Source organism: Pseudomonas sp. FSL R10-2964 (assembly GCF_009600035.1).
GTDB classification, from domain to species: domain Bacteria; phylum Pseudomonadota; class Gammaproteobacteria; order Pseudomonadales; family Pseudomonadaceae; genus Aquipseudomonas; species Aquipseudomonas bubulae.
Genome location: NZ_WIWH01000018.1, coordinates 57672 through 106131, shown reverse-complemented (window position 1 = coordinate 106131; position 48460 = coordinate 57672). Strand labels below are relative to the sequence as shown.

48 protein-coding genes (1 of these 48 running past the window's edge) are annotated in these 48460 nt (G+C 58.8%); 24 read left to right on the top strand and 24 right to left on the bottom strand.

Annotated elements, in window-relative coordinates:
- Positions 1-106: 106 nt before the first annotated feature.
- A complete protein-coding gene (locus GHN92_RS12430) occupies positions 107-379 on the bottom strand; it encodes a hypothetical protein (protein ID WP_256666456.1) in 273 nt (90 codons plus the stop codon).
- Between the two features lie 606 nt (positions 380-985).
- Between GHN92_RS12430 and GHN92_RS12425 the strand changes: the two genes are divergently transcribed.
- Together GHN92_RS12425 and GHN92_RS12420 are read left to right on the top strand one after the other, a co-directional pair.
- The gene (locus tag GHN92_RS12425) at positions 986-1213 is read left to right on the top strand and encodes an AlpA family transcriptional regulator (protein ID WP_178102626.1); all 228 of its coding nucleotides are present in this window, start codon (positions 986-988) and stop codon (positions 1211-1213) included.
- A 376-nt stretch (positions 1214-1589) separates the two neighbouring features.
- On the top strand, positions 1590-2597 hold the full coding sequence (locus GHN92_RS12420; protein ID WP_178102625.1) for an inovirus-type Gp2 protein: 1008 nt from the start codon (positions 1590-1592) through the stop codon (positions 2595-2597).
- A 77-nt stretch (positions 2598-2674) separates the two neighbouring features.
- Here GHN92_RS12420 and GHN92_RS12415 read toward each other — a convergent pair whose 3' ends face one another.
- The 10 genes from GHN92_RS12415 to GHN92_RS12370 all read right to left on the bottom strand — a co-directional run bounded on the left by GHN92_RS12415 (position 2675) and on the right by GHN92_RS12370 (position 13795).
- Positions 2675-3397 (bottom strand): hypothetical protein, encoded by a 723-nt coding sequence (locus GHN92_RS12415; protein ID WP_153380269.1) that lies wholly within the window; start codon positions 3395-3397, stop codon positions 2675-2677.
- A gap of 115 nt (positions 3398-3512) precedes the next feature.
- Positions 3513-4733, bottom strand: coding sequence for an integrase arm-type DNA-binding domain-containing protein (locus tag GHN92_RS12410; protein WP_153380267.1), 1221 nt, complete (start codon positions 4731-4733; stop codon positions 3513-3515).
- A 378-nt stretch (positions 4734-5111) separates the two neighbouring features.
- Positions 5112-5852: an XRE family transcriptional regulator gene (locus tag GHN92_RS12405; protein ID WP_094999457.1), complete on the bottom strand. Its 741-nt coding sequence runs from the start codon at positions 5850-5852 to the stop codon at positions 5112-5114.
- A 207-nt stretch (positions 5853-6059) separates the two neighbouring features.
- Entirely contained in the window at positions 6060-6587 is a 528-nt protein-coding gene (ppa, locus tag GHN92_RS12400) for an inorganic diphosphatase (protein ID WP_016779241.1), read from the bottom strand.
- A gap of 101 nt (positions 6588-6688) precedes the next feature.
- Positions 6689-7501, bottom strand: coding sequence for a zinc-dependent peptidase (locus tag GHN92_RS12395; RefSeq protein ID WP_094999456.1), 813 nt, complete (start codon positions 7499-7501; stop codon positions 6689-6691).
- 15 nt (positions 7502-7516) lie between these two features.
- Positions 7517-8170 carry a DedA family protein gene (locus GHN92_RS12390; protein WP_094999455.1) on the bottom strand — a complete coding sequence of 218 codons (654 nt, stop codon included), beginning with the start codon at positions 8168-8170 and terminating at the stop codon, positions 7517-7519.
- A gap of 212 nt (positions 8171-8382) precedes the next feature.
- Positions 8383-9180 (bottom strand): ethanolamine ammonia-lyase subunit EutC, encoded by a 798-nt coding sequence (gene eutC / locus GHN92_RS12385; protein WP_094999454.1) that lies wholly within the window; start codon positions 9178-9180, stop codon positions 8383-8385.
- A gap of 2 nt (positions 9181-9182) precedes the next feature.
- Positions 9183-10583: an ethanolamine ammonia-lyase subunit EutB gene (locus tag GHN92_RS12380; RefSeq protein ID WP_095020960.1), complete on the bottom strand. Its 1401-nt coding sequence runs from the start codon at positions 10581-10583 to the stop codon at positions 9183-9185.
- A 52-nt stretch (positions 10584-10635) separates the two neighbouring features.
- Positions 10636-12081, bottom strand: a complete 1446-nt coding sequence (eat, locus tag GHN92_RS12375; protein WP_094999452.1) for an ethanolamine permease — start codon at positions 12079-12081, stop codon at positions 10636-10638.
- Positions 12082-12274: 193 nt separating this feature from the next.
- A complete protein-coding gene (locus GHN92_RS12370; protein ID WP_095020958.1) occupies positions 12275-13795 on the bottom strand; it encodes an aldehyde dehydrogenase family protein in 1521 nt (506 codons plus the stop codon).
- Between the two features lie 346 nt (positions 13796-14141).
- Between GHN92_RS12370 and GHN92_RS12365 the strand changes: the two genes are divergently transcribed.
- From GHN92_RS12365 to GHN92_RS12350, 4 genes are all read left to right on the top strand, one after another.
- Entirely contained in the window at positions 14142-16022 is a 1881-nt protein-coding gene (locus tag GHN92_RS12365) for a sigma-54-dependent Fis family transcriptional regulator (RefSeq protein ID WP_094999450.1), read from the top strand.
- Positions 16023-16211: 189 nt separating this feature from the next.
- Positions 16212-17561: a UDP-N-acetylmuramate:L-alanyl-gamma-D-glutamyl-meso-diaminopimelate ligase gene (gene mpl, locus GHN92_RS12360; RefSeq protein WP_150629029.1), complete on the top strand. Its 1350-nt coding sequence runs from the start codon at positions 16212-16214 to the stop codon at positions 17559-17561.
- Positions 17558-18187 (top strand): flavin prenyltransferase UbiX, encoded by a 630-nt coding sequence (gene ubiX / locus GHN92_RS12355; protein ID WP_094999448.1) that lies wholly within the window; start codon positions 17558-17560, stop codon positions 18185-18187. Before mpl ends, ubiX begins: the two co-directional genes overlap by 4 nt.
- Positions 18180-18467 carry a YceK/YidQ family lipoprotein gene (locus GHN92_RS12350; RefSeq protein WP_094999447.1) on the top strand — a complete coding sequence of 96 codons (288 nt, stop codon included), beginning with the start codon at positions 18180-18182 and terminating at the stop codon, positions 18465-18467. The genes ubiX and GHN92_RS12350 overlap by 8 nt, the downstream gene beginning before the upstream one ends.
- A gap of 16 nt (positions 18468-18483) precedes the next feature.
- Here GHN92_RS12350 and GHN92_RS12345 read toward each other — a convergent pair whose 3' ends face one another.
- Entirely contained in the window at positions 18484-19125 is a 642-nt protein-coding gene (locus tag GHN92_RS12345; RefSeq protein ID WP_094999446.1) for an oxidoreductase, read from the bottom strand.
- A 49-nt stretch (positions 19126-19174) separates the two neighbouring features.
- Positions 19175-20857, bottom strand: coding sequence for a C13 family peptidase (locus tag GHN92_RS12340; RefSeq protein WP_153380265.1), 1683 nt, complete (start codon positions 20855-20857; stop codon positions 19175-19177).
- A gap of 166 nt (positions 20858-21023) precedes the next feature.
- On the opposite strand from GHN92_RS12340, the gene GHN92_RS12335 reads away from it, so the two are divergent.
- The 3 genes from GHN92_RS12335 to GHN92_RS12325 are packed head-to-tail and all read left to right on the top strand — an operon-like array spanning position 21024 to position 22700.
- Positions 21024-21386, top strand: a complete 363-nt coding sequence (locus GHN92_RS12335; RefSeq protein ID WP_094999444.1) for a CidA/LrgA family protein — start codon at positions 21024-21026, stop codon at positions 21384-21386.
- The gene (locus GHN92_RS12330) at positions 21383-22099 is read left to right on the top strand and encodes an LrgB family protein (protein ID WP_094999443.1); all 717 of its coding nucleotides are present in this window, start codon (positions 21383-21385) and stop codon (positions 22097-22099) included. The genes GHN92_RS12335 and GHN92_RS12330 overlap by 4 nt, the downstream gene beginning before the upstream one ends.
- A 10-nt stretch (positions 22100-22109) precedes the next feature.
- Complete coding sequence (locus GHN92_RS12325) at positions 22110-22700, top strand: LON peptidase substrate-binding domain-containing protein (RefSeq protein WP_094999442.1); 591 nt, start codon at positions 22110-22112, stop codon at positions 22698-22700.
- A 2-nt stretch (positions 22701-22702) separates the two neighbouring features.
- On the opposite strand, the gene GHN92_RS12320 is transcribed toward GHN92_RS12325, so the two are convergent.
- Together GHN92_RS12320 and GHN92_RS12315 are read right to left on the bottom strand one after the other, a co-directional pair.
- Positions 22703-24019, bottom strand: a complete 1317-nt coding sequence (locus GHN92_RS12320) for a bifunctional DedA family/phosphatase PAP2 family protein (RefSeq protein ID WP_094999441.1) — start codon at positions 24017-24019, stop codon at positions 22703-22705.
- 161 nt (positions 24020-24180) lie between these two features.
- Positions 24181-24849 (bottom strand): DNA-3-methyladenine glycosylase, encoded by a 669-nt coding sequence (locus tag GHN92_RS12315; RefSeq protein WP_153380277.1) that lies wholly within the window; start codon positions 24847-24849, stop codon positions 24181-24183.
- 176 nt (positions 24850-25025) lie between these two features.
- Here GHN92_RS12315 and GHN92_RS12310 point away from each other — a divergent pair, with 176 nt between their 5' ends.
- The 13 genes from GHN92_RS12310 (at position 25026) to GHN92_RS12250 (ending at position 37431) form a co-directional block, all read left to right on the top strand.
- Positions 25026-26297, top strand: a complete 1272-nt coding sequence (locus tag GHN92_RS12310; protein WP_095031788.1) for a glutamate-5-semialdehyde dehydrogenase — start codon at positions 25026-25028, stop codon at positions 26295-26297.
- Positions 26266-26988, top strand: a complete 723-nt coding sequence (gene nadD, locus GHN92_RS12305; RefSeq protein WP_232527619.1) for a nicotinate-nucleotide adenylyltransferase — start codon at positions 26266-26268, stop codon at positions 26986-26988. The genes GHN92_RS12310 and nadD overlap by 32 nt, the downstream gene beginning before the upstream one ends.
- A gap of 72 nt (positions 26989-27060) precedes the next feature.
- Positions 27061-27555 carry a ribosome silencing factor gene (gene rsfS / locus GHN92_RS12300; RefSeq protein WP_016779261.1) on the top strand — a complete coding sequence of 165 codons (495 nt, stop codon included), beginning with the start codon at positions 27061-27063 and terminating at the stop codon, positions 27553-27555.
- A gap of 9 nt (positions 27556-27564) precedes the next feature.
- Complete coding sequence (gene rlmH, locus GHN92_RS12295) at positions 27565-28032, top strand: 23S rRNA (pseudouridine(1915)-N(3))-methyltransferase RlmH (protein ID WP_003444191.1); 468 nt, start codon at positions 27565-27567, stop codon at positions 28030-28032.
- 12 nt (positions 28033-28044) lie between these two features.
- The gene (gene mrdA, locus GHN92_RS12290) at positions 28045-29940 is read left to right on the top strand and encodes a penicillin-binding protein 2 (protein WP_153380263.1); all 1896 of its coding nucleotides are present in this window, start codon (positions 28045-28047) and stop codon (positions 29938-29940) included.
- Positions 29941-29971: 31 nt separating this feature from the next.
- Entirely contained in the window at positions 29972-31075 is a 1104-nt protein-coding gene (gene rodA / locus GHN92_RS12285) for a rod shape-determining protein RodA (RefSeq protein ID WP_165484550.1), read from the top strand.
- 17 nt (positions 31076-31092) lie between these two features.
- Positions 31093-32103 carry a lytic murein transglycosylase B gene (gene mltB / locus GHN92_RS12280; RefSeq protein WP_094999436.1) on the top strand — a complete coding sequence of 337 codons (1011 nt, stop codon included), beginning with the start codon at positions 31093-31095 and terminating at the stop codon, positions 32101-32103.
- On the top strand, positions 32103-33092 hold the full coding sequence (locus GHN92_RS12275) for a septal ring lytic transglycosylase RlpA family protein (RefSeq protein ID WP_153380261.1): 990 nt from the start codon (positions 32103-32105) through the stop codon (positions 33090-33092). Before mltB ends, GHN92_RS12275 begins: the two co-directional genes overlap by 1 nt.
- Positions 33093-33268: 176 nt before the next feature.
- Positions 33269-34426: a D-alanyl-D-alanine carboxypeptidase family protein gene (locus GHN92_RS12270; RefSeq protein ID WP_094999434.1), complete on the top strand. Its 1158-nt coding sequence runs from the start codon at positions 33269-33271 to the stop codon at positions 34424-34426.
- A gap of 79 nt (positions 34427-34505) precedes the next feature.
- Positions 34506-34781, top strand: a complete 276-nt coding sequence (locus tag GHN92_RS12265) for a DUF493 domain-containing protein (protein WP_016779266.1) — start codon at positions 34506-34508, stop codon at positions 34779-34781.
- Positions 34781-35434 carry a lipoyl(octanoyl) transferase LipB gene (gene lipB / locus GHN92_RS12260; RefSeq protein WP_094999433.1) on the top strand — a complete coding sequence of 218 codons (654 nt, stop codon included), beginning with the start codon at positions 34781-34783 and terminating at the stop codon, positions 35432-35434. Before GHN92_RS12265 ends, lipB begins: the two co-directional genes overlap by 1 nt.
- Position 35435: 1 nt before the next feature.
- Positions 35436-36476: a lipoyl synthase gene (gene lipA, locus GHN92_RS12255; RefSeq protein WP_094999432.1), complete on the top strand. Its 1041-nt coding sequence runs from the start codon at positions 35436-35438 to the stop codon at positions 36474-36476.
- A 4-nt stretch (positions 36477-36480) separates the two neighbouring features.
- Positions 36481-37431, top strand: a complete 951-nt coding sequence (locus GHN92_RS12250; RefSeq protein WP_153380259.1) for an LD-carboxypeptidase — start codon at positions 36481-36483, stop codon at positions 37429-37431.
- Positions 37432-37469: 38 nt separating this feature from the next.
- Here the strand turns inward: GHN92_RS12250 and GHN92_RS12245 are convergent, their stop codons facing one another.
- From GHN92_RS12245 to leuS, 5 genes are all read right to left on the bottom strand, one after another.
- Positions 37470-38780: a lytic murein transglycosylase gene (locus GHN92_RS12245; protein WP_095020953.1), complete on the bottom strand. Its 1311-nt coding sequence runs from the start codon at positions 38778-38780 to the stop codon at positions 37470-37472.
- 50 nt (positions 38781-38830) lie between these two features.
- On the bottom strand, positions 38831-38980 hold the full coding sequence (arfA, locus tag GHN92_RS12240; protein WP_003444166.1) for an alternative ribosome rescue factor ArfA: 150 nt from the start codon (positions 38978-38980) through the stop codon (positions 38831-38833).
- A gap of 174 nt (positions 38981-39154) precedes the next feature.
- Entirely contained in the window at positions 39155-40192 is a 1038-nt protein-coding gene (holA, locus tag GHN92_RS12235) for a DNA polymerase III subunit delta (protein ID WP_094999429.1), read from the bottom strand.
- Between the two features lie 42 nt (positions 40193-40234).
- Complete coding sequence (gene lptE, locus GHN92_RS12230; protein ID WP_094999428.1) at positions 40235-40840, bottom strand: LPS assembly lipoprotein LptE; 606 nt, start codon at positions 40838-40840, stop codon at positions 40235-40237.
- A gap of 89 nt (positions 40841-40929) precedes the next feature.
- A complete protein-coding gene (gene leuS / locus GHN92_RS12225) occupies positions 40930-43536 on the bottom strand; it encodes a leucine--tRNA ligase (protein ID WP_153380257.1) in 2607 nt (868 codons plus the stop codon).
- Between the two features lie 235 nt (positions 43537-43771).
- Here leuS and GHN92_RS12220 point away from each other — a divergent pair, with 235 nt between their 5' ends.
- Both GHN92_RS12220 and GHN92_RS12215 read left to right on the top strand, forming a co-directional pair.
- Positions 43772-44056 carry a hypothetical protein gene (locus tag GHN92_RS12220; protein WP_094999426.1) on the top strand — a complete coding sequence of 95 codons (285 nt, stop codon included), beginning with the start codon at positions 43772-43774 and terminating at the stop codon, positions 44054-44056.
- A gap of 157 nt (positions 44057-44213) precedes the next feature.
- A complete protein-coding gene (locus GHN92_RS12215; protein WP_095023454.1) occupies positions 44214-44975 on the top strand; it encodes a YdcF family protein in 762 nt (253 codons plus the stop codon).
- A 135-nt stretch (positions 44976-45110) separates the two neighbouring features.
- On the opposite strand, the gene lnt is transcribed toward GHN92_RS12215, so the two are convergent.
- The 4 genes in view from lnt to GHN92_RS12195 are tightly spaced (at most 38 nt apart) and all read right to left on the bottom strand, a layout consistent with a single transcriptional unit that may run on beyond the window.
- Complete coding sequence (gene lnt / locus GHN92_RS12210) at positions 45111-46634, bottom strand: apolipoprotein N-acyltransferase (protein WP_094999424.1); 1524 nt, start codon at positions 46632-46634, stop codon at positions 45111-45113.
- 21 nt (positions 46635-46655) lie between these two features.
- Positions 46656-47495: an HlyC/CorC family transporter gene (locus tag GHN92_RS12205; protein WP_016779277.1), complete on the bottom strand. Its 840-nt coding sequence runs from the start codon at positions 47493-47495 to the stop codon at positions 46656-46658.
- 38 nt (positions 47496-47533) lie between these two features.
- The gene (gene ybeY, locus GHN92_RS12200; RefSeq protein ID WP_016779278.1) at positions 47534-47995 is read right to left on the bottom strand and encodes an rRNA maturation RNase YbeY; all 462 of its coding nucleotides are present in this window, start codon (positions 47993-47995) and stop codon (positions 47534-47536) included.
- Positions 47988-48460 carry the final stretch of a PhoH family protein gene (locus GHN92_RS12195; protein ID WP_153380255.1) on the bottom strand. 547 nt of this gene lie beyond the right edge of the window, so the window shows 473 of its 1020 coding nt (coding positions 548-1020); its start codon lies off the right edge, out of view — the gene reads right to left on this strand; its stop codon occupies positions 47988-47990. The genes ybeY and GHN92_RS12195 overlap by 8 nt, the downstream gene beginning before the upstream one ends.

Genomic DNA, 48460 nt, shown 5'->3' with positions numbered 1-48460 from the left:
GCTCCAGAAAGAAATCGGGAGCACAGCATCGGACATCAGGTTTCGGCTTGGAATGTGGGCTTCATGGAGCGCTTACGATTAATTTTGTGAAGTGGAAAGGAGCTGATTAAGACGGCAGGTTGAAGCGGTGCGCACAAACCAGGCAGAGATTATTTGCCAGCACATGACGATCCAGCTTTTCGCCAAGCTGAGCACCCAGCGCACAGCCGTCCACGCTGCCGATGAGCCCGCCAAGGACGGCACCTGAGAGCCTTCCAATGCTGATGCCAATCGGACTAATAAGCGCGCCAACCGTCGCGCCAATTTGGCTACCTGCGAGTGCGGTGCTCGCGCCTCGTGCTGCACCACCGACAGCGCCAACAATGGCACCGATTCTCATGGCTGGTCTAAGGGAGGCAATTTTTTTGGAGGTGCAACGAGGACACTGAAGTGACATGGGAAGGATTCCATGAGGGATATTCAGTGTCGTGATGTAGGTGTTAAATGCGATTCAATATCGCTGAGGGGGAGATGCGAGTTCGTTTTTGCCCTGAGCGGTCCGCGTCCGTCAGCCAACAGTATGCGAACTTAGTTCTTACGATATACGTAGTTCGTTCTTACTGGGTAAAAATGGCTATTTTCGCGCCGATGAGGGCCGGTGAGGAAAGCATAATCGACTGTTGGATGAAAAACTACTTGAATACCCTATGGCATGAAAAGTAACCATCCTTACACGATCAGCACCAACTCAAAAAGGTCCTGCGGCGGAGCCCAGCCAACGATCAGTCGCTAGGCTTACCTGTCGTAGCCAGGTCTCGCGGCGTTCCCTACCCAAAAGAGGACGGCGAAGTCCAGATAACTGCGGTGATGGATACGGTACTCGCCAGTTCGAGTCTGAGAGACGCTCTCAACTCTCAGGAAAAAAATACTGGGCGCTGCAGGTCTTCTTGTCGGAGCGAACACGGCCTAAAGTCGCATCACTCCCAAACACATAACGAGCAGGCAAGTGACAAACACCCATGATCTCTACCCGAGGATTGTACGCCTTAAGCAATTGATCGAGCGTATCGGCCTTAGGCGGTCAACGATCTACGACCGCATGGATAGGCTGTCGCCAAGGTACGATGCGACGTTTCCCTTACCGATCAAACTGGGAGCTGGCGCCATTGGCTGGATTGACTCCGAAATCACTACCTGGATTGAGCAGCGCATGTCTGCCAAGGAGGCGCGCTAATCATTGAACTGCCTCTCCATCGGTGGACAGGCTGAAACAACCTCGAATACTTGGCGCTGAAAATCGCTCACTAACTACGTATAACATTTTAATTCATATTTCTATTGCGAGGTGCGTTACAGGCAGTACTTTGATCGGGGTTGGCTTGCCCTGTTATTTTTGGTTTATATATTATTAGTAATTAGTATTCTCATTAGTGGTGATCGTCTAATAAAGAGAGGTGTGCCTAGTAGGTGTCAAAGTAATAGGGATTGACTTGACTCAAGACAAGTCAATCAGTAGTGATTATCCATCTTATTGAGTGCTTGAAGGTATGAAGGGGTATGTAAGCGTATTGAAGGATGAGCGCGAAATAGCGCTCCTGAGTAAGTGTCACATGGTGCTGGCCAACGGTGAAGAGCAAGGCGCTTTAGATATAGGGATGCTCTGCATGCTAAAGCGAGCATCCCTGTTGGTTCAGGATCTTATAAAAACTGAGGGGGATGCTTTTACACTTGAAGCTGTAGATGACGATGGTAACTCTCGTCTTCATTGGAATTTGCCAGGAGTCCTGCTGAACAAACTGATCAAAATGCGAATTTCGCGAGACGACCATTTAAACAGGCTTTACACATTTGAACCGTATATCGCGCTAATGGTTGATCAGGTTAAAGCAGCACGCCTATGCGGGGTTACGTTGGTTCGGAAAATGCGGAGTGATCGTGACGAGGTAGAACACTACGTTCAACAATTGAACTCGTGTGTGGAAGGTATTCGGCAAGAGGCTCGTTCGAAAAGCTTTGCGAGAAAGCTTAAAAACTACCAGCGGTCGAGTAATAAAAACCATAAGGAGCTGACCGGATACGTTGATGCGTTGTTTGAACGCCATTCCCGGTTGCTGGTGCTAAGAGTTGATCTTGGCTACCAAAAGCAGCATTGTAGGACGACACAGGCTGAAGCGAAGCGAGATCGAGAACACCTGCTTCGGAACAAGAGATCGAACAAATTGTTCGATGACATGGTGGGTTACATCTGGAAGCTGGAGCATGGGCCGGAGAAAGGCTTCCATTACCACATGATGTTTTTCTTTGATGGTTCCAAGGTGCGAGAGGACATTACGAAAGCCCTTCTGATAGGCCGCTACTGGACGGAGCTGATCACAAAAGGTCGAGGCGTGTACTACAACTGTAATGCGGACAAATCGCGCTACAAGAGTTGTGGGATCGGTATGGTCGATCATCGGGATAGTCCGATGCGGGATACGCTAAACCAATTGGCGATCCCCTATTTGACCAAGACCGATATCTACATGAAGCTGCAAGCAATTGGGCGAGGCTTGGGGAAGATGGAGCGACCGTCGCTCAAAGATCCGCGCGGGCGACCCAGGGCTTTACTCGCTGCTTGAGCGTGGTGGGCACAAAATTCAGGTTTGGTCTGACAGGTACCATAAATCTGAAATATTTGTCAGATCCAACCTGATATTTACTCCTTTTCAACCGCTTTTGTTTTTTTCCAGGCCCTATTAACAAGATCATCTCCTGGGAGCCAGTTTTTCTCTATGCGGTTTCGAATATTTGATGAGGTCAAACCGGATGGGCGGGTTTTGAGAATGAACTCAGTCATATGTTTCTCTAGCGCAGATGCTGCTCCGCTGCAGCTGGGCCAGCCACTCTCCGGTTTCAATTCCTCAAGCAGCCTGACTACTTCCTCTTTGGCAGGTAGAAAGTTTTTAGTCCGACTGGCCCCATTTCTACTGTTTCGGCTTGAACATTTGTCAGCTTCAAATGCAGTGATGATGGCTGCTGATTTTTCACTGATTTCACCAACCTGCACACTTGCATAACTGGTAAAGGCCCAGGCGCGGTCGCGGTTTTCATGTTTCTCGGCGTCTCTTGCCAGTTCGAGGTACAGGCAGGCATATCTCGCGTCTTGCAGCAGTGTGTTGATCTCTTCACTGTGTAGTCTGTCTTCGTTTCTCCAGCGAGTTTCTAACTCTGCTTGTAACTCGGGGTTGGCTATGACTGCGCGGATGTCCTCCAGTAGTTTCTTATATTCATCAAGCTTAATTAGTGGATGGAAAAAACCATCCCAAAGCATGCCGTGGTTTCTAGCGATTGCTTTATCGACTGTGGTGTTGCCTATGCTTTCATTCGTGTTCATTGTGATTTGAATCGGTGAAAATAGTGCAGGCTTCGTTTCTTTCATTTTGTGATTTCTTGACGGGTTTTGTTGACGTTGGGTGTCGTGCGATACGTAAATTTTTCAGGGTGGTAGAGGATAACATTCCCCATCTTTCGCCGATTGGTAACGAGTGGTGATCTCAAGCTAAAAGTTGAGAGACGGTCATGGGAGTGGTAATAAATTTGTTCCAGTCGTTCATCAAGGCGCGTCGCTTATCGAGAAAGTCCGAGCGGGAGTATGCCCCTTCAGTTTGGTCGCGCTCATCGTGCGCCAGCGCCATCTCGCATACCTCGCGTGGGTAATGGGTGCATTCCCCGGCCCAGTCTCGAAATGAGGAGCGAAAGCCATGTCGAGTGATTTGTTTGTACCCCATGCCATGTAGGAGCGTTCGTATAGCGTTGGCATGCATGACCCCAGTCTTGCCCTGACCTGGAAATAGAAAGGCGCTTCTTTCTTCTCGCGGAATGCTCTTCACCAGCTTCACAACTTCCTCGGCAAGCGGGATTACAAAAGCTACTCGCATTTTCATTCGCTCATCTGGTAGAGACCAAGTGCCAGCGTCCAAGTCAAACTCATCCCAACGAGCGAACCGCACCATGTGGGCGCGTGCGCTAGTCATTATTAACAACTGAGCAGCCAACGAAGCCGGTGTGTTATTCGCGCTGAGGCTTTCCATCAAGACAGGCACGTCCTGCCATCGCATGGCTTCAAAGTGCTCGCGCTTTCGAGCCTTTTTCTTTTCGGCTCGACTCAGCAGATTATCTAAATGCCCACGCCAGCGAGCGGGGTTTTCGCCCTCGCGAAGGTTGCGTGCCTTGGCGGCGTCCAGAACCTGTTCAATTTGTCCACGCAACTCATCGGCGGTTCTGGTCTTGGTGGACCAGATCGGTTGCAGCACCTTGAGAACCTGTGGAGTACCAATCTCCTCGGCCGACAATTTGCCTATGTGGTCAAACGCATACAGCTCCAGCTTCCGCAGCCAGCCTTTGCGCCACTTCTCCGACCACGTCCCTCCATGCGCTTCGCAATACTCTTTCGCGAGCGTCTCGAACTTCAGCTGTTTTGCCTCGCTCGTTCGCTGTGCTTCGCGTTGGGCAGCGCGCTCGATATCGCGAGCGGCTAGAGGATCTATGCCATCGCTCAACTGGCTTCGTTTATTGCTGGCGTCTTGTCGGGCTTTCTTGAGGGTAACTTCAGGAAAGGAACCCAAGCCCATCTCTCTGCGACGGCCCGCCAGTTGGAAGCGAAGAAGCCAGGATTTACGCCCGGTAGGTTTGACCACTAAGCGAAGCCCATCGCCATCTTCATAGGTGCCGGGTTCGGTCAGATTTTCGACTTGTTTCGGATTCAGCTTACCCATTTGATTTCCCCTCTCGTCCCTTTGTCCCCCCACCTGTCCCCCCACTTCATCGTCGGATGAGGTCAAATGGCGTTGAACACCATCGGACAGGGATGCGCCTGAAATGCCGGTGATAGCTAGGCTATCGGCTGGATTCTCGGATGGGATAGGATTATTTTGGACAATTAAAAAGCCGGCTTGTGGCCGGCTTCTCGGGGGCGGGTTTGGCTTATTTTTGGTAAGCCGTACTCGCCTTCAATCGGGACATCCAGCGCGTTGTGGCTGGGTGTGGGGCGTAGCGGCTTTTTGCTGCCTGGCCCTGCATTCCGGCTCGCGTGCCGCGAGGGGGAGTGCACAAGTGCGACGAATCATACTGGGGTTTGAGTACTTTTCCCAGACCTAAGGTTGTTCGTCCAGTTTGTAAGGCACTGGCGGGCGTCGCTGGCTAAGCGTGGACCACCAGAATACCCAGCCCAGTATCCGTATCTGCTGCGCATGGACTTCTGTTGCGTCAAAGACTTCGTCCGGATACTCCAGGCAGTTGTGGCTGCGGATGCGCAGGCCGTTGTTGGGCAGGCGGTAGAGGTATTTGATGCGCAGCATGCCATCCTGCTCGAGCGCGTAGATTTCACCGTCGACGATTTGGGTCAGGCTGCGGTCGATGGCGACTGTGGAACCATCCTGGATCCTGTGCGCCATGCTGTTGCCAATCATGGGTGCGCAAATGGCCTGGTCGGGGCTGACATCCAGGGCCTGCAGGGTCGAGCAACTGAGCCGCACGGTGCAATCAGGAATTTTCACCACATGGGTTTTGCCTGATCCGTCGGGGTGCAAGGTTTCGTTGTAGAAGGGCGCGTCAATATCGCAGGCATTAGCCGGTTTGGGCTGTCCGGTCTGGGCAGGCGATTTTTCATCGTTGCTGCTGACAAGGCCCGGATGCTTGACGCCCTCGCCGGTACGTAGCCAGCGGCTGTTGACGCACAGCAGTTCGGCGATTTCGTCCAGGCGAGCCATCGGAATGCCCCGTTTGAACCAGTTGTTGACGTGCTGCGGCGTAACGCGGCGATTGGCTGCGAAGTCCGAAGCGGTTAAATGGCACTCCCGCAGGAGGGCTTTCAGGCGATCACCGGATGTATTCATGAACACAGAGTCTACGGGCAAGCCAAGCCTGTTTAAATAAACTAAGCGTTCAAAAAAAAACGGTAAAACCAGAAAATTCCTAGACTTGCAGCGATATTTCCTACTGGCATTGACTGGGCATTTTGCGCGCCGTAAACAGGCTGTTTTATTGCGTTTATGCAGGCATAAAAAAACCCCGGCGAGCCGAGGTTTTTTTTAACCGCTTGCTTAGCCTTTATAGGCCGCAACCGATTTGGTGATTTCGGCGCGGGCAGCTTCAGCATCGCCCCAACCTTCGATCTTCACCCATTTGCCTTTTTCGAGATCTTTGTAGTTCTCGAAGAAGTGCTGGATCTGCTGGATCAGCAGGGGTGGCAGGTCGGTGTACTCTTTCACGTCAACGTACAGCTGGGACAGCTTGTCGTGAGGCACTGCAACCACTTTGGCATCGCCGCCGCCGTCGTCAGTCATGTGCAGGATGCCAACCGGGCGAGCACGGATAACCGAGCCTGGAGCTACCGGGTAAGGGGTAACCACCAGCACGTCCAGCGGATCACCGTCGTCAGCCAGGGTGTTAGGGATAAAACCGTAGTTGGCCGGGTAGAACATCGGGGTGGCCATGAAGCGGTCAACGAACAGGCAATCGCTGTCTTTGTCGATTTCATATTTGATCGGCGCGTGGTTAGCCGGAATCTCGATAGCGACGTAGATGTCATTCGGCAGGTCTTTGCCAGCCGGAATCTTGCTGTAGCTCATTGGGCGGTGCCCCCGTTAGTAGGCCAGTTTGTTTGGCCGATTTGGCCAAAAAGTGGCGGCGATTATAGGCGTATTCCTATAAGGACGTCACCCTTGGGCGATCAGTGCTGCGCGCGGTATTCGGGGTGTTCGCTTTGCAGCTGCTTGAGGCGTGCCAGCGTGTCCTGACGATAAAACAGGCTCAGTTGTTGATAGACCAGCGGGTAGGCATGGTTCAACAGGTCGGGTGCGCTGAAAAAGTACTCGCTGGTGACCGCAAAGAACTCCGCCGGGTTTTCGGCGGCATAGGGGTCGATAGGCGCGTGGTCGGGGTTGTGGTGGTCGAGGTAGTGATTGAGATGGTCGTAGGCCTGTTGCATGGCCTGGGTCCAGTCACTGACATGCATGCTGCTGTGCAAGGGCGGCATGCCATTCGCGGCACCATTGAGCATGTCCAGCTTGTGCGCCAGTTCGTGGATGACCAGGTTGTAGCCTTCCCAGCCACCGCTGGCCAGAACGCCCGGCCATGCCAGAACGACCGGCCCATGCTGCCAGGCTTCACCGCTGTGATGGCCTTCCCATTCATGCTCTACACCGCTGGAATCGCGATGGCGCTGGGGGCTGACGAAGTCGTCGGGGTAGAGCACGATTTCGTGAAAGCCCTGGTACCAGTCCAGGTCACCCAGGTTGAGCAGCGGCAATTGCGCCTGAGCGGCCAGCAACAGCCGGCCCTCTTCAGTCAGCTCAACCCCGGGCATGGGGGTGAGGTGCTTGGCTTGCAGAAACAATACGCTGCTGTCGCGCAGCCATTTGTCCTGCTCGTCATTCAGCCCGTCGAGAATGCTCAGATGCTGGCGCACGTTGTGCCATACGTCAGGCGTTACCGGGTGCTGCGCAAGGATTCGCTGGCGCCGCCATTCACTTAGAGACCACATGGTGGTGTCTCCCGATCAGGCTTTGGCTTTGGCTGGAGTACGGCCCAGACGGCTGCGGATCACGCCAATAATCATCGGTACCAGCGACAGCAGAATGATGCCCACCACCAGCAGCGACAGGTTCTTCTTGATAAATGGCACATTGCCGAAGAAATAACCCAGAGTGACCAGGCCGCCAACCCACAGGATGGTGCCGAATACGCTGAACATAAAGAAGCGCGGGTAGAACATGCGCGCCACACCGGCAACAAACGGAGCGAAGGTGCGGAAAATCGGCAGGAAACGGGCCATGGTTACGGTTTTACCGCCATGACGCTCATAGAAGTCGTGGGTTTTTTCCAGGTAGTCGCGACGGAAGATTTTCGAATTCGGGTTGCTGAACAAGCGCTCGCCTGCCGTTCGTCCGATAACGTAGTTGGTGCTGTCGCCCATGATCGCAGCCAGCATCAGCAAGCCTGCGAGCAGTACCGGGTCCATGCCGCCGCCGGCAGCTACGGCGCCCGCGATAAAGAGCAGCGAATCACCCGGCAAAAACGGCATGACCACCAGACCGGTTTCGCAAAAAATCACCAGAAACAGGATGGCGTAGATCCATGGCCCGTAATTGTTTACCAGCATGTCGAGGTACACATCGAGGTGCAGGATAATGTCGATCGGGTTGAAATCCATGTGAAGCACCTGTGTTGATGACCCGGCTCTGCAGGTCTGTGCGGGTAGGGATGCGTAGTTAACTACAACAATTGTAGTTTTTTCGTACTTTTTTGAAGAACCGGATTATACGGATTGAGACGAATTCTGCAGTGTGAGTTTGTAGCGAAGCGTGTATTGGTAGTCAAAAGCCGTAGCAGCAGCCTCGTTCCTTCGGCAGCTGCTACGCAGAGTTAATCGCCCTTGAGCAGAAAGTTTTCGCTGGGCGCTTCGACATCCAGGGTCTGCACCTGGGCTTCATCCTTCAGATTCACTCCCGATAATTGCCGCCGGCAGGCTTCGCGCATCAGGTACGCCAGCCGATGAGCGGCCATGCCGTAGCTCAGGCCTTCAAGCCGTACATTGGAAATACAGTTGCGATACGCATCGGTCAGGCCGATTTTCGGCGCGTAGGTGAAGTACAGCCCCAGGCTGTCGGGGGAGCTGAGCCCGGGGCGTTCGCCGATCAACATCACCACCATGCGTGCGCCCAGCAGTTCGCCAATTTCATCGGCCACGGCAACTCGCCCCTGCTCTACCAGAATTACCGGCGACAGCGACCAGCCTTCAGTCGCCGTGTGCTCTTCCATGCGCGCCAGGAAGGGCAAGGTGTGGCGATGCACGGCCAGTGCCGACAAGCCATCCGCTACCACCACGGCGACATCGATGCCGCCGGGGTTGGCCGCTGCGTAGTCGCGCAATTGCTGCGCAGAGTCGTCGTTGAGCTTGCGTCCCAGATCCGGGCGTTGCAGGTAGCTGTGGCGGTCAGCCGCGGCACTGTGCAGCAGCAGGCTCTCGCGCCCGCGCTCGGTTAACTGTGCACTCAGGCCGGGGTGATCAAACGGCAAATGCACCGCATCCCGGGCCTGGGCATGGGCGAATTGAAAGTCGAGCTGGGCCTGGGTCGGCATGCTGGTGCCGGTGCGTCCCAGGGCAATACGTGCGGGGGTCAGGCGGCGCAGCTCCAGCCACGGGTTAAGGTTGTCGGCCATGCCTAGCGTCCTCCCAAATGAGCCAGCGCCTGGCGAAATGCAGGTGGCAGCTGATGGCCGAACTCGATGCGGCCATCGTTCTGAGTAAAAATGCCCACCTTGCTGAGCCACTGTTCAAACTCCGGGGCGGGTTTTAACCCCAGGGTTTTGCGGGCATACAGGGCGTCATGGAACGACGTGGTCTGATAGTTGAGCATGATGTCGTCCGACCCCGGGATGCCCATGATGAAGTTGATCCCGGCCACCCCCAGCAATGTCAGCAGGGTGTCCATGTCGTCCTGGTCCGCTTCGGCATGGTTGGTGTAGCAGATATCACAGCCCATGGGCACACCCAGCAGCTTGCCGCAGAAGTGGTCCTCAAGGCCGGCGCGGATGATCTGCTTGCCGTTGTACAGGTACTCGGGGCCGATAAAACCGACCACGGTATTGACCAGAAACGGCTTGAAATGCCGTGCCACGGCGTAGGCGCGGGTTTCACAGGTTTGTTGATCCACGCCGAAATGGGCGTTGGCCGACAGCGCGCTGCCCTGACCTGTTTCGAAATACATCAGGTTATTGCCCAGAGTCCCGCGATTGAGGCTTAAACCTGCCTCGTAGCCTTCTTGCAGCACATTCAGGTTGATGCCAAAACTGGCGTTGGCTGCCTCGGTGCCGGCAATGGACTGAAATACCAGATCCAGCGGCACGCCGCGATTGATGGCTTCGATCGAGGTGGTGACGTGGGTCAGTACGCAGGACTGGGTGGGGATTTCATAGCGCTGGATGATGGCGTCGAGCATGTTCAGCAGGTCGCAGATCGAGGCAATGCTGTCAGTGGCCGGGTTGATGCCGATCATGGCATCGCCGTTGCCGTAGAGCAGCCCGTCGAGAATGCTGGCGGCAATGCCGGCCGGGTCATCGGTGGGGTGGTTGGGTTGCAGGCGTGTCGAAAGTCGGCCGCGCAGGCCCATGGTGCCGCGAAACCGGGTAACCACACGGATCTTTTGCGCGACCAGAATCAGGTCCTGTACGCGCATGATCTTCGACACGGCGGCGGCCATTTCCGGGGTCAGGCCCGGCGCCAGGGCCCGCAGGCTGTCCTCGCTGGCTGCGTCGCTGAGCAGCCAGTCGCGAAAGCCACCGACGGTCAGGTGGCTGACCGGGGCGAAGGCTTGAAGATCATGGCTGTCGATAATCAGCCGGGTGACCTCATCGGTCTCGTAGGGGATCAGAACTTCTTGCAGAAAATAGGCGAGCGGGATGTCAGCCAGCGCCATTTGCGCGGCCACCCGTTCGCCGTCGTTTTGCGCAGCCACGCCGGCCAGAAAATCCCCGGAACGGGCCGGGCCAGCCTTGGCCATTACATCTTTAAGGCTATCGAAACGGTAGGTCTGAGTGCCAACCGCATGTGAGAATGTTGCCATACAGGGTGCTCCATGACGCCAGACGCAAGGCGTCTGGCGGGATTCTCAGCGGTCAGTGCAAGGCTTTTTCGGCCTGTTGAATAGCCGCGAATTCCTCTTCCGGCGTACCGGCCACCAAATGGTGCCGACTGTAAAAAGCGAAGTAGGCAATTAATACTCCATAGATCACCGCAGCGCCAATCACCACCCGCGGGTCAACCAGGAAGCCGGCCACCACCGCGACACAGGCAAGCACCAAAGCAGTGCCCGAAGTGAAAATCCCGCCCGGCGTGCGATACGGGCGCTCCATTTTAGGGCGGCGAATACGCAGGGTGATATGCGCGGCCATCATCAGCACATAGGAAATGGTCGCGCCAAATACCGCCACCAGAATCAGCAAGTCGCCCTGGCCGGTCAGTGACAGACCAAAACCGATAATGCCGGGAATGATCAAGGCCAGCACCGGCGCCTTGCTCTTGTTGGTTTCGGACAGTTTGCGCGGCAAATAGCCGGCGCGGGACAAGGCGAAGATCTGACGTGAATAGGCGTAAATGATCGAGAAGAAGCTGGCAATCAAACCGGCCAGGCCCACCAGGTTCACAAAGCCGCCCATCCAGGTCGAGCCGCCATACGCCTTGCTCAGGGCTTCGACCAGCGGATTACCCGATGCCATCAAGTGGTGCGCGCCGGCGCCGCCCGGGCCGATCACCAGAATCAGCAGGGCAAAGGTGGCCAGAACCAGCATGGCGCCGATCAGCCCGCGAGGCAGGTCACGCTTGGGGTTCTTGGTTTCTTCAGCAGCCAGCGGCACGCCTTCGACAGCGAGGAAAAACCAGATCGCATAAGGGATGGCTGCCCAGACACCGACATAACCGAAGGGCAGAAATGCGCTGGCGCCCTTGGCCTCGGTGACCGGGATATCCAGCAGGTTGGCGACGCTGAAGTGCGGCACCATCGCGACCAGAAACACCCCCAGGGCAATGGCCGCCACGGCGGTGATGATGAACATCAGCTTGAGCGCTTCCCCGACCCCGAAAATATGGATGCCGATAAAGATGATGTAGAACGCCAGGTAGATCATCCAGCCGCCAATACCGAACAGCGACTCGCAATAGGCGCCGATAAAACAGGCAATCGCGGCAGGGGCGATGGCATATTCAATCAGGATCGCCGTACCGGTGAGGAACCCGCCCCACGGCCCGAAAGCACTGCGGGCAAAGCCGTAGCCGCCACCGGCAGTGGGGATCATCGAGGACAGTTCGGCCAGTGAAAAACACATGCACAAGTACATGGTGGCCATCAGCAATGTGGCGATAAACATTCCGCCCCAGCCGCCCTGGGCCAAGCCGAAGTTCCAGCCGGCGTAGTCGCCGGAAATCACATAGGCCACGCCCAGGCCCACCAGCAGGACCCAGCCGGCAGCGCCTTTTTTCAGTTCACGTTGTTGGAAATAATCGGAGCCGACTTTTTCGAAATCGACAGAGGACGCCGCCGCAGCGGCAGTAGGTTCGCTAGGCATGGGAATTCACCTGTTCTTTTATAGTTTGAGAAAATATGACAGGGAGATAAGCAAGAGCTAGGCCAGAAGGCCCGGTGTAGAGCTATTGATGCCAGTTTGTGGGAGCGGGCTTGCTCGCGATGCAGGCGCTGCGGTCGTTCAGTACAGCGCAGCGATCCTTTCGCGAGCAAACCCGCTTCCACAGGGGTCTGGGTTAGAAGAAACCCAGCGGGTTGATGTCGTAGCTCACCAGCAGGTTTTTGGTCTGTTGGTAGTGGTCGAGCATCATTTTGTGGGTTTCACGGCCGACGCCGGATTTTTTGTACCCGCCGAACGCGGCGTGTGCCGGGTAGAGGTGGTAACAGTTGGTCCACACGCGACCCGCCTTGATGGCACGGCCCATGCGATAGGCGCGGTTGATGTCACGGGTCCACAGGCCGGCGCCGAGGCCAAACTCGGTGTCGTTGGCAATCGCCAGCGCTTCGGCTTCGTCCTTGAAGGTGGTGATGCTGACCACCGGGCCAAAGATTTCTTCCTGGAAGACGCGCATTTTGTTGGTGCCCTTGAGCAGGGTCGGCTGGATGTAATAGCCGGTTGCCAGATCGCCTTCGAGCTTGGCTACGGCACCGCCGGTCAGCAGTTCAGCGCCTTCGTTCCTGGCAATTTCAAGGTAGGACAGGATCTTGTCGAATTGCTGCTCGGAGGCCTGGGCGCCGACCATGGTGTCGGTGTCCAGCGGGTCTCCACGCTTGATTGCCTCGACCTTGCGCATCACCACTTTCATAAAGTCGTCGTAGATCGACTCCTGCACCAGCGCCCGCGACGGGCAGGTGCACACTTCGCCCTGGTTGAAGAATGCCAGCACCAGACCTTCAGCGGCTTTTTCAATAAAGGCCGGCTCGGCCTGCATGATGTCTTCAAAGAAGATGTTTGGCGACTTGCCACCCAGTTCCACGGTCGACGGGATGATGTTCTCGGCGGCACATTTCATGATGTGAGCGCCTACAGGTGTGGAGCCAGTGAAGGCGATCTTGGCAATGCGTTTGCTGGTAGCCAGCGCTTCGCCTGCTTCTTTACCGAACCCCTGCACGACGTTGAGGACGCCAGGTGGCAGCAGGTCGCCGATCAGCTCCATAAAAACGGTGATGCTCAGCGGCGTTTGTTCAGCCGGTTTGAGCACGATGCAGTTGCCCGCCGCCAGTGCAGGGGCAAGTTTCCAGGCGGCCATCAGCAGCGGGAAGTTCCACGGAATGATCTGCCCGACCACGCCCAGCGGTTCGTGGATGTGATACGCCACAGTATTGCCGTCAATTTCGGCGGCGCTGCCTTCTTGAGCGCGGATGCAGCCGGCGTAGTAACGGAAATGATCCGCAGCCAGCGGCACGTCGGCGTTCAGGGTTTCGCGTACGGCTTTGCCGTTGTCCCAGGTTTCGGTAATGGCCAGCAGTTCGAGGTTTTGCTCAATGCGGTCAGCAATCTTCAGCAACACCAGCGAACGTGCCTGCACTGAGGTCGCGCCCCAGGCATCAGCAGCGGCGTGGGCAGCGTCGAGGGCTTTTTCGATGTCTTCGGCAGTAGAACGCGGGAATTCGGCAATGGCTTTGCCGTTGACCGGCGAGGTGTTGGTGAAGTACTGGCCTTTGACCGGTGCCACGAATTCGCCGCCGATGTAGTTACCGTAACGGCTCTTGAACGAAACAATCGAGCCTTCAGTACCGGGTTGTGCGTAACGCATGGTGAGTGTCTCCTGGCTTTATTGTGCTTATGGGAGGACGCGCTGTGGCGCTGGCAAAAGTATGAGCAAGGGCTGGGCCATCTTTGTGCAGGCCTTGTCTTCCAAGGCTTTGCGGGTTTTACCCGGTCGTTGGGGAGAGGGGCTTGTGGCACACCTGATACAGCTGTGGTGACAATTTGTACCAGTCTTGGCACAACCGATGACCGGCCGGTCAGTTCGCGATTGCAAAGGCCGGTGAGCAAGAGGATGCTGGGCGTTCGGTTTGGACTGGATCTTTGTTGCCGCTGAGGGCGAGTTGCCTCTGTTGAGCACGGGACCACCGAGACAGAGCGGAGAACAATAAGAAATGCACAGCACCGATTTGCGCCGTCACGCACGGCAAGTCATTGATGTCACCCGCGGTCGCCCGCAAGGGTGTGACCCGTCCATCGTCCGTTCCTGGCAGCGTTGCCTGGAGGACTATCACCTCGATCCTGCGCAAACCATCGCCCCGACCGTACTTGAGCAAGGCCGTATCCTTGAAGGCCGCGAGCGTTTGCAGCAGGTGCTGAAAATTGCCGGTCACGAAATGAACAGCCTGCATCAGCAACTCTCCGGTGCCGGGCACGCGGTGCTATTGACTGATGCCCGTGGCGTGATCCTCAACTGTGTCACTGCCCCCTCCGAACGCAAGGTGTTCGAGCAGGCGGGGCTGTGGCTGGGGGCCGACTGGAGCGAAGCCAGGGAGGGTACCAACGGCATCGGTACCTGCCTGGTCGAGCGTCAGGCACTGACCATCCATCAGGATGAACACTTTCGTGGCCGGCACACCGGGCTGACCTGCTCGGCCAGCCCGGTGTTCGATCCGCAGGGCGAGTTGCTGGCGGTGCTCGACGTGTCTTCGGCCCGCCATGAGGCTTCCCGTCAGAGCCAGTTTCATACGATGGCGCTGGTTAATCTGTCAGCGAAAATCATCGAAAACAGCTACTTCCTCGGGCACTTTCAGAATCAGTGGCTGCTGCGTTTTCATCTGCACGCCGAGTCTGTCGGATTGTTCAGCGAAGGCATGCTGGCGTTTGATGGCGACGGAGTTATAGGCGCGGTTAACCAGAGTGCCCTGAACCTGCTAGGGCATGTGCGTGGCAGTTTGCTCGGGCAATCGGTCGACAGTGTTTTCGATTGCCCGCGGGATGAGCTTTTCAGTCGGGCCACCCTCCAGGCGAATGCCAGTTGGCCGCTGCATACCCGCGACGGGCGTCGATTATTTGCGGCACTGCGCGGCCAGCCACGGAACGGGCCTGCCCCGGTCATGGTGCAAGCCGAGCCACCGCGCCCGAGCAGCATCTGCCTGGGTGATGAGGCCCTGCAGACGGATTTTCGCCGGGCATTACGGGTGTTTGAGCGCGATGTGCCGCTGCTGGTCAATGGTGAAACCGGCTCCGGCAAAGAAGCCTTTGCCAAGGCTGTGCATCAAGCCAGCTTGCGCAGCAGCAAGCCGTTTGTGGCGCTCAACTGCGCGTCGATCCCCGAAAGCCTGATCGAGAGCGAACTGTTCGGCTATCGCGGTGGCAGTTTTACCGGGGCACGCAAGGAAGGCATGCAGGGCAAGTTGCAGCAGGCCGATGGCGGCACCCTGTTTCTGGATGAAATTGGCGATATGCCGCTGGCGTTGCAAACCCGGTTGTTAAGAGTGCTGGAGGACCGTGTGGTGGTGCCCATTGGTGGCGAGCCGATGGCGGTCAACGTGCGCATTATCAGCGCCACCCACCGTAACTTGCAGGAGCGCGTGGCGGACGGCAGTTTTCGTGAAGACCTGTATTACCGCCTTAATGGACTGGAAATCGGTTTGCCAGCGTTGCGCGAGCGCACGGACAAATCGCAGTTGCTGGACTTCTTGCTGGCCGAAGAGGCGGGAGGGCAGCGCCTGTTTATCAGCCCGGCGGCACGTGAGGCGTTGCTGGATTTTGCCTGGCCAGGCAACGTGCGTCAGCTGCGCAATGTGCTGCGAACCCTGGCTGCACTCTGCGAAAACGACGTGATCCAGTACGAAGATCTGCCGGCCACTATTCGCCTGGCTCCGCCCAAAGCCCCTGAAGCATGTGAATACCCGCTTGAGGATGCCGAAAAGCAGGCCTTGTTGCTGGCGCTCGAACTGCACCGCTGGCATATGACCCATACCGCGCTGCAACTGGGGGTGAGCCGCAACACCCTGTATAGAAAGCTGCGCAAGCATGGGATTGAGCGGTAATGCTTAAAAGCCCCTCACCCCAACCGTCTCCCGGAGAGTGAGGGGGCTGACCTGAGGCGTTGCGCAAATCCGCTTTTGCTTTTAGTCGCCTCTCCCTCAGGGAGAGGGCTAGGGTGAGGGTTTCAGAATCATCAGGTGCGAAAAGAACCTTGCTACGCTACCCTTCGCCGATGGTTTACGAGGTCAACTATGCACATTCATATTTTGGGTATTTGCGGCACTTTCATGGGGTCGCTGGCGGTTCTGGCCAAAGAACTGGGCCATCACGTTACTGGCTCAGACGCCAACGTCTATCCGCCGATGAGCACCCAGCTGCAGGCTCAAGGTATTGAACTAACCCAGGGCTATGACCCGGTTCAGCTCGATCCGGCGCCAGATGTAGTGGTGATCGGCAATGCGCTGTCCCGTGGCAACCCCGCAGTTGAGTACGTGCTCAACAAGGGCCTGCCTTACGTGTCCGGCCCGCAATGGCTGGCTGACCATGTGCTGCAAGGCCGCTGGGTACTGGCCGTGGCAGGTACCCACGGTAAAACCACGACCAGCAGCATGCTGGCCTGGGTGCTGGAGCACGCGGGCATGGCCCCGGGTTTCCTGATTGGCGGTGTGCCGCAGAACTTTGCCGTGTCGGCCCGTCTGGGTGATACGCCGTTCTTTGTGGTAGAAGCCGATGAATATGACAGCGCCTTTTTCGACAAGCGCTCGAAGTTTGTCCACTACCGTCCGCGCACGGCAATCCTCAACAATCTCGAGTTCGATCACGCTGATATCTTCCCGGACTTGCCGGCCATTGAGCGGCAATTCCACCATTTGGTGCGCACTATCCCGAGTGAAGGGCTGGTTATCCACCCGACCACCGAGCCTGCATTGCAGCGTGTAATCGAAATGGGCTGCTGGACGCCGGTACAAACCACGGGCGTCGATGGTCAATGGCAAGCCAGGCTGCTCAGTGATGACGGCTCTCGCTTTGAGGTGCTGTTTGACGGCGCGCTGCAAGGTACCGTCGATTGGAACATGACCGGCCAGCATAACGTGGCCAACGCCCTGGCGACCCTGGCCGCAGCGCGCCATGTAGGCGTGGTGCCGAGCATGGCGATTGATGGGTTGAGCGCTTTCAAAAGCGTAAAACGACGTATGGAGAAAGTCGCCGAAGTCCACGGCATTACCCTCTACGACGACTTTGCCCACCATCCGACTGCGATCGCGACCACCCTCGATGGCCTGCGCAAGCACATTGGTGACGCGCCCTTGATCGCGGTGATTGAGCCGCGCTCCAACTCCATGAAGCTCGGAGCCCACCGTGATGGCCTGCCGCAAAGCGTGGTGCAGGCGGATCATGTGGTCTGGTATGCCCCGGCCAATCTGGGTTGGGATCTGGCCGCGACGGTGGCATCGAGCCCGGTGCCGACCAAGGTGTGCGATTCGCTGGACGCCATCATTGCCGAGGTCAAGGCCCAGGTTAAGCCCGGTACCCATGTGGTGATCATGAGCAATGGCGGCTTCGGCGGGCTGCATGGCAAGCTGGCGGAAGCGCTGCAATGAGTGGCCCGGAACGCATAACCCTGGCGGTCACCGGTGCTTCCGGCATGCCGTACGCCTTGCGCCTGCTCGATTGCCTGGTGCGCGAAGACCGCGAAGTCCACTTCCTGATCTCCAAGGCCGCACAATTGGTCATGGCAACCGAAACGGATGTCAGCCTGCCGCCAAAGCCACAAGCAATGCAGGCTTTTCTGACTGAATACACGGGCGCTGCCGCAGGGCAGATTCGCGTATACGGCAAGGAGGACTGGATGTCGCCCGTGGCTTCGGGGTCGGGAGCACCCGCTGCGATGGTGGTGGTGCCGTGTTCCACCGGCACCCTGTCGGGGATTGCCACCGGCGCTTGCAACAACCTGATCGAGCGGGCCGCAGACGTGACGCTCAAGGAGCGTCGCCAGCTGATTCTGGTGCCGCGTGAGGCGCCGTATTCCAGTATCCATCTGGAGAACATGCTCAAGCTGTCCAATATGGGCGCGGTAATAGTGCCTGCATCGCCCGGCTTTTATCATCAACCGCAGACTATCGATGACCTGGTGGATTTTGTGGTGGCGCGCATTCTCAACCTGCTCAATATCCCCCAAGACATGCTCCCGCGCTGGGGCGAGTACCATGTGGGCGGCGATGAGTAAGGCGCTATTGGCCCTGCTGGTGGCGGCTCTGGTTTGTGGTTGCGCCAGCGTGCGAACGCTGGATGCGGCCAAACCGGGCGCTCCCGTTGTGTACTCGGGTACGCGGCTGGACGTGTATGCCCTTGAGGGCGGGTGCTGTGCCAAGGATCGCTTTGGCGCCGAGGCTCCGCGCTATCCGGGCCTGGACCTGCCCGCCAGCGCGTTGCTCGATACCGTGCTATTGCCGTTGTCCGTGCTGACGGTGCTGGGTGTCGGGTTTCAGGCCAGCGGTGGTTTGTAGCCAGCAGGGCGGGTGACTATTTACCCAGCTTGCGCAACTCATCGGATTCGATCACCCGCACGCCGTCCTGTTCTTCCAGTGCCAGGCGCCACAGCGCACGGGCCAGCTGGCAGGCTTCGATACCGTGGTACTTGCCCGGAATCAGTTTGGACAGTGGCCCGGCGATCTGTTCGGCCAGACGTGGCTCGACGCGATCGCCCAGTAGCAGGGAAGGACGGGCAATGGTCAGTTGCGGCCAGTTTTGCGCGCGCAGCGACTGCTCCATTTCACCCTTGACCCGGTTATAGAACACCGAGGACTTGGGGTCGGCGCCGATGGCACTGACCACCACCAGATGGCGTGCGCCCATTTCCCGCGCGCGTTTGGCGAAAGCCACCACCATGTCGTGATCCACCGCGCGGAAGGCTGCCTCGGAACCTGCCTGCTTGATCGTGGTGCCCAGGCAGCAGAAGGCGACATCGACCCGGCCACTGAGTTGAGGCAGGAACACGGCGGGGTCACCTACCGGGTTTTCCAGGTGCGGATGCGCCGCCAGAGGCTTGCGTGAAGGGGCGAGCACGCGGGTGATGGTGGGCTCGTTGAGCAGGCGGTCAAGTAGCAGTTCGCCGGTAAGGCCGGTAGCGCCTGCGAGCAAAATATGTGAAGGCGTCAAGTGCATAATGTTTCTCCCTTGATACAACCAGCTTAGCCATTCCAGGGTTATTTGCTTACTGCAAAGCCTGTTTCGCTTGTTGTTGACGCAAGCGTTGCCAGTGGTTCAGAACGCCTTTTGGCGCCCAGATTTGCGGTTCGGATGGCTCGTAGCCATCCGCTTGTTCGCGTTCGGCCACGTACTGCCTGGCCAGTTTGAAGGCTTTTTGCAGGTCGTCGGTCTGGTTCAGCGCCTGAGCAAACAAGGCATTGCCGAAGTAGGTAAAGTCGGCTTCTTCAGAGCAGCCAAAAGACACGCGGTCAGCCTGGGATGCGGTCATGATCAGGGTTTTTTCATCCTTGAGCGCGGGGATAAAACCGCCTGAATAGCAGGATGAAATCACGATGATCTTGTCGCGGTTTTTCAGTGGGGCCAAGGCTGCAGCCAGCTCGTCGGCGGGCAGGTCTGCCAGCTCCATGCGCGGTTGATCGAGTACCAGCTCGTGTTCCTGGGTGCCGTGGCTGGTCAGATAAATGAAAATCAGGTCTTCAGGGCCGGTGCGCCCGGCCAGGGTTTTTGCCGCGCGGTACAGGTTTTCGCGGGTGGCCATGGGGCTATCGAGCAGATGGTCGCGGTGGTTCACCAGGGTGATCCGGCCACGGCTGCCAAAACGGCTGGCCAGCATGTCGCTGACGTAATCGGCTTCGCGCTTGAACACGCTCTGCTTGCCGTCGCCCGCCAGCACCAGGCTGTACAGCTCGATTGCCGGGGTGGATGGGGCAACGCCGTCCAGCGCCTTGTTGAGCAATGTGCCCTGGTTGAGCAGCCCCAGCTCCAGCGGGTCGGGCAAGACTGTCCCTTTGGCATCGCGCACTCGCTGGCCGTTGAGCCAGTAGCCGCTTTGTACGGTACCGTCGCTCAGGGTCAGGGTGCCCTGGCCCTGATAGGTGTCTGCGGCGAACTCGCCAACATAGGTGCTGCCGTCGGGCAGGCTCAAATGGCCGGGACCGTTGAAGCGCCACTCGTTGAACATGCCGCTGTAGTGGCTGCCGTCGATGCCTGTCAGTTCGCCCTTGCCGGTTAATGCGCCGTCCTTGAAGTCACCGCTCCACACATCGCCGTCGGCATTCTCATAGCGGCCCTTGCCGTTGAGCTGGTTGTGCTTGAACGCGCCCTCGTACTGGTCGCCGTCGGCGCTGTTGAAGATGCCGTTGCCTTCAAGTTCGCCATTGACGAACTCGCCGACGAACTCATTGCCGCTGGCATCGCTGCGCCTGCCGGTGCCGTGGGGTTTTCCGTGGGCAAACTGGCCCTGGTACTGGCTGCCGTCTTCCAGCTCCAGATGGCCATCGCCCGAGAACTGGTCATCCTTGAAGTCGCCGCGATAGCTCAGGGTGCCTTGCTTGAGCGTGCCCTCGCCCTCGCGGTTGCCCAGCTTGAACCCGCCCTCGTAGGTGCTGTCGTGGGTGGTCAGGCGGCCATGGCCGCTGTACAGGCCTTGCGCGAAACCGCCGCGATAGCTATCGCCATTGCTGGCGTGCCACTCGCCCTGGCCGTGCCACTGGCCATTTTTGAACTCCCCTGCGTACCAATTGCCATTCGGATAGTCGATACGACCCTGGCCCTGCAGCAACCCGTTGACCACTTCACCTCGATAGCGCCCGCCATCGGGCAGGCGTGCGTCGGGCGGTAACAGTGATTCACCGTCTCCACAGGCCGTCAGCAGCAGGGTCAAAGCAAGGGGGGCAAATGGGCGCATAACGGGATCCGCATAATTAAGCCACCGAGTATGCCGCAGCAATGGAAGCTGTCTATAGGCCCGGATGAAACATCGGCAGTTATTGTATGCCAAGGTGCAAGCCTGAGCCGTTGGTCGGTAGGACGTGCTTATAATGCGGCACAAAAATATTCGCTGGAGAGGTGAAATGTTGCTACGCGGCTTGACTTGGCTGGTGCTGTTTCAATTGCTCGGTACCGCCCTCAATCACTTGTTCGTCCCCGTATTGCCCGGGCCCATTATCGGATTGCTGCTGTTGTTGGGCTTCTTGATGGTGCGCGGTCAAGTCAGCGAGCCATTGAGTCAGGCTGCCGGCGGGTTGTTGCGCTATTTACCCTTGCTGTTGGTGCCGCCCGCGGTGGGCGTGATGGTGTACGCCGCCGATATTGCCGCTGACTTCTGGGCGATTGTCGGGGCGCTGGTGCTGTCGCTATTGATCTCGATGGCATTCGTCGGCGTACTGATGCAGCGTCTGCTCAAGAATCACAGCCATCCCGAGGAGCGGCCATGAATCTGCAATGGCAGGGCGCCTGGGAGTCAGTTATCCATCATCCGTTGTTTGGTATCGGTATCACCCTGGGCGCCTATCAACTGGTGCTCGCCGCTTACGAGAAAACCCGCTGGCTCTTCCTGCAGCCGGTGCTGGCCTCGATGCTGCTGGTGATCGGTGTGCTGCTCAGTTGCGGCCTGAGCTACGCGGAGTACCGCAAGAGCACCGATATCCTGAGTATTTTGCTGGGCCCCGCAACGGTGGCGCTGGCGGTGCCGCTGTACCTGAACCTGCGGCGGATCCGGCAGTTGTTCTGGCCCATTTTTACTACGCTGGTAATTGGCGGCGTGTTCGCCACTGCGTTGGTGGTGGGCCTGGCCTGGTGGTTCGGGGCCGAGCACATGATGCTGATGACCCTGGCGCCCAAGTCGGTGACCTCACCGATTGCCATGCTGGTGGCCGAGCAGATTGGTGGTGTGGCGGCGCTGGCAGCAGTGTTTGTGCTGATTACCGGGGTGATCGGCGCAATTTGCGGGCCGGGCCTGTTGCGCCTGCTCGGGGTTCACAGCCCGGAGGCCCGAGGTATGGCCCTGGGCATGACGGCGCACGCGGTTGGCACTTCGGTGGCCCTGCAGGAAAGTGAAGAGTGTGGCGCCTTCGCGGCGCTGGCGATGAGTCTGATGGGTCTGGGTACGGCGGTGTTCCTGCCGTTGGCCGTGACCCTCATGGTGTAAGGGTGAAGCTATGACATTGCCGCTGTTTCCTTTGAATACCGTGCTGTTTCCAGGTTGTGTGCTGGACTTGCAGATATTTGAGGCGCGCTACCTGGACATGGTTGCCCGCTGCATGAAGCAGGGCACAGGCTTTGGTGTGGTGTGCATCCTGGATGGCCGTGAGGTCGGCAATGCACCCCAGGGTATCGCCGGGATTGGCTGTGAAGCCCTGATTCGCGATTTTCAGCAGCAGGACAACGGCCTGCTGGGCATTCGCGTCGAGGGCGGGCGGCGCTTTGAAGTGCTGGGCACTGAGTTGCAGCGCGATCAGCTACTGCTGGCGCAAGTCGAGTGGCTGGATGACGCCCCCGAGCAGCCCCTGCAGGAAGAAGACCAGGACCTGCTGGCCTTGCTCAAGGCGCTGGCCGAGCACCCGATGGTGGCGGCCCTGAACATGAACACCGAGGTGGCGGGGCAACAGTCGCTGTCCAATCAACTGGCGTACCTGTTGCCCTTTGCCGAGGCAGACAAGATCGAACTGCTGCAGGTCAATGACCCGCAGCAGCGTCTGGACGGGATACAAGTGCTGCTCGATGAGATCCAGGGCGAAGCCCTCAACTGATCTCAGTAGGCGTAGCGCAGCAGTTCCCTGGACAAGTGCCCGAGCATGAAAAACCCGTAGAGCGCAGTGACTGACGGCAAGATCAGCCACCAGATTTTCTGCGGGACCGGCTCAAGGGGCATGTATCGCTGGCTTAACGCCAGAGCGAATGCGTTGACAGTGATGGCGAGCAGGGCCCCAGCGGTGATGTCCGTTGGCCAGTGAGCGCCCAGGTACACCCGCGACATCGCCACGGTGATCGCCAGCAGGCAACCCAGCAATACCCAGGTGACGCGCATGCGTTGTGGCTGGTTGCGCCCGGCCAGAATGGCCAGGGCGACAAAAAACGCAAACGCCCCCGAACTGTGGCCGCTGGGCATGCTGTAGCTGGTCAGCGGGTCCACCAGCACTTCTGGGCGCACCCGGGCGAAGAAGTGCTTGGTCGCGGTATTGGCCAGCGCGGTAAACAGCGTGACCCCGCCAAAGAACCACATTGCCCGCCATTGCCGGGTAAACAGCAGAATGACGCACACCAGGGCTGCCGCCAGAAACTGGGTACGGAAGTTGCCGATTTGCGTCACCAGCACGGCGGCGCTGTCCATGGCACTGCTGCGATGCTCTTGTACCAGGGCCGTGATGCCCTGGTCGAAGGCGGTCATGTGTGGATAACCGATAAAGACGGCCAGTAGCAGGGCGAAGCTGAGTGTGCCGATCAGCAGCGTGGCCCGGGGTTGGCGACGGATACTGGCGTTGATGCTCAGGCCCAGCAGGGCGGCAAGGCCTGCGGCAACAATGGCGGCCTGTAGCCAGAAGCCTTCGGGCAGTGGCAGGCGAATGGCAGCACCGGTGGCCCAGCCCGGTAGCAGGTACGCCACCGACCAGCCTGCTCCGGCCAGCAGGCTGACGCCGATAAAGCGCGGGATCGGCATGTCGCACATCCCGGCCACCATCGGCAGCATGGGCCGCAGCGGGCCGATAAAGCGCCCGACCAACAGGCTGACAATACCGTAGCGATGGAAGTAGCTCTCGGCCCCGTTCATCCATTCGGGATGAGTGCGCAAGAGGGGTAAGCGGCGAATGTTCTGGTGGAAGCGCCTGCCCAGGGCGTAGGACACAGCGTCGCCGAGCAACCCGCCGAGAAAGCCCAGCAGCAGGGTTTGGCCCAGGGACAGGGCGCCGCTGCCGGCCATGACGGCAATGGCGAACAACAATACGGTGCCGGGAACAATGATGCCGGCAATTGCCAGACACTCCACGCAAGCCACAATAAACACCGCGAGGCCCAGCCACTGCGGGTTGGCTGTCAGCCAGCCGGTGATGCTATCGAGCCATGGGCCCATGTTCCGATTTCCTTGTCTGCTTTTTAGGTTGTTTGTAGGCGCTACAGTCTTGAAGCTGGCCCGGCTCTAGTTGTGGGAGTGGGCTTGCACGCGATGCAGGCCCCGCGGTCTGTCAGGACAATTGCGGCGATGCCATCGCGAGCAAACCCGCTCCCACAGGATCAGTTGTGCTCCAGGGTGATGAAATCCCGCCCCTCAACCTGCCCGCGACGCAGCGGATTACGCGTGCAATACGCAGCGTAGTCAGCATCGACAAAGCGGTACATCAAATGCTCGTCGCGCCCGTGGGGGATGCCCAGACGGGTGGTCTGGATAATTTTCGAAGGTTGTTCTCTGACGTCATCGACCCACAAGCGTTCGGGGTCGAAACATTTTGCATCCCATTCGCGCACCTTCAACCCCAGCGCTTTGCACAGCAGGGTTTGCCCCGCGCACAGTTTGTGTTCGGGCCGGGGGTTGCCTTGGGCGTCCGGGTTGTTGCGTTGCATCTGCGCCAGGCTGTCCGGGCCCGCCAGCTCATCAAGCCAGGGATGGGCCGATTTGATCAGCACTGCGTTGCCGGGGCCGTGGGCGCTGAAATTCAGCGAGTCGCCGCCGCGGGCGTAATACATGTAGATATGCCCGCCACCGAGAAACAGCGCCTTGCGCTTGTCGGTATAGCCCAGCGAGGCGTGGCTGCCTTTGTCGGTGAGGTAATAGGCTTCGGTTTCGATAATCCGGGCGCTGAGCCACAGCCCGTTGACCCGATGGCGAATGACTTTGCCCAGCAGTTGGCAAGCAACAAGCTGGGCATCTCGATCGAAAAAGGCATCAGGCAGCATCATGGGCATGTGCAGGACGGTCAGTGGATAGCTGAAAAGGTGCAGATCATAGCAAGTCATGCTTAATCGGGGCTGAACGCAGTGTATTTGTGGTCCATTTCGACCATCCGCCTGCCACCGCTGTGCGTGAGGCGGCGGGACCGCTATAATCGGCCGCTTTCCTCCCTGCCAAGACCCTTGAGACCATGACTGAGTCCGTTCTTGACTACATGACCCGCCTGGGTCGCGCTGCTCGCGAAGCCTCCCGCGTGATCGGCCGTGCCAGTACGGCGCAGAAAAACCGTGCCCTGCACGGCGCTGCTGCTGCATTGGATGCCGCACGTCTGGAGCTGGTTGCTGCCAACGAACTGGACCTGGCCGCCGGCCGGGCCAACGGCCTTGAGCCGGCCATGCTGGAGCGCCTGGCGCTGACCCCTGCACGCATCGACAGCATGATTGTCGGTTTGCGTCAGGTGGCAAGCCTGCCAGACCCCATCGGCGCGATTCGCGACATGAGCTACCGCCCTTCGGGTATTCAGGTCGGCAAAATGCGTGTACCGCTGGGTGTAGTCGGAATCATCTATGAGTCGCGTCCTAACGTGACCATTGATGCTGCCAGCCTGTGCCTGAAGTCGGGCAACGCAACCATCCTGCGCGGTGGCTCCGAGGCGATTCACTCCAACCGTGCCATTGCAGTGTGCATCCAGCGCGGCCTGGCCGAAGCCGGTTTGCCGCCCGCCGTGGTGCAAGTGGTTGAAGTGACCGATCGTGCCGCTGTCGGCGCGCTGATCACCATGCCCGAGTACGTTGATGTCATCGTGCCTCGCGGCGGCAAGGGGCTGATCGAACGGGTCAGCCGTGATGCCAAGGTGCCGGTGATCAAACACCTGGACGGCATCTGCCATGTATACGTCAGTGCCCATGCCGATCTTGCCAAGGCGCAGCGCATTGCGTTCAACGCCAAGACCTACCGTTATGGCATTTGCGGCGCGATGGAAACCCTGCTGGTGGATCAGGCCGTCGCGGCAGAATTTTTGCCGGCAATGGCTGAACAATTTCGCGCCAAGGGCGTCGAACTGCGCGGTTGCGAGCGTACCCGGGAGTTGATCGACGTGGTTGCCGCCACTGAAGACGACTGGAGCACCGAGTACCTGGACGCCATCCTGTCGATTCGTATCGTGGAGGGTCTGGACCAGGCGATTGAGCATATCAATCACTATGGCTCCCATCACACCGACTCGATCGTCACCGAACACCAGGGCGATGCCCGGCGTTTTATGGCCGAAGTGGACTCCAGTTCCGTGATGCTCAACACACCAACCTGCTTTGCCGATGGATTTGAATACGGATTGGGTGCGGAGATTGGCATTTCTACTGATAAGCTGCACGCCCGCGGCCCGGTGGGTCTCGAAGGTCTGACCTGCGAGAAGTACATTGTGGTCGGCGATGGCCAGTTGCGCGGTCAGGAGCCAGTCTGACTTGGTCAAGCTGAAAGCGTCAGCGCCGGCACCTGTGATCGACGTGTTACCCCAGCGCATAGGCGTACTGGGCGGAACCTTCGATCCGGTGCATATCGGTCATCTGCGTGGCGGGCTGGAAGTGGCGGAGATGATGGGGCTCGACGAGCTGCGTCTGACCCCAAACGCCAGGCCGCCGCACCGTGACACCCCCCAGGTGTCAGCCCACGACCGTTTGGCGATGGTCGAGTGCGCTGTCGCAGGAGTGGCTACGCTGGTAGTGGACGCCCGGGAGCTGCAAAGGGACAAACCGTCCTACACGATCGATACACTGGAATTGATGCGGGCCGAGATGGCCGCGTATGACCAGTTGTTTTTACTGTTGGGTTGGGACGCGTTTTGCGGCCTGCCCACATGGCATCGCTGGGAAGAGTTGCTCCAGCATTGCCATATCCTGGTGCTACAGCGCCCGGATGCCGACAGCGAACCGCCGGATGCCTTGCGCAACCTGCTGGCAGCGCGCTCGGTAAGCGACCCGCTGGCCCTGAAGGGGGCAAGCGGACAGATTGCATTCGTTTGGCAGACGCCGCTCGCGGTATCCGCCACCCAGATCCGCCAACTGCTGGCCAGCGGTAAGTCGGTACGTTACCTGGTGCCCGACGCGGTCCTGGCCTACATCGATGCGCACGGGCTTTACCGTGCGTCGAACTGAAAAAGGGTGTGTTTCAAGGCGCCAATTGTCGTGTATTGAAACACCCGAACATACGAGCAAAACGAGTTTTATATGACTGACAAAGATGTAAGCAAAGTAAAGCGCAAAGGCACCTTCAAAAGCGCGCCATTGCCGGAAAAAACCTTCAGCGCCGAGCCTCTCAAGGGTGAAGAGCTGGTCAAGGTTGCTGTTGCCGCCCTGGAAGACGTCAAGGCCCAGGATATCCAGGTCATCGACGTGCGTGACAAGCACAGCATCACTGACTTCATGATCATCGCTACCGGTACTTCGAACCGTCAGATCGGTGCGATGCTCGACAAGATCCGCGAAGCGGTGAAGGCTCTGGGCGTCAAGCCGCTGGGCGAAGAAGGCAAGGGCGACAGCGACTGGGTTCTGCTGGACATGGACGACGTGATCGTTCACATGATGACCGCCAGTGCCCGTCAGTTCTACGACCTGGAGCGTCTGTGGGCCGGTGCTGAACAAAGCCGTGCAGGCAGCGCTGCTCACCACAGCCCGGAAAACACCCATGAGCACTTCCTGAAGCTCAACAAAGACCAAGAGTAAGGGTTCGCTGTGCGCCTGCGTTTGATCGCTGTCGGTTCGCGTATGCCCAAGTGGGTGGAAGAAGGCTGGCATGAATATGCCAAGCGTCTGCCATCCGAGCTGGCACTTGAACTGGTGGAAATACCGCTCAACACCCGTGGCAAGAATGCTGACGTGGCCCGCTTCATCCGCCAGGAAGGCGAAGCCATGCTGGCCAAGGTAGGCCCGGGCGAGCGCATCGTAACCCTCGAAGTGCACGGCAAACCGTGGAGTACCGAGCAGCTGGCGGTTGAGCTTGACCGCTGGCGCCTGGATTCGCGCACGGTGAACTTTATGGTCGGTGGCCCGGAAGGGCTGGCGCCGGAAGTCTGTGCCCGCGCTGACCAGCGCTGGTCGCTGTCGCCATTGACGCTGCCGCACCCGTTGGTGAGGATTCTGATCGGTGAGCAGTTGTATCGCGCCTGGACAGTGCTGTCCGGGCACCCGTATCACAAATAGTCAGCGCTCTGAATGACTCAGCCGATCCGCCTTAAAGACCACGAGAAAGACGCACGCCTTGTGCGCGGACGAGTCGTGGTCGGTGCGATTGTGGTCGTGACGCTGATTTGTGTGCTGCTCGCGCGGCTTTATTACCTGCAGGTGGTGCAGTACGACTACCACTCCACCTTGTCAGAGAACAACCGGGTGCATGTGCAGCCGATCCCGCCTACCCGCGGTCTGATTTTTGACCGTAATGGCGTGGTGATCGCAGACAACCGCCCCAGCTTCAGCCTGAGCATGACCCGCGAACGCTCTGGTGACTGGCAGCAAGTGCTCGACGTTATTGTTGAAGTGTTGCAGCTTGCGCCCGAGGATCGCGCCCTGTTCGAAAAGCGCATGAAGCAGGGGCGGCGGCCGTTTGAGCCGGTGCCCATTCTGTTTGAGCTCAACGAAGAACAGATCGCCCGGATTGCCGTAAACCAGTTCCGCCTGCCCGGGGTTGAAGTGGTTGCGCAACTGGTGCGGCATTACCCTCAAGGCGCGCATTTTGCGCACTCGGTGGGTTACATGGGGCGGATCAACGAAAAAGAGCTTAAAACCCTCGATCCGGTCAATTACAGCGGCACCCACCATATCGGCAAAACCGGCATCGAGCGTTTCTACGAAGCCGAGCTGCATGGCCAGGTGGGTTACGAAGAAGTCGAAACCAATGCCCGTGGCCGCGTGTTGCGAGTACTCAAGCGCACCGACCCGATCCCTGGCAAAGACATCGTGCTCAGCCTCGATATCAAACTGCAGGAAGCAGCTGAAGATGCGCTGGCAGGGCGTCGTGGCGCAGTGGTGGCACTCAACCCGATGACGGGGGAAGTGCTGGCGATGGTCAGCCAGCCGAGTTTTGACCCCAATCTGTTCGTGACCGGCATCAGCTTCAAGGCGTATGCCGAGCTGCGTGATTCGATTGACCGACCATTGTTCAACCGCATCCTGCGCGGCCTGTATCCGCCGGGCTCGACGATCAAGCCTGCAGTGGCGATTGCCGGCCTGGACAGCGGCGTGATCACCGGCTCCTCGCGGGTGTATGACCCCGGCTATTACCAGTTGCCCAATTACGATCACAAATACCGTAACTGGAACCGTAGCGGTGATGGCTACGTCGATCTGGATACCGCAATCATGCGTTCCAACGACACCTATTTTTATGACCTGGCCCACAAGCTGGGGATTGACCGTCTGTCGAGCTACATGAACCAGTTCGGTATCGGCCGCAAGGTCTCGCTGGACATGTTCGAAGAGTCCGCCGGGCTGATGCCGTCCCGCGAGTGGAAACGTGCCACCCGACGCCAGGCCTGGTTCCCGGGCGAGACGCTGATTCTGGGGATTGGCCAGGGCTATATGCAGTCCACACCCTTGCAACTGGCCCAGGCCACCGCGTTGATCGCCAGCAAAGGCAAGTGGATCCGTCCGCACCTGGCCAAGACCATCGAGGGCGTACCGCCGGTGGACCCGGACCCGGTGCCGGATATTGTCCTGCGTGACCCGTCCAACTGGGCCAAGGTCAACCACGGCATGCAGCAAGTGGTGCATGGCGCTCGCGGCACGGCGCGGGTGGCGGGCGTTGGCGCGCAATACCTGATTGCCGGCAAGAGCGGTACGGCCCAGGTGGTGGCGATCAAGCAGGGCGAAAAATACGACCGTTCCAAGGTGCAGGAGCGTCACCGCGACCACGCCTTGTTCGTCGGCTTCGCGCCGGCCAACAACCCGCAGATCACCGTCTCGGTGATGATTGAAAACGGCGAAGCCGGCAGTCGTGTCGCCTCGCCCGTGGTGCGCAAGGTCATGGATGCCTGGTTGCTGGGTGAAGACGGCAAACTCAAACCCGAGTACGGCGGCCCCGTAAAGGCAGAGGTTCCGGCCAATGATGAGTAATTTTGACCGCATCCTCTCCAGTGAGGACGTGATGCGTCGCCGTGCCACGCTGCTTCAGCGTTTGCATATCGATGGCCCGCTGCTGATTCTGCTGCTGACCCTGGCGGCTGGCAGCCTGTTTGTACTGTATTCGGCCAGCGGCAAAAGCTGGGACTTGCTGAGCAAACAGGCGACTTCGTTCGGTATCGGGCTGGTATCGATGTTTATCATCGCCCAGCTGGAACCGCGATTCATGGCACGCTGGGTACCGATCGGCTATCTGATCGGGGTGATGTTGCTGGTGGTGGTGGATGTCATGGGCCACAACGCCATGGGCGCCACTCGCTGGATCAATATCCCCGGGGTGATTCGCTTTCAGCCCTCCGAGTTCATGAAAATCCTGATGCCCGCGACCATCGCCTGGTACCTGTCCAAGCGAACCTTGCCGCCGCAACTCAAGCATGTGGCGGTCAGCCTGATGCTTATCGGGGTGCCTTTTGCCCTGATTGTGCGCCAGCCCGACCTGGGTACGGCGCTGCTGGTACTGGCAGGCGGTGCATTTGTATTGTTCATGGGCGGTCTGCGCTGGCGCTGGATCCTCAGCGTACTGGCAGCGACGGTTCCAGTGGCGGTGGCCATGTGGATCTTCGTGATGCACGACTATCAGAAGCAGCGCGTGCTGACCTTCCTCGACCCTGAAAGCGACCCGCTGGGCACTGGCTGGAACATTATCCAGTCCAAGGCCGCGATTGGTTCGGGCGGGGTGTTCGGCAAGGGCTGGCTACTGGGTACCCAGTCGCACCTGGACTTTCTGCCCGAGAGCCATACCGATTTCATCATCGCGGTGATGGGCGAAGAGTTCGGTCTGGTCGGCATTTGCGCGCTGCTGCTTATTTATCTGTTGTTGATTGGTCGTGGCCTGGTGATCACCGCCCAGGCCCAGACCCTGTTCGGCAAATTGCTGGCAGGCAGTCTGACCATGACGTTTTTTGTTTATGTTTTCGTCAACATCGGTATGGTCAGTGGCCTGCTGCCGGTGGTGGGCGTGCCATTGCCCTTTATCAGTTACGGCGGCACTTCGCTCGTGACGCTGTTATCAGCGTTCGGGGTTTTGATGTCGATCCACACACATCGCAAGTGGATCGCACAAGTTTGATTAAGGTGAATTATTCAATGCAAGCAATGCGTGGCTGGGCTGCTCGATACGCGTCGTGGGTAGGCCTGCTGGGTCTGTTCGGGACCGCACAGGGTGCGCTGGCCGGTGACTACGAAGGCTCGCCCCAGGTGGCTGAGTTCGTAGGCGAAATGACCCGTGATTACGGATTTGCCGGCGAGCAGCTGATGGGCGTGTTCCGCGAAGCCGAGCGCAAGCAAAGCATCCTCGATGCCATTTCGCGCCCGGCCGAACGGGTCAAGCAGTGGAAAGAATACGGTCCGATGTTCTTGACCGACGCTCGCGTCGCCCGCGGTGTAGATTTCTGGCGTGAGCACGAAGCCGTACTGGCCCGCGCCGAGCAGGAATATGGCGTTCCGGCCCAGGTGATTGTGTCGATTATCGGCGTCGAAACCTTTTATGGTCGCAACACCGGTAACTACCGCGTGATCGATGCATTGTCGACCCTGGGTTTCGATTACCCGCCCCGCGCCGAGTTTTTCCGCAAGGAACTGCGAGAGTTCCTGTTGCTGAGCCGCGAAGAACAGGTTGACCCGCTGACCCTGAAGGGTTCCTATGCCGGAGCCATGGGCTTGCCGCAGTTTATGCCGAGCAGCTTTCGCGCCTATGCCGTGGATTTCGACGGTGATGGCCATATCAATATCTGGAGCAACCCGGACGATGCCATCGGTAGCGTTGCCAGCTACTTCAAACGTCATGGCTGGGTAGCCGGTGAGCCGGTGGTGATTCGCGCCGATGTGACCGGTGATCGCGCCGATGAAGGCCTGACCCAGGGCATTGAACCGGTCAAGACCGTCGGGGAGTTGCGAGCGCTGGGCTGGTCGAGTCATGATGCGTTGCGCGACGATATGCCGGTCACGGCGTTTCGTCTGGAAGGCGCCGACGGCCCTGAATACTGGATGGGCCTGAAAAACTTTTATGCGATCACACGCTATAACCGAAGCGTGATGTACGCCATGGCAGTGCATCAACTGTCCGATCTGCTGGTTCAAGCACGGGGCAACAAGTAATGCCGTTTCTAGCGACCCGTACACCTTTGAAACTCGCCGCCTGCGCCGCTGTTGCGTTGCTGCTGGTGAGCTGCTCGAGCAGTCGCTCGACGCCCCCGCAAACATCGACCGCGGTCAGTTCCAAGCCGGGCCTGGATATCAACCGTGCCCACAAGGACGGTGCGCCGTGGTGGGATGTTGACGTTTCGCGCATTCCCGACGCCACGCCGACCCTGCACACCGGGCCTTACAAGGCGGCGCCGTACTCGGTGCTGGGCAAGACCTATTTCCCGATGCAAGAGTCCAAGACCTATGTGGCCTCGGGTACCGCGTCCTGGTACGGCACCAAGTTTCACGGCCAGAACACCGCCAATGGCGAGGTCTATGACCTGTACGGCATGAGCGCGGCGCACAAGACGTTGCCGCTGCCCAGCTACGTCAAGGTGACCAACCTGGATAACGGCAAGGCCGTGATCCTGCGCGTCAACGACCGTGGCCCGTTTTATTCGGATCGTATTATCGACTTGTCCTACGCCGCTGCCAAAAAGCTCGGCTATGCCGAAACCGGTACGGCCCGGGTCAAGGTTGAAGGTATTGACCCTCAGGCCTGGTGGGCTCAGCGCGGTCGCCCTGCGCCGCTGATGCTCAACGAATCGAAAGTGGCCCAGAACACCGCCCCGACCGTGTCCACCGGCAAGGTTGAACAATGGACTCCGCCCGCACAGCAGCATGCTGCCGATGTGGTTCCGGTCAGTCCAATGGCCAAGGGCCAGGGTACCTACCTTCAGGTCGGTGCCTTTGCCAATCCGGACGCTGCCGAGTTGCTTCGTTCCAAACTCAGTGGCATGGTCAGTACCCCCGTGTTTATCAGTTCGATTGTGCGCAATCAGCAAACCTTGCACCGTGTACGCATGGGGCCAATAGCCTCGGCGGGTGAGGTGGCACAAACACAAAACAGCGTGCGCCTGGCCAATCTGGGCCAGCCGAGCGTTGTGACGTCGGATCAGTAACACCGAACAAAGCGTTGGGCCCTGAGCAGTCGGTGCCCAAACGCAGTTGCAGAGGTCAAGAATAAAAGCCCTTCCAGGGGCCGGGACTGCAACTGAATACGCGGCAGTCAGTCAAACGACTGCCTGTACAGTTTTGCCCGCGAGGGTAAGTTTCCATTAACAACTTCGAGAGACGGATGAACATCACCACCTTTGCCAAACGCCTGTGCCTGCTAGTACCGCTGATCGTCACTCCTGCCGCCTGGGCAGTCGAGATGATGCCGTCGCCACCACAACTTGCAGCCAAGTCCTATGTTCTGATGGATGCCAGCAGCGGTAACGTGCTGGTCGAGAACAACGGCGACCAGCGTCTGCCGCCAGCCAGCCTGACCAAGCTGATGACCGCTTACATCGCGACTCTGGAAATCCGTCGTGGCCAGATCGGCGAAAACGACCCGGTAACTGTCAGCGAAAACGCATGGCGCACCGGTGGTTCGCGGATGTTCATCAAGGTCGGCACCCAGGTGTCGGTCAGCGACCTGCTGCATGGCATCATCATCCAGTCGGGTAACGACGCCAGCGTCGCCCTGTCCGAGCACATTGCCGGCAGCGAAGACGCTTTTGCCGACATGATGAACAAGACCGCCGGTGAGCTGGGCATGTCCAACAGCCACTTCATGAACCCGACCGGCCTGCCGAACCCGGATCACTACTCGTCGGCTCACGACATGTCGTTGCTGGCTCGCGCCATCATCCACGAAGACCCGACTCACTACGCGATCTACTCGCAGAAAGAGTTCTTCTGGAACGGTATCAAGCAGCCTAACCGCAACCTGTTGTTGTGGCGCGACAAAACCGTTGATGGTCTGAAAACCGGTCACACCGACGAAGCCGGCTATTGCATGGTGTCTTCGGCCGTACGTGATGGCATGCGCCTGATCGCCGTGGTGTTCGGCACCAACAGTGAAGCGGCCCGTGCTGCAGAGACCCAGAAGCTGCTGACCTACGGTTTCCGTTTCTTCGAAACCCAGACCTTCTACCAGAAGGGCACCGAGCTGGCTCAGGCTCCGGTCTGGAAAGGCACCACCAACCAGGTCAAGGCTGGCCTGGCGGATGACCTGACCATGACCCTGCCAAAAGGCCAACTGAAAAAGCTGGCTGCAAGCATGACCATGAACCCGCAACTGATGGCCCCTATCGCCAAAGGCGATGTGATCGGCAAGGTTGAGGTCAAACTTGACGACAAGGTTGTGCACAGTGCTGACCTGATCGCCCTTGAGCCCGTCGAGGAAGGTGGTATTTTCCGACGCGTGTGGGATAGCATCCGTCTATTCTTCTACGGGCTGTTCAACTGATTGCACCCACCTGTGTGACCCCGCGCCTACCCTGCGCGGGGGCACCTTTGTTGTTCCGGGCTTACGAGGCCAATACGCCATGAGCGATACCGAAGTAAAGGCGCCAAAGATCGAATTCCCCAACGTGGATTACCCGGTTAAGGTGATCAGCGACACGGGTGTGGGCAATAAGGACAAAATCATCGATATCGTCAAGAAACACGCGACGGTCAACGATGATCGTGTCGATGAGCGCCAGAGCACCAACGGCAAGTACACGACGATCCAGCTGCATATCGTGGCAACTGATCAGGATCAGCTCTACAACATCAACAGCGAATTGCGAGCCACCGGCTTCGTACATATGGTGTTGTGATGTCGCAGGTCTTGGGTATTCGTGAGCTGGGCCAGCTTGATTACGAGCGCACCTGGCTGGCGATGCAGCGTTTCACCGATGAGCGCAAGCTGGTGCCGGACACGCAAGACGAAGTCTGGCTGGTGCAGCACCCGCCGGTGTTTACCCAAGGCCAGGCAGGCAAGGCCGAGCATCTGCTGCTACCGGGAGATATCCCGGTGGTGAAGTCGGATCGCGGTGGCCAGGTGACCTACCACGGCCCCGGCCAATTGGTTGCCTACCTGATGCTCGATGTGCGCCGGCTGGGCTATGGCGTACGTGAGCTGGTCACGCGGATGGAACAGTGCCTGATCGACTTGCTCGCCAGCTATGGCGTGAGCGCTGCAGCCAAGGCCGATGCGCCGGGCGTGTATGTCGATGGCGCGAAAATCGCCTCTTTGGGCCTGCGGATCCGCAATGGCTGCTCCTTCCACGGCCTGGCCCTGAATGTGGACATGGACCTGGAACCGTTTCGACGGATTAACCCCTGTGGCTATGCGGGGCTGGCGATGACCCAGTTGCGTGACCATGCAGGGCCGATTGAATTTGCCGAGGTTGGTGCCCGGCTGCGCTCGCAGCTCGTCAAACACCTCGACTATGCTGAGCAGACGACCCTGACGGGCGGAATCGATTGATATGACTACTGCGCAAGACGCTGTTCAAACCCTGATCCCAACGCTGGATATCTCAGAACGTGCGGCCCGCGCCAGCGAGGCCCGTTCCAAGGTTGAGACCGGCGTCAAGTTGCGCGGTGCCGAGAAGGTTGCGCGTATCCCGGTAAAGATCATTCCGACCACCGAACTGCCGAAGAAGCCTGACTGGATTCGCGTGCGCATTCCGGTTTCTCCGGAAGTCGACCGTATCAAGTCCCTGCTGCGTAAGCACAAGCTGCACAGCGTGTGCGAAGAAGCCTCCTGCCCGAACCTGGGCGAATGCTTCTCGGGCGGTACCGCGACCTTCATGATCATGGGTGACATCTGCACCCGTCGTTGCCCGTTCTGTGACGTGGGCCACGGCCGACCGAAGCCACTGGACACCAATGAGCCGGAAAGCCTGGCGATTGCCATCGCTGATCTGCGCCTGAAGTACGTGGTGATCACCTCGGTAGACCGCGATGACCTGCGTGACGGTGGTGCCCAGCACTTTGCCGACTGCATCCGCGAAATCCGCAAACTGTCGCCGGGCGTGCTGCTCGAAACACTTGTTCCGGACTACCGTGGGCGCATGGATGTTGCACTTGAAATCACCGCAGCCGAGCCGCCAGACGTGTTCAACCACAACCTCGAAACTGTGCCGCGCCTGTACAAGGCTGCGCGTCCGGGCTCCGATTACCAGTGGTCGCTGACCCTGCTGCAACGCTTCAAGCAGATGATGCCGCACATTCCGACCAAGTCGGGCCTGATGCTGGGGCTGGGCGAGACAGACGAGGAAGTGATCGAAGTGATGAAGCGCATGCGCGAACATGACATCGACATGCTGACCTTGGGTCAGTACCTGCAACCGTCGCGCAACCACTTGCCGGTTCAGCGTTTCGTACACCCGGATACCTTCGCGTGGTTTGCCGAGGAAGGCTACAAGATGGGCTTTAAAAACGTGGCATCCGGTCCGCTGGTACGTTCTTCGTACCACGCTGATGAACAAGCCAAGCTGGTCAAATCCATGCTGGTGAGTGCCTGACTCCATGACTAACCGGCTCACCGCGCAAGTGTCCTTCAAGGCCCATAGCGCGGTGCCCGCGTTGCCCGCTGGCGGGGTGATCGCCCTGATCGCCCCGGCAGGCCCTGCCGAACTTGACCTGAACCTCGCGACCCAATGGATGCATGCACGCGGCTACCAGCTGCGGGTCTATCCGGGGGTGTGGCAGCGGGAGGGTTATCTTGCCGGTTCTGATGCAGAGCGTTTACGCGACCTGCATGAGGCTTTTGCCGATGACAGCATTGATGCCATTTTCTGCCTGCGCGGCGGCTATGGCAGCCCGCGCTTGCTCGATGGCATCGACTTTGAGCTGTTGCGTCGTCATCCCAAGCCGTTTGTCGGCTACAGCGATATCACCGCGTTGCATCTGGCGATCACTCGTTACGCGGGCTTTGTGACGTTTCACGGGCCAATGGTGAACGCTGATCTGCTGGGCAACAAACAACCGCCTACCGAAACTTCATTGCTGCGTATGCTCGGCGGGCAACAGCCGCCCGTGCTGGAGCATCCCGCGGCCTGGCCGTTGACGACCATTGCCCCGGGCTGCGCCAGTGGCCGTTTGCTGGGTGGCAATCTGTCGATGATCTGCGCGGTGATGGGCACGGCGTTTGAACTGGACAGCGAAGACATCATCCTGTTTATCGAAGACGTCAACGAACCGTTGTACCGGGTCGACCGTCTGCTGACGCATTTGCGCCTGGCGGGCAAGCTCGACAGGTTGCGCGGAGTGCTGGTGGGGGACGTGGCCGGAGTTGATGTTGCGGCGCTGGAACGGTTGCTGGCTCAGGAACTGGGCGGGCTGGGCATTCCGGTACTGTCTGGCTGGCGCAGCGGTCATTGCGACCCGAACCTGACCTTGCCGATGGGGGCGCAGGTCAGGCTGGATGCTGATCAGCAGTTGCTGGTGCTTGAGCAGGATGTAGTTGTAAGCGCCTGAACCTGAAGCCCCTCTCCCATAGGGAGAGGGTAGCAACCTCACCGATTACGCAAACTCTCCAGCAGCTTGTGGCTCGGATAGCCGTCTGCTGGCCAACCCATGGCCTGCTGCGCGCTGCGAATAGCCTTGCGGGTATTGGCGCCGATAATGCCGTCTGCATTACCCGCATCATAATTGCGCTGGCTCAGCAGCATTTGCAGTTCGACGCGCTCGGAACGGCTCAGCGGTCGGTCGTCTTTTGGCCAGTCGGCCAAAATGGTCCCGCCACCGTTGAAACGTTGCGACAACAAGCCTACGGCCAGTGCATAGGATGATGAGTTGTTGTAACGCAGGATGGCGCGGAAGTTATCCAGTACCAGAAACGCCGGGCCACGATAGCCTGCAGGGAGCAGCAGGGCAGCGCTTAACTGCTCTGAGCCTGCGGCGCTGGCAGGTACCTTGACTCCCAGTTTTTGCCATTCGGCAACGCTCTTTTTGATTGCGCCATCAGCCAGGGCGTAGTCGAACCCGGCAGGCAGCGTCACTTCAAAGCCCCACGGCTGGCCTTGCTTCCAGCCCGAGCTTTGCAGGTAGTGGGCAGTCGAGGCCAGGGCATCTGCCGAGCTGTTCCATATATCACGACGGCCATCACCATCGAAATCCACCGCGTGGGTTTCATAGGTGGTGGGGATAAACTGGGTCTGGCCCATTGCGCCCGCCCACGAGCCGAGCATTTTCTCGGGGCTTATATCGCCTTCCTGAATGATCTTCAGTGCAGCGATCAATTGGCTTTGAGCAAACTCCGGGCGACGCCCTTCATAGGCCAGGGTCGCGAGGGAGCGAATGACTGACTTGTTGCCCTGGAACGAGCCAAAATTGCTTTCCATGCCCCAGACCGAAACCAGCGCCTGGCGATCAACGCCATAACGCTGCTCGATGCGGCCCAGCAGTTCGGCATTCTGCTCCAGCAAACGCTGGCCATTACGTACACGCAAAGGCGACAGGGCACCGTCCAGGTACTCCCAGACCGGGCGGCTGAATTCGGGCTGGCTGCGGTCGGCCTTGATCACGCTCATGTCTGGCGTAATGCCGGCAAAGGCGTTATCGAATACCAGCGGGTTGATTCCGGCTTTAAGCGCTTGGGCGCGGAAATCGGCTTGCCACTCGCTGAAGCTTTGAGTGGGCTGAACAAGAGGGGTGTCGGTGCCTGGCACTGGCGCGCTGCTGATGACCGCAGGTGCCGGAGGTACCACAGGCAAGGTTTGAGCATCGGCTGCGGTCGGTTTCTCTGCGCAGGCGACTAAAAGGATGACGCTGGAAGCAGCGATCAGTTGGCGCATCGGCCAACGGCGTGTATGACGTGAGAGCATGCGCAGGTCCAGGTAATGCAAAACAGAAGCAGACCTTATCATCCCCGCCGTCAGGCAGCCAGAAAGTAAAAAGCCTCCCGGTCTCTCGACTGGAAGGCTTCGCGGCGGTAGCTGCCTTTGCCTTTGGCGGGGCGTTCCTGGCGGCTGCGGAACAGGGGTTGGGCAACAATGGATTTGGCCTTGTTGGGGCGCTTGCTCATGGCATGTGCTCTCGCTTGAGTTGAACAAGCGCAAATCATCGGCCGGTTTTTTCGTATTGTCCACAGGATAGTGATCGGTGGGGGCGGGCTTGCTCGCGTTAGCATCAACGCTATCAGCCTGTCAGGCCGCGACGCCCGTATCGCGAGCAAGCCCGCTCCCACAGAAAGCAGTGTTTATTCAGCTGGCAGATTCAGGCGTTGCCCGCACATCAGCAGCACCAGACGACTCAGGCTGCTCCAGGCAGATCCTGCTGCCTGGCCCTTGATCTGGGCATCGATACGCTGCGCGTCCAACAACAATTGTGCCCAGCGCTGCGCCGAATAACGCTGCAAGGCTTTGCTCATCAACGGTTTGCGCTTGTCCCACACCGGTGGTCGCGCCTGGCTGAAGGCCTTGTCCAATGGCGTGCCCTGGCTGTACTGCAGGGCAATATTGGCCAGTACCCGCAGCTCACGCGCCAGGGCCCACAAGATCACAGGAGGCTCTACGCCTTCACCGCGCAAGCCTTCGAGCATACGCAGGGCATGGGCAGCTTCGCCGTTAAGTACCGCATCCACCAGGCCAAACACATCAAACCGCGCACTGTCAGCCACTGCGGCTTGCACGGTTTCGACAGTGATTTGCCCGTCCTCAGCCATTAACTTGAGCTTTTCGATTTCCTGCGCAGCAGCCAGAAGATTGCCTTCGACCCGGGCTGCTATCAGTTCCACCGCATCATGGGTGGCCGACAGCCCGGCCTGCGACAAGCGCTGGCGAATCCATTGCGGCAACTGGTTGGCGTCCACCGGCCAGATCTGCACGAACTGGGTTTGCGCCCCTTCAATCAGCGCCTTGCCCCACTTGGTCTTTTGCGCACTGCCGTCGAGTTTGGGCAGGCTGATCAGCAGCAGGGTGTCTTCGGCAGGGCGCGAGCAGTATTCGATCAACGCCGCAGCACCCTTGTCGCCAGGCTTGCCCGAAGGCAGGCGCAGTTCCAGCAGGCGCTTTTCGGCAAACAGCGACATGCTGGCACCGGCTTGCAGCAGCGTGCCCCAGTCAAAGCTGGCGTCGGCGCTGAACACCTGGCGCTCATCGAAACCCTGCTTGCGGGCGGTACTGCGGATGGCGTCGGCGGTTTCCTGGCACAACAACGGGTCATCGCCGCTGATGATGTAGACGGGCGAAAGGGGGCCTTGCAGATGCTTGGCGAGTTGGGCGGGAGCGAGTTTCATAGGACCATAACGATAGCGGGGCGCTTGAGCGCCCCGTATGCCTTACTGGTTTTGCAGTTCGAGAGGCGACTGTTGAGGAGTTTCCTCTTGAGCCTTGCGTGCAGCTTCGATGGCATCGGCTTCAGCCTTGGCCTTCGCTTCGGCTTGCTGTTGCAGTACTTCCAGCTGGGCCGGGGTCAATTGCTCCAGGCGCAGAACCAGTTGCTGGATCAGGTCGCGGCGCATTTCCTTGCGGATCATGTCGCCTTCCTGGGTGCTGCCTGCCACGTTACTGCCATCCTGCAGGTAGACTTTGTAGGCTTCAACCTTGTCGCTCAGCAGCGTCAGATGGCTCGGCCCCTGAATTTCGTATTTCACTACGTTGTTCAACTGATACTCGGCGGTACCCGAATTGCCGGTGTAGCTGGCAGAACGCTGGGTTTCCTTCTCGTCGGTCAGAACCAGTTTGTATGGTGCGTTGGCAGTGATTTTCACGCCGCTGTTTTCCAGCACCTGACGCAGCTGGCGCACAGTGTCGCCATAGGCGTTGCGCGCGCTGACATCGAGTTCGGTGATCGTCAGCTGGTTGGTGCCGGTACCGCGCAGTTGAAAGCCGCAGGCGCTCAACAGAACTGCGAGACCCATCACCAGCAAGTTGCGTTTGATCATGTGTTGCTCCCCTTGAAACCAGATGGGCCGACCACGCGGCCCTGAAGGTCTTGTTGGGCGCCCGCGCATGACGCGGGCGCCTGTTCCAGTTAGCTGGCGACGATATTGACCAATTTGCCTGGTACCACGATCACTTTGCGAATCGTCAGGCCTTCTGTAAAGCGCAGTACGTTTTCGTTGGTGCGGGCAGCAGCTTCAACCTCTTCACGGCTGGCAGCAGCTGGCATTTCAATATGCCCGCGCAGCTTGCCGTTGACCTGGATAACCAGTTGCAGGGTGTCTTGAACCAGCGCGGTTTCATCCAGGGTTGGCCATGCAGCGTCGATGATTGCACCTGCATGCCCCAACCGGTTCCACAGCTCATGGCTGATGTGCGGTGTGATCGGCGCCAGTACCAGAGCTACAGTCTCGAGACCTTCCTGCAGCAGGGCGCGGTCTTGTTCAGTCGCTTGCGGTGCTTTTTCGAGCACGTTCATCACGGTCATCACCTGGGCGACGGCGGTGTTGAACTTGTGGTGCTGGCCGACGTCCTGGCTGGCTTGCTTGATAGCCTGGTGGATGGCACGGCGAATGACTTTTTGCTCATCGTTCAGGCTGGCGATATCCAGCGCGCCCGGCAGGCCTTGGCCTACATGGGCATGGGCCAGGCGCCATACACGCTTGAGGAAGCGGTGGGAGCCTTCAACACCCGAGTCGGACCATTCCAGGCTTGCGTCAGGCGGCGAAGCAAACATCATGAACAGGCGGCAGGTGTCTGCGCCGTACTGTTCGATCATGTATTGCGGGTCAACACCGTTGTTGAGCGACTTGGACATTTTCTGCGTGCCGCCGATTTCCACCGGCAGGCCGTCACTCTTCAGCGTGGCGCCGATGATCTTGGCCTTGGCATCACGTTCGATTTCCACGTCGTCCGGGTTGAAGTAATCCTTGCCGCCGTTGTCCAGCGTACGGAAGTAGGTCTCGGCGATTACCATGCCCTGGGTCAACAGGTTCTTGAACGGCTCGTTGGAGCTGACCAGGCCTTCGTCACGCATCAGCTTGTGGAAGAAGCGCGCGTACAGCAGGTGCAAAATGGCGTGTTCGATACCGCCGATGTACTGGTCCACCGGTAGCCAGTGGTCTGCTGCCGATTTCTCGACCAGACCGCCTTCATAGTGCGGCGAGGCGTAACGTGCGTAGTACCACGACGACTCGACGAAGGTGTCCATCGTGTCTGTTTCGCGTTTGGCCGGTGCGCCACATTTAGGGCAGCTGCACTCGTAGAATTCAGGCATGCGTGCCAGTGGCGAACCGGCGCCATCGGGTACGACATCTTCTGGCAAGACCACTGGCAGCTGGGCTTCAGGTACTGGTACGTCACCGCAGGTATCGCAATGCACGATCGGGATCGGGCAGCCCCAGTAGCGCTGGCGGCTGATGCCCCAGTCACGCAGGCGGAACTGGGTGCGCGCCTGGCCCAGGCCTTTGGCAGTCAGGGCGGCTTCGATGGCGGCGAATGCGGTGTCGAAATCCAGGCCGTCAAATTCGCCGGAGTTGATCAGCGGGCCGTGCTCGTTGTAAGCGTCCTGCCACGGTGCCGGTGACTCGTCGCCAGCACTGGTACGCACAACCGGCTTGATCGGCAGGTTGTACTTGGTGGCGAATTCGAAATCACGCTCGTCGTGTGCTGGTACAGCCATCACCGCGCCGTCGCCGTAATGCATCAGTACATAGTTGGCGACCCATACAGGAAGCTTTTCGCCGGTCAGCGGGTGCTCGACGAACAGCGAGGTTGGCAGGCCCATTTTTTCCTGGGTTGCCATGTCGGCTTCTGCCACGCTGCCGCCTTTGCACTGGGCGATAAACGCTTGCAGCTCGGGGTTGCCCTGCGCTGCCTGGGTGGCGAGCGGGTGCTCGGCAGCCACAGCGACATAGGTCGCGCCCATCAAGGTATCAGGGCGGGTGGTGAAAACCTTGAGCGCGCCTGCTGAGCCGATGGACTCGACGTTGTAAGGGAACTGCACTTCCATGCCGCGGGATTTGCCAATCCAGTTGCGCTGCATGGTTTTGACCTGCTCGGGCCAGCCCGGCATATCGTCGAGGCTTTCCAGCAACTCATCCGCATAAGCGGTGATCTTGAAGTAGTACATCGGGATTTCGCGTTTTTCGATTACCGCGCCCGAACGCCAGCCACGGCCGTCGATCACTTGCTCGTTGGCCAGAACGGTCTGATCCACCGGGTCCCAGTTCACGGTGCCGTTTTTACGGTAGATCACACCTTTTTCGAACAGGCGGGTGAACAGCCATTGTTCCCAACGGTAGTAATCCGGCTTGCAGGTCGTGATTTCGCGGGACCAGTCAACGGCCAGACCCAGGCTGCGCAGCTGGGTTTTCATGTAGGCGATGTTTTCGTAGGTCCACTTGGCCGGCGCCACCTTGTTCTTCATCGCGGCGTTTTCAGCCGGCATGCCGAAGGCGTCCCAGCCCATGGGCTGCAGGACGTTCTTGCCAAGCATGCGCTGGTAACGGGAGATCACGTCACCGATGGTGTAGTTGCGCACGTGCCCCATGTGTAGCTTGCCGCTTGGGTACGGGAACATCGATAGGCAGTAGAACGTCTCTTTGCCTAGATCTTCGCTGACTTCGAAGGACTTTTGGTTGTCCCAGAATGATTGGGCGGCGGCTTCTATTTCACGGGGCTGATATTGTTCGTGCATGGCTACTTGTACTGATAAAGGGTGGCCTAATCCTCTTCAACATAGACCGGCGACAGTGTTGCCCGGTCAGGTTGGAGCAGGGGTTACAGGAAGTCCCGTAGCATACATGACCCCGCTCTATCGAGGGAAACCCTGATTGCCTCATCACTCCGTTGGTCGCAGCAGCACGCCGCTTTTACAAGCGCAGCTAAGCTCTCCTGTGGGGGAGATTCATTTCCTTAAATGAGGTGGACGGATGGCAGAGTTGCAACGCAGCGTAGCAACATCGCAAGTGTATGAGCGGCTGATTGATCGTTTGAGTGTGGCTCTTGATTCAGCAAAGACGGCTGTCCAATTACGTGATGAACGCCCAGTCGAGTTGGAATTGCGAGGCTTGAGTCATGCCGAGCTGGAGTTGATCAACCTCTATTTGAACCGGATCGGGCGTGAGGCAATTAAACGCTCGCAAGGCAGCGTGAACATGCAGGATGCCCCCAGGGCCAAGGTTATCTGGCTTAAAGACAGGGTGCAGGGAGCTTAGGCCATACGGCGATTCAAGCCCGGCCTTCAACAAAGCCGCATCAAGAAAGTTGTACCTCCGGGTTGATGCATTACACGTTTGTGTTTGGGTTTCTCACCTGCGTTGTTGATGCGCTCAATCAACCCCCTTAGGCTTCGGGCATCTTTGGAGATGCTCGATGCCTATTCGATACTTTTTAAAACAGCTTCTATTACCCCCTGGCATTTTTCTGTTGCTCCTGGCGCTTGCCTGGTGGCTAAGGCGTTCGCGCCCGCGAGTGGCGGGTGTGTTGTTTGCCCTGGGGCTGGGCGGCTTTTGGCTGATGAGTTTGCCAATAATGGTGGAGTGGGGCGCCCGTGTGCTGGAGCGCGAACCACCGCTGGCGCAGAGCGAGTGGTCGACGCTGGCCGCGCGTGCCGATGTCATTGTGGTGCTGGGCTCGGGGCGTGAGCGGGGGGATCCGGCCTGGGGCAGCGATCAGCCCACCGGCATCGGTCTGGAGCGCCAGCGCTATGCCGCCCGACTGGCGAAGGCTTCGGGCTTGCCGGTGTTGACCACTGGCGGTTTGCACTACGGCTCGCCGCCCAGTGAGGCGCAGTTGATGGCGGATTCATTGCGTGATGATTTCGGCGTGCAAGTACGGTGGAAAGAAGAGCAAAGCCGCACAACGTGGGAAAACGCCAAAATGACCGCAGACATTCTGCTGCCGCTGGGGGTCAAGCGGGTGGTCGTGGTGACGCACGGTTGGCATATGTCGCGTTCGGTGTGGAGTTTTGAAAAGGCTGGTTTTGACGTGGTGCCTGCGCCGGTCGGTTTTTTCAGTGCCGACAATGCGCGGCCGCTGGGGGGCTGGATGCCTGAGTACAAAGCTTTCTGGCAGTCCGGGCTATTGATCAATGAAGCGGTAGGGCAGATTGCCTATCCGTTGTTTTATCGCTGACCCATTAAGCAAAAGCCCCTCACCCTGGCCCTCTCCCGGAGGGAGAGGGGATTAAAGGCAAAAGCAGCTCTACGCAAAACCACCTGTCAGCTCCCTCTCCCTCCGGGAGAGGGTAGAAGACGCAGAAGCACAAGGCTAGACCGTCTTGGCAATCCGGCTGGTGACCAGGGCCCAGCCAATCAGCAGGCTGCACAGGATGATCAGTGGCCATGAGCGCCATTGCAGGTAAGGCGTGAGGTTGTGCATGGGCACCACTTCGCCGTACATGATGCCTTGCTCGAACTGCGGAATTTGCGTGGTGATTTGCCCAAACGGGTTAATCAATGCCGTGACGCCATTGTTGGTGGCCCGAATCATCCAGCGCCCGGCTTCCAGGGCACGCATCTGCGCCATTTGCAGGTGTTGCAGCGGCCCAATCGAGGTGCCGAACCAGGTGTCATTGCTGATGGTCAGCAGGATATCGCTCTGGGCAGCAAGCCCGGCCACGAAGTCCGGATACACCACTTCATAGCAAATCAATGGCGCGATTTGATAACCCTTGGCCTGCAACATGGCCTGGTCCGCCGGGCCGCGGGCAAAGTCCGACATTGGCAGATCAAAAAATGCGATCAGGCCGCGCAGTACATCCTGCAGCGGCACATATTCGCCAAACGGCACCAGCTTCTGTTTCAGGTAAACACCATCGCCCTCGCCCACGGCGGTGATGCCGTTGAAGTAGCGCGGTTCATGTCGCACTTCCTGGCGGATCGGCACGCCGGTAATCAGCGCTGAGTTACGATCGGCGGCAAACCGGCCCATCATGCTCAAAAAGCCTTCAGCGTTCTCTTTGAGGACAGGGACAGCGGTTTCCGGCCAAACGATCAGGTCGACACGTTTGGAACTGAAGGTCATGTCACGGTAAAGGGCCAGCTGTGCATTGACCTGGGCCGGGTCCCATTTCATGCTTTGTTCGATATTGCCCTGGATCGCCGCCACGCTCAGCGGGTCACCCGATGGGCTGGTCCAGGCGTGGTGCTTGAGGGCCTGGCCGACGGCCCAGGGGCCGATCAGCAAGACCACCCCTGCGGCGACAAAAGCCTTGCGTCTGGCCTTGATCAGGCGTGGCAAATTGCACAGCAGGGCTGCGGTCAGGGCCAGAGTGAAAGACACCAGCCACATGCCGCCCAACGGTGCGAGCCCGGCCAAAGGGCCGTCCAGCTGGCTGTAACCGGAGTACAGCCATGGGAAACCGGTGAGGAACCAGCCGCGGAACGCCTCTTGAGCAACCCATAGCGCAGCAAATGCCAGTGTATCGGCCAACGGCGCTTCATTGCGACGGATCCAGCGCGCCCACACCCAGGCGGGCAGGGCAAAGAACCAGGCGATGGCTGCCGTGAACAACAACATCAGGAAACCGGCCAGCAGCACCGAAGCGCCGCCGAAGTGGTGGATGCTGTAGTAGATCCAGCTGGTGCCCGCGCCAAACAGGCCAAAACCGAAACACCAGCCTCGGCCCAGCGCCTGTTTTGGCGACAGGTCGCGCAAACCGAGATAGAACAGGGCCAGGGCAACCAGTGCCAATGGCCAGATATCGAAGGGGGCCAACGCCAGGGTTGTCAGTGCGCCGGCCACCACGGCCAGCAAGTTACCGGGCCAGCCGGGGGAGGTTATCCAGCGCATTTCAATCCTTGGTATTGAGATTTAGCGGGCAATAGGCGTGAGACGAATCAGATGGATCCGGCGGCTGTCAGCATTGAGGATACGGAAGCGGTAGGGGCCGATTTCAGTGGTTTCGTTGCGTTTGGGCAAGTGCCCGAATGCGCTCATGACCAGGCCGCCCACGGTGTCGAACTCGTCGTCGGAGAATTCGGTGTCGAAGAACTCGTTGAAGTTCTCGATCGGGGTCAGGGCCTTGATCAGGAAGTCACCGCTGGGCAACGGCTTGATGTAGCTGTCTTCTTCGACGTCGTGCTCGTCTTCGATGTCGCCAACGATCTGCTCGAGAACGTCTTCAATCGTCACCAGACCCGCAACGCCGCCGTATTCGTCAATCACGATGGCCATGTGGTTGTGGTTGGCGCGGAACTCGCGCAACAACACGTTAAGGCGCTTGGACTCGGGGACAAATGTCGCCGGACGCAGCAAATCCTTGATGTTGTACTTGTCGCCGTTCTCTTGAAGGATCAGCGGCAGCAGGTCTTTGGCCAGGAGGACGCCAAGGACGTCGTCGTGGCTTTCGCCGATCACCGGGTAGCGCGAGTGCGCCGCGTCAATGATCGCCGGGAGAAATTCGCGGGGGGTCTGGGTTGCCTTGATGCTGATCATCTGCGAGCGAGGAACCATGATGTCCCGTACCTGCAGGTCAGCCACTTGAATGGCACCTTCGACGATGGCCAGCGCTTCACTGTCCAAAAGTTTGTTCTGGTGTGCTTCGCGCAGCAGCTCAAGCAGCTCCTGGCGGTTTTTCGGCTCATGGGCAAAGGCCTGGGTCAGCTTACCTAACCATGACTTTTGCCCGTTGCTCGATCGGTCTTCGCTCATAGCGATTTACTCGTATCCCTTGGTAGTTTCAGTGGGTGTTATTCGGTTTCGTCGTCTGCATACGGGTCAGGATGACCCAGTTCTGCAAGCAACGTTCGTTCCAGTGCTTCCATTTCTTCGGCTTCTTCGTCTTCTATATGGTCGTAACCCAGAAGATGCAAGCAACCGTGTATCACCAGATGGGCCCAGTGGGCCTCAAGGCTTTTGCCTTGTTCGGCGGCTTCGCGCTCGACCACGGCCACGCAAATCACCAGATCGCCCAATAGCGGGATATCGAGGAACTCATCAGGCACGTCAGCGGGGAAGGACAGCACATTGGTGGCGTAGTCTTTTTGGCGCCAGGTGTGGTTCAGTTCACGACCTTCGGGTTCGTCTACCAGACGAATGGTCATTTCCGAATCGGCGCTGCGCTGGCGCAAAGCCAGTTCACACCATTGGCGGAACTGGGCTTCGCTGGGGGCACTGGCGTCGGTCGCCAGTTGCAGGTCAAGCTCAAGCATCGTGGCGGTAATCCTTTGCAGCGGGCAGCGCGGCCAGCTTGTCGGCGGCTTCCTGTTCGTAGCGACCGTAGGCCTCGACGATGCGCTGCACCAGCGGGTGGCGCACGACGTCCTTGGACTGGAAGTGGGTAAAGCTGATGCCCGGCACGTCCTTGAGCACCTCAATGACATGGTTCAGCCCCGATTTGGTGCCTTTGGGCAGGTCGATCTGGGTGATGTCACCGGTGATCACGGCGGTCGAGCCGAAGCCGATGCGGGTCAGGAACATTTTCATCTGCTCGACCGTGGTGTTCTGGCTCTCGTCGAGAATGATGAAACTGTTGTTCAGCGTGCGGCCGCGCATGTAGGCCAGCGGCGCGACTTCGATCACCTGGCGCTCGATCAGCTTGGCCACGTATTCAAAACCAAGCATTTCGTACAGTGCGTCGTAGAGCGGGCGCAGGTACGGGTCTATTTTTTGCGACA

Excerpts from the sequence above, each read along its gene's own strand:
- GHN92_RS12320 (WP_094999441.1), bottom strand. The coding sequence starts at position 24,019 with ATGGGCCCATGGCTCGATAGCATCACCGGCTGGCTGACAGCCAACCCG.
- rsfS (WP_016779261.1), top strand. The coding sequence starts at position 27,061 with ATGACTGACAAAGATGTAAGCAAAGTAAAGCGCAAAGGCACCTTCAAA.
- ubiX (WP_094999448.1), top strand. The coding sequence starts at position 17,558 with ATGAGTGGCCCGGAACGCATAACCCTGGCGGTCACCGGTGCTTCCGGC.
- GHN92_RS12265 (WP_016779266.1), top strand. The coding sequence starts at position 34,506 with ATGAGCGATACCGAAGTAAAGGCGCCAAAGATCGAATTCCCCAACGTG.
- eat (WP_094999452.1), bottom strand. The coding sequence starts at position 12,081 with ATGCCTAGCGAACCTACTGCCGCTGCGGCGGCGTCCTCTGTCGATTTC.
- holA (WP_094999429.1), bottom strand. The coding sequence starts at position 40,192 with ATGAAACTCGCTCCCGCCCAACTCGCCAAGCATCTGCAAGGCCCCCTT.
- GHN92_RS12380 (WP_095020960.1), bottom strand. The coding sequence starts at position 10,583 with ATGGCAACATTCTCACATGCGGTTGGCACTCAGACCTACCGTTTCGAT.
- rodA (WP_165484550.1), top strand. The coding sequence starts at position 29,972 with ATGCGTCGCCGTGCCACGCTGCTTCAGCGTTTGCATATCGATGGCCCG.
- lptE (WP_094999428.1), bottom strand. The coding sequence starts at position 40,840 with ATGATCAAACGCAACTTGCTGGTGATGGGTCTCGCAGTTCTGTTGAGC.
- lipA (WP_094999432.1), top strand. The coding sequence starts at position 35,436 with ATGACTACTGCGCAAGACGCTGTTCAAACCCTGATCCCAACGCTGGAT.
- GHN92_RS12420 (WP_178102625.1), top strand. The coding sequence starts at position 1,590 with ATGGTGCTGGCCAACGGTGAAGAGCAAGGCGCTTTAGATATAGGGATG.
- nadD (WP_232527619.1), top strand. The coding sequence starts at position 26,266 with ATGGCCAGTTGCGCGGTCAGGAGCCAGTCTGACTTGGTCAAGCTGAAA.
- GHN92_RS12325 (WP_094999442.1), top strand. The coding sequence starts at position 22,110 with ATGACATTGCCGCTGTTTCCTTTGAATACCGTGCTGTTTCCAGGTTGT.
- arfA (WP_003444166.1), bottom strand. The coding sequence starts at position 38,980 with ATGAGCAAGCGCCCCAACAAGGCCAAATCCATTGTTGCCCAACCCCTG.
- GHN92_RS12315 (WP_153380277.1), bottom strand. The coding sequence starts at position 24,849 with ATGCCCATGATGCTGCCTGATGCCTTTTTCGATCGAGATGCCCAGCTT.
- GHN92_RS12310 (WP_095031788.1), top strand. The coding sequence starts at position 25,026 with ATGACTGAGTCCGTTCTTGACTACATGACCCGCCTGGGTCGCGCTGCT.
- GHN92_RS12335 (WP_094999444.1), top strand. The coding sequence starts at position 21,024 with ATGTTGCTACGCGGCTTGACTTGGCTGGTGCTGTTTCAATTGCTCGGT.
- GHN92_RS12390 (WP_094999455.1), bottom strand. The coding sequence starts at position 8,170 with ATGGATTTCAACCCGATCGACATTATCCTGCACCTCGATGTGTACCTC.
- GHN92_RS12245 (WP_095020953.1), bottom strand. The coding sequence starts at position 38,780 with ATGCTCTCACGTCATACACGCCGTTGGCCGATGCGCCAACTGATCGCT.
- mrdA (WP_153380263.1), top strand. The coding sequence starts at position 28,045 with ATGACTCAGCCGATCCGCCTTAAAGACCACGAGAAAGACGCACGCCTT.
- GHN92_RS12395 (WP_094999456.1), bottom strand. The coding sequence starts at position 7,501 with ATGTGGTCTCTAAGTGAATGGCGGCGCCAGCGAATCCTTGCGCAGCAC.
- GHN92_RS12340 (WP_153380265.1), bottom strand. The coding sequence starts at position 20,857 with ATGCGCCCATTTGCCCCCCTTGCTTTGACCCTGCTGCTGACGGCCTGT.
- mltB (WP_094999436.1), top strand. The coding sequence starts at position 31,093 with ATGCAAGCAATGCGTGGCTGGGCTGCTCGATACGCGTCGTGGGTAGGC.
- GHN92_RS12345 (WP_094999446.1), bottom strand. The coding sequence starts at position 19,125 with ATGCACTTGACGCCTTCACATATTTTGCTCGCAGGCGCTACCGGCCTT.
- GHN92_RS12220 (WP_094999426.1), top strand. The coding sequence starts at position 43,772 with ATGGCAGAGTTGCAACGCAGCGTAGCAACATCGCAAGTGTATGAGCGG.
- mpl (WP_150629029.1), top strand. The coding sequence starts at position 16,212 with ATGCACATTCATATTTTGGGTATTTGCGGCACTTTCATGGGGTCGCTG.
- GHN92_RS12270 (WP_094999434.1), top strand. The coding sequence starts at position 33,269 with ATGAACATCACCACCTTTGCCAAACGCCTGTGCCTGCTAGTACCGCTG.
- ybeY (WP_016779278.1), bottom strand. The coding sequence starts at position 47,995 with ATGCTTGAGCTTGACCTGCAACTGGCGACCGACGCCAGTGCCCCCAGC.
- lipB (WP_094999433.1), top strand. The coding sequence starts at position 34,781 with ATGTCGCAGGTCTTGGGTATTCGTGAGCTGGGCCAGCTTGATTACGAG.
- GHN92_RS12215 (WP_095023454.1), top strand. The coding sequence starts at position 44,214 with ATGCCTATTCGATACTTTTTAAAACAGCTTCTATTACCCCCTGGCATT.
- leuS (WP_153380257.1), bottom strand. The coding sequence starts at position 43,536 with ATGCACGAACAATATCAGCCCCGTGAAATAGAAGCCGCCGCCCAATCA.
- ppa (WP_016779241.1), bottom strand. The coding sequence starts at position 6,587 with ATGAGCTACAGCAAGATTCCGGCTGGCAAAGACCTGCCGAATGACATC.
- GHN92_RS12205 (WP_016779277.1), bottom strand. The coding sequence starts at position 47,495 with ATGAGCGAAGACCGATCGAGCAACGGGCAAAAGTCATGGTTAGGTAAG.
- GHN92_RS12330 (WP_094999443.1), top strand. The coding sequence starts at position 21,383 with ATGAATCTGCAATGGCAGGGCGCCTGGGAGTCAGTTATCCATCATCCG.
- GHN92_RS12275 (WP_153380261.1), top strand. The coding sequence starts at position 32,103 with ATGCCGTTTCTAGCGACCCGTACACCTTTGAAACTCGCCGCCTGCGCC.
- GHN92_RS12370 (WP_095020958.1), bottom strand. The coding sequence starts at position 13,795 with ATGCGTTACGCACAACCCGGTACTGAAGGCTCGATTGTTTCGTTCAAG.
- GHN92_RS12250 (WP_153380259.1), top strand. The coding sequence starts at position 36,481 with ATGACTAACCGGCTCACCGCGCAAGTGTCCTTCAAGGCCCATAGCGCG.
- lnt (WP_094999424.1), bottom strand. The coding sequence starts at position 46,634 with ATGCGCTGGATAACCTCCCCCGGCTGGCCCGGTAACTTGCTGGCCGTG.
- GHN92_RS12365 (WP_094999450.1), top strand. The coding sequence starts at position 14,142 with ATGCACAGCACCGATTTGCGCCGTCACGCACGGCAAGTCATTGATGTC.
- GHN92_RS12405 (WP_094999457.1), bottom strand. The coding sequence starts at position 5,852 with ATGAATACATCCGGTGATCGCCTGAAAGCCCTCCTGCGGGAGTGCCAT.
- GHN92_RS12415 (WP_153380269.1), bottom strand. The coding sequence starts at position 3,397 with ATGAAAGAAACGAAGCCTGCACTATTTTCACCGATTCAAATCACAATG.
- GHN92_RS12410 (WP_153380267.1), bottom strand. The coding sequence starts at position 4,733 with ATGGGTAAGCTGAATCCGAAACAAGTCGAAAATCTGACCGAACCCGGC.
- GHN92_RS12350 (WP_094999447.1), top strand. The coding sequence starts at position 18,180 with ATGAGTAAGGCGCTATTGGCCCTGCTGGTGGCGGCTCTGGTTTGTGGT.
- GHN92_RS12430 (WP_256666456.1), bottom strand. The coding sequence starts at position 379 with ATGAGAATCGGTGCCATTGTTGGCGCTGTCGGTGGTGCAGCACGAGGC.
- eutC (WP_094999454.1), bottom strand. The coding sequence starts at position 9,180 with ATGGCCGACAACCTTAACCCGTGGCTGGAGCTGCGCCGCCTGACCCCC.